At 62.2% G+C, this 57376-nt stretch carries 51 protein-coding genes (1 of these 51 cut by a window edge); 35 read left to right on the top strand and 16 right to left on the bottom strand.

What is annotated here, in order from left to right:
- On the top strand, positions 1-828 hold the 3' portion of the coding sequence (gene preA / locus FPT15_RS19305) for an NAD-dependent dihydropyrimidine dehydrogenase subunit PreA (RefSeq protein ID WP_145163767.1). The gene continues 447 nt to the left of window position 1, outside the view; only the last 828 of its 1275 coding nucleotides appear in the window; its start codon lies beyond the left edge, outside the window; its stop codon occupies positions 826-828.
- 110 nt (positions 829-938) lie between these two features.
- On the opposite strand, the gene FPT15_RS19300 is transcribed toward preA, so the two are convergent.
- On the bottom strand, positions 939-1559 hold the full coding sequence (locus tag FPT15_RS19300) for a TetR/AcrR family transcriptional regulator (RefSeq protein ID WP_145163765.1): 621 nt from the start codon (positions 1557-1559) through the stop codon (positions 939-941).
- Positions 1560-1702: 143 nt separating this feature from the next.
- Between FPT15_RS19300 and FPT15_RS19295 the strand changes: the two genes are divergently transcribed.
- The 10 genes from FPT15_RS19295 to FPT15_RS19245 all read left to right on the top strand — a co-directional run bounded on the left by FPT15_RS19295 (position 1703) and on the right by FPT15_RS19245 (position 10731).
- Positions 1703-2146: a GNAT family N-acetyltransferase gene (locus FPT15_RS19295; RefSeq protein WP_145163763.1), complete on the top strand. Its 444-nt coding sequence runs from the start codon at positions 1703-1705 to the stop codon at positions 2144-2146.
- A gap of 18 nt (positions 2147-2164) precedes the next feature.
- Complete coding sequence (gene copC / locus FPT15_RS19290) at positions 2165-2530, top strand: copper homeostasis periplasmic binding protein CopC (RefSeq protein ID WP_145163761.1); 366 nt, start codon at positions 2165-2167, stop codon at positions 2528-2530.
- 3 nt (positions 2531-2533) lie between these two features.
- Positions 2534-3391 carry a copper homeostasis membrane protein CopD gene (copD, locus tag FPT15_RS19285; protein WP_145163759.1) on the top strand — a complete coding sequence of 286 codons (858 nt, stop codon included), beginning with the start codon at positions 2534-2536 and terminating at the stop codon, positions 3389-3391.
- A 261-nt stretch (positions 3392-3652) separates the two neighbouring features.
- Entirely contained in the window at positions 3653-4915 is a 1263-nt protein-coding gene (locus tag FPT15_RS19275) for an OprD family porin (RefSeq protein ID WP_145163754.1), read from the top strand.
- Between the two features lie 197 nt (positions 4916-5112).
- Positions 5113-5937, top strand: a complete 825-nt coding sequence (locus FPT15_RS19270) for an NAD(P)-dependent oxidoreductase (protein ID WP_145163752.1) — start codon at positions 5113-5115, stop codon at positions 5935-5937.
- Positions 5938-5963: 26 nt separating this feature from the next.
- A complete protein-coding gene (locus tag FPT15_RS19265) occupies positions 5964-6839 on the top strand; it encodes an SMP-30/gluconolactonase/LRE family protein (RefSeq protein WP_145163750.1) in 876 nt (291 codons plus the stop codon).
- 51 nt (positions 6840-6890) lie between these two features.
- On the top strand, positions 6891-7853 hold the full coding sequence (locus FPT15_RS19260) for a TRAP transporter substrate-binding protein (protein WP_145163748.1): 963 nt from the start codon (positions 6891-6893) through the stop codon (positions 7851-7853).
- A gap of 66 nt (positions 7854-7919) precedes the next feature.
- Positions 7920-8447: a TRAP transporter small permease gene (locus FPT15_RS19255; RefSeq protein ID WP_145163746.1), complete on the top strand. Its 528-nt coding sequence runs from the start codon at positions 7920-7922 to the stop codon at positions 8445-8447.
- 1 nt (position 8448) lies between these two features.
- Positions 8449-9729, top strand: coding sequence for a TRAP transporter large permease (locus FPT15_RS19250; protein WP_145163744.1), 1281 nt, complete (start codon positions 8449-8451; stop codon positions 9727-9729).
- 96 nt (positions 9730-9825) lie between these two features.
- The gene (locus FPT15_RS19245; protein ID WP_178119723.1) at positions 9826-10731 is read left to right on the top strand and encodes an aldose 1-epimerase; all 906 of its coding nucleotides are present in this window, start codon (positions 9826-9828) and stop codon (positions 10729-10731) included.
- Between the two features lie 66 nt (positions 10732-10797).
- Here the strand turns inward: FPT15_RS19245 and FPT15_RS19240 are convergent, their stop codons facing one another.
- The 5 genes from FPT15_RS19240 to FPT15_RS19220 all read right to left on the bottom strand — a co-directional run bounded on the left by FPT15_RS19240 (position 10798) and on the right by FPT15_RS19220 (position 16338).
- Entirely contained in the window at positions 10798-11943 is a 1146-nt protein-coding gene (locus FPT15_RS19240; protein ID WP_145163742.1) for an HlyD family secretion protein, read from the bottom strand.
- Complete coding sequence (locus tag FPT15_RS19235; RefSeq protein ID WP_145163740.1) at positions 11940-13586, bottom strand: MFS transporter; 1647 nt, start codon at positions 13584-13586, stop codon at positions 11940-11942. Before FPT15_RS19235 ends, FPT15_RS19240 begins: the two co-directional genes overlap by 4 nt.
- A gap of 314 nt (positions 13587-13900) precedes the next feature.
- Entirely contained in the window at positions 13901-14707 is an 807-nt protein-coding gene (locus tag FPT15_RS19230) for a sulfite exporter TauE/SafE family protein (protein WP_145163738.1), read from the bottom strand.
- Positions 14708-15952 carry an FAD/NAD(P)-binding oxidoreductase gene (locus FPT15_RS19225; RefSeq protein ID WP_145163736.1) on the bottom strand — a complete coding sequence of 415 codons (1245 nt, stop codon included), beginning with the start codon at positions 15950-15952 and terminating at the stop codon, positions 14708-14710.
- 50 nt (positions 15953-16002) lie between these two features.
- The gene (locus FPT15_RS19220) at positions 16003-16338 is read right to left on the bottom strand and encodes a helix-turn-helix transcriptional regulator (protein ID WP_145163734.1); all 336 of its coding nucleotides are present in this window, start codon (positions 16336-16338) and stop codon (positions 16003-16005) included.
- 97 nt (positions 16339-16435) lie between these two features.
- On the opposite strand from FPT15_RS19220, the gene FPT15_RS19215 reads away from it, so the two are divergent.
- The gene (locus tag FPT15_RS19215) at positions 16436-17299 is read left to right on the top strand and encodes an MBL fold metallo-hydrolase (RefSeq protein WP_145163732.1); all 864 of its coding nucleotides are present in this window, start codon (positions 16436-16438) and stop codon (positions 17297-17299) included.
- A 127-nt stretch (positions 17300-17426) separates the two neighbouring features.
- Here the strand turns inward: FPT15_RS19215 and bkdR are convergent, their stop codons facing one another.
- Positions 17427-17915 carry a Bkd operon transcriptional regulator BkdR gene (gene bkdR, locus FPT15_RS19210; protein WP_078743488.1) on the bottom strand — a complete coding sequence of 163 codons (489 nt, stop codon included), beginning with the start codon at positions 17913-17915 and terminating at the stop codon, positions 17427-17429.
- A 195-nt stretch (positions 17916-18110) separates the two neighbouring features.
- Here bkdR and FPT15_RS19205 point away from each other — a divergent pair, with 195 nt between their 5' ends.
- From FPT15_RS19205 to FPT15_RS19185, 5 genes are all read left to right on the top strand, one after another.
- Positions 18111-19346: a 3-methyl-2-oxobutanoate dehydrogenase (2-methylpropanoyl-transferring) subunit alpha gene (locus FPT15_RS19205; RefSeq protein ID WP_145163731.1), complete on the top strand. Its 1236-nt coding sequence runs from the start codon at positions 18111-18113 to the stop codon at positions 19344-19346.
- Positions 19347-19348: 2 nt separating this feature from the next.
- Entirely contained in the window at positions 19349-20407 is a 1059-nt protein-coding gene (locus FPT15_RS19200; RefSeq protein WP_016974130.1) for an alpha-ketoacid dehydrogenase subunit beta, read from the top strand.
- The gene (locus FPT15_RS19195) at positions 20408-21679 is read left to right on the top strand and encodes a dihydrolipoamide acetyltransferase family protein (RefSeq protein WP_145163729.1); all 1272 of its coding nucleotides are present in this window, start codon (positions 20408-20410) and stop codon (positions 21677-21679) included.
- A 3-nt stretch (positions 21680-21682) separates the two neighbouring features.
- The gene (gene lpdA / locus FPT15_RS19190; RefSeq protein WP_145163727.1) at positions 21683-23062 is read left to right on the top strand and encodes a dihydrolipoyl dehydrogenase; all 1380 of its coding nucleotides are present in this window, start codon (positions 21683-21685) and stop codon (positions 23060-23062) included.
- A 225-nt stretch (positions 23063-23287) separates the two neighbouring features.
- Positions 23288-24307, top strand: coding sequence for a branched-chain amino acid aminotransferase (locus FPT15_RS19185; RefSeq protein ID WP_145163725.1), 1020 nt, complete (start codon positions 23288-23290; stop codon positions 24305-24307).
- A 137-nt stretch (positions 24308-24444) separates the two neighbouring features.
- Here the strand turns inward: FPT15_RS19185 and FPT15_RS19180 are convergent, their stop codons facing one another.
- From FPT15_RS19180 to FPT15_RS19160, 5 genes are all read right to left on the bottom strand, one after another.
- Positions 24445-25338 carry a GNAT family acetyltransferase gene (locus FPT15_RS19180; RefSeq protein WP_145163723.1) on the bottom strand — a complete coding sequence of 298 codons (894 nt, stop codon included), beginning with the start codon at positions 25336-25338 and terminating at the stop codon, positions 24445-24447.
- A gap of 236 nt (positions 25339-25574) precedes the next feature.
- Positions 25575-26408 (bottom strand): TIGR03915 family putative DNA repair protein, encoded by an 834-nt coding sequence (locus FPT15_RS19175; RefSeq protein ID WP_145163721.1) that lies wholly within the window; start codon positions 26406-26408, stop codon positions 25575-25577.
- Complete coding sequence (locus FPT15_RS19170) at positions 26405-27625, bottom strand: putative DNA modification/repair radical SAM protein (protein ID WP_106578883.1); 1221 nt, start codon at positions 27623-27625, stop codon at positions 26405-26407. The genes FPT15_RS19175 and FPT15_RS19170 overlap by 4 nt, the downstream gene beginning before the upstream one ends.
- Before the next feature lie 81 nt (positions 27626-27706).
- The gene (locus FPT15_RS19165; RefSeq protein WP_106578884.1) at positions 27707-29044 is read right to left on the bottom strand and encodes a lysine N(6)-hydroxylase/L-ornithine N(5)-oxygenase family protein; all 1338 of its coding nucleotides are present in this window, start codon (positions 29042-29044) and stop codon (positions 27707-27709) included.
- A gap of 119 nt (positions 29045-29163) precedes the next feature.
- The gene (locus FPT15_RS19160) at positions 29164-29646 is read right to left on the bottom strand and encodes a sigma-70 family RNA polymerase sigma factor (protein WP_145163719.1); all 483 of its coding nucleotides are present in this window, start codon (positions 29644-29646) and stop codon (positions 29164-29166) included.
- Between the two features lie 256 nt (positions 29647-29902).
- On the opposite strand from FPT15_RS19160, the gene FPT15_RS19155 reads away from it, so the two are divergent.
- From FPT15_RS19155 to FPT15_RS19085, 15 genes are all read left to right on the top strand, one after another.
- Complete coding sequence (locus FPT15_RS19155) at positions 29903-31075, top strand: efflux RND transporter periplasmic adaptor subunit (RefSeq protein WP_145163717.1); 1173 nt, start codon at positions 29903-29905, stop codon at positions 31073-31075.
- Positions 31059-33050 carry a MacB family efflux pump subunit gene (locus FPT15_RS19150; RefSeq protein WP_145163715.1) on the top strand — a complete coding sequence of 664 codons (1992 nt, stop codon included), beginning with the start codon at positions 31059-31061 and terminating at the stop codon, positions 33048-33050. Before FPT15_RS19155 ends, FPT15_RS19150 begins: the two co-directional genes overlap by 17 nt.
- Positions 33043-34455 (top strand): efflux transporter outer membrane subunit, encoded by a 1413-nt coding sequence (locus FPT15_RS19145; RefSeq protein WP_145163713.1) that lies wholly within the window; start codon positions 33043-33045, stop codon positions 34453-34455. The genes FPT15_RS19150 and FPT15_RS19145 overlap by 8 nt, the downstream gene beginning before the upstream one ends.
- A 106-nt stretch (positions 34456-34561) precedes the next feature.
- A complete protein-coding gene (locus tag FPT15_RS19140; protein ID WP_145163711.1) occupies positions 34562-35323 on the top strand; it encodes an alpha/beta fold hydrolase in 762 nt (253 codons plus the stop codon).
- 109 nt (positions 35324-35432) lie between these two features.
- Complete coding sequence (locus FPT15_RS19135) at positions 35433-36200, top strand: FadR/GntR family transcriptional regulator (RefSeq protein ID WP_145163709.1); 768 nt, start codon at positions 35433-35435, stop codon at positions 36198-36200.
- Positions 36201-36439: 239 nt separating this feature from the next.
- On the top strand, positions 36440-37642 hold the full coding sequence (locus tag FPT15_RS19130; protein ID WP_145163707.1) for an ABC transporter substrate-binding protein: 1203 nt from the start codon (positions 36440-36442) through the stop codon (positions 37640-37642).
- Between the two features lie 68 nt (positions 37643-37710).
- Positions 37711-38571, top strand: coding sequence for a branched-chain amino acid ABC transporter permease (locus FPT15_RS19125; RefSeq protein WP_015884776.1), 861 nt, complete (start codon positions 37711-37713; stop codon positions 38569-38571).
- Position 38572: 1 nt separating this feature from the next.
- Positions 38573-39583 (top strand): branched-chain amino acid ABC transporter permease, encoded by a 1011-nt coding sequence (locus FPT15_RS19120; protein WP_145163705.1) that lies wholly within the window; start codon positions 38573-38575, stop codon positions 39581-39583.
- Positions 39580-40329: an ABC transporter ATP-binding protein gene (locus tag FPT15_RS19115; RefSeq protein ID WP_145163703.1), complete on the top strand. Its 750-nt coding sequence runs from the start codon at positions 39580-39582 to the stop codon at positions 40327-40329. The genes FPT15_RS19120 and FPT15_RS19115 overlap by 4 nt, the downstream gene beginning before the upstream one ends.
- Positions 40329-41024, top strand: coding sequence for an ABC transporter ATP-binding protein (locus FPT15_RS19110; protein WP_145163701.1), 696 nt, complete (start codon positions 40329-40331; stop codon positions 41022-41024). The genes FPT15_RS19115 and FPT15_RS19110 overlap by 1 nt, the downstream gene beginning before the upstream one ends.
- A 13-nt stretch (positions 41025-41037) precedes the next feature.
- Entirely contained in the window at positions 41038-42306 is a 1269-nt protein-coding gene (locus tag FPT15_RS19105; protein WP_145163700.1) for a Zn-dependent hydrolase, read from the top strand.
- Positions 42303-43703 (top strand): amidase, encoded by a 1401-nt coding sequence (locus FPT15_RS19100; protein ID WP_145163698.1) that lies wholly within the window; start codon positions 42303-42305, stop codon positions 43701-43703. Before FPT15_RS19105 ends, FPT15_RS19100 begins: the two co-directional genes overlap by 4 nt.
- A 126-nt stretch (positions 43704-43829) precedes the next feature.
- The gene (locus FPT15_RS19095; RefSeq protein WP_178119722.1) at positions 43830-44072 is read left to right on the top strand and encodes a hypothetical protein; all 243 of its coding nucleotides are present in this window, start codon (positions 43830-43832) and stop codon (positions 44070-44072) included.
- A gap of 873 nt (positions 44073-44945) precedes the next feature.
- Complete coding sequence (locus FPT15_RS19090) at positions 44946-45623, top strand: sterol desaturase family protein (RefSeq protein ID WP_145163696.1); 678 nt, start codon at positions 44946-44948, stop codon at positions 45621-45623.
- Positions 45620-46720 carry an SMP-30/gluconolactonase/LRE family protein gene (locus FPT15_RS19085; RefSeq protein WP_145163693.1) on the top strand — a complete coding sequence of 367 codons (1101 nt, stop codon included), beginning with the start codon at positions 45620-45622 and terminating at the stop codon, positions 46718-46720. Before FPT15_RS19090 ends, FPT15_RS19085 begins: the two co-directional genes overlap by 4 nt.
- A gap of 46 nt (positions 46721-46766) precedes the next feature.
- Here the strand turns inward: FPT15_RS19085 and FPT15_RS19080 are convergent, their stop codons facing one another.
- From FPT15_RS19080 to FPT15_RS19065, 4 genes are all read right to left on the bottom strand, one after another.
- The gene (locus FPT15_RS19080; RefSeq protein ID WP_145163691.1) at positions 46767-48209 is read right to left on the bottom strand and encodes a hypothetical protein; all 1443 of its coding nucleotides are present in this window, start codon (positions 48207-48209) and stop codon (positions 46767-46769) included.
- Between the two features lie 255 nt (positions 48210-48464).
- The gene (locus tag FPT15_RS19075; protein ID WP_145163688.1) at positions 48465-49529 is read right to left on the bottom strand and encodes a lipocalin-like domain-containing protein; all 1065 of its coding nucleotides are present in this window, start codon (positions 49527-49529) and stop codon (positions 48465-48467) included.
- A complete protein-coding gene (locus FPT15_RS19070) occupies positions 49519-51981 on the bottom strand; it encodes an FtsX-like permease family protein (RefSeq protein ID WP_145163686.1) in 2463 nt (820 codons plus the stop codon). Before FPT15_RS19070 ends, FPT15_RS19075 begins: the two co-directional genes overlap by 11 nt.
- Position 51982: 1 nt before the next feature.
- Entirely contained in the window at positions 51983-52651 is a 669-nt protein-coding gene (locus tag FPT15_RS19065) for an ABC transporter ATP-binding protein (protein ID WP_145163684.1), read from the bottom strand.
- Between the two features lie 277 nt (positions 52652-52928).
- Between FPT15_RS19065 and FPT15_RS19060 the strand changes: the two genes are divergently transcribed.
- The 3 genes from FPT15_RS19060 (at position 52929) to FPT15_RS19050 (ending at position 56990) form a co-directional block, all read left to right on the top strand.
- On the top strand, positions 52929-53603 hold the full coding sequence (locus tag FPT15_RS19060; protein ID WP_178119730.1) for a histidine phosphatase family protein: 675 nt from the start codon (positions 52929-52931) through the stop codon (positions 53601-53603).
- A gap of 187 nt (positions 53604-53790) precedes the next feature.
- On the top strand, positions 53791-55446 hold the full coding sequence (gene arnT, locus FPT15_RS19055) for a lipid IV(A) 4-amino-4-deoxy-L-arabinosyltransferase (RefSeq protein WP_145163680.1): 1656 nt from the start codon (positions 53791-53793) through the stop codon (positions 55444-55446).
- A gap of 26 nt (positions 55447-55472) precedes the next feature.
- Entirely contained in the window at positions 55473-56990 is a 1518-nt protein-coding gene (locus tag FPT15_RS19050; protein ID WP_145163678.1) for a glycosyltransferase family 39 protein, read from the top strand.
- The last annotated feature ends 386 nt before the right edge of the window (positions 56991-57376 follow it).

Raw genomic sequence — 57376 nt, 5'->3', positions numbered from 1 at the left:
GTCGGCCAGGTGCCGGAATACGTGGAACAGGTGACGCGCTGGTGCAAGACGTATTGCTCGCTGCCGGTGATCGTCAAGCTCACGCCAAATATCACCGACATCCGCGTGGCGGCGCGTGCGGCGTATCGCGGCGGTGCGGACGCGGTGTCGCTGATCAACACCATCAACTCCATCACCAGTGTCGACCTTGAGCGCATGGTCGCCCTGCCGGTGGTCGGCACCCAAAGTACCCATGGCGGGTATTGCGGCTCGGCCGTCAAGCCGATCGCGTTGAACATGGTCGCGGAAATCGCCCGCGACCCGCAGACCCAAGGCCTGCCGATTTGCGGGATTGGCGGCATCGGCAACTGGCGCGACGCGGCGGAATTCGTCGCGCTGGGTTGCGGCGCGGTGCAGGTGTGCACGGCGGCCATGTTGCATGGGTTTCGGATTGTGGAAGAGATGAAGGACGGGCTGTCGCGGTGGATGGACAGCCAAGGCTACAAAAGCCTGCAGGAATTTTCCGGGCGCGCGGTGGGCAATACCACCGATTGGAAGTACCTGGATATCAATTATCAGGTGATCGCCAAGATTGACCAGGAAGCCTGCATTGGTTGTGGGCGTTGCCACATTGCCTGTGAGGACACGTCGCACCAGGCTATCGCGAGCTTGAAGCAAGTGGATGGCACGCATAAATACGAGGTGATCGATGATGAGTGCGTGGGCTGCAATCTGTGCCAGATCACCTGCCCGGTGGCCGATTGCATCGAGATGGTGCCGATGGACACGGGCAAGCCGTTTTTGAATTGGACGCAGGATCCACGTAATCCGTATCGGGAGGCTGTGTAGTCCTTTAAACCGCTATCGCAGGCAAGCCAGCTCCCACATTTGATCGGTGAACACATTCAAGTGTGGGAGCTGGCTTGCCTGCAATAGGGCCTTCAGCCTTCACACAAGGCTCAAGGCTCCAACCCAATGCCGCGCAAAATCACCGCGGTCACCGTCTGAATCGCCTTCTCGAACTGCATGTCCGACAACGGCTGGTGATCATTCAGAATCTTCACCTGGTGGTCAAAGTCGGCATAGTGCTGGGTCGATGCCCAGATCATATACAGCAGGCTCGAGGGCTCCACCGGCAGGATGCGTTTGTCCTCCACCCACTGGCGAATTTTCGCTTCTTTCATCTTGGCCCAGTCGTACAGGCTTTCGTCCAGCGCCTCACCGAGCGTCGGCGCGCCGTGGATAATTTCGTTGGCCCAGACTTTCGAGCCATACGGCCGCGTACGCGAGCGCTGCATCTTGGCGCGGATGTAGCTGCTGAGCACCACCCGCGGGTCATCGAAGGTTTCAAAGCTCAGGGCATCCTGCTTCCACACCTCCAGCAGGTCGAACAGCACCGCGCTGTACAGTTCGCTTTTGGTGGTGAAGTAGTAATGCAGGTTGGAGCGTGGCAGTTGCACTTCTTCAGCGATGTCAGCCATGGCGGTGCTGCCGTAGCCTTTTTCAGCGAAGATTTTCTCCGCCGCCAGCAGGATTTTTTCGACGTTGACCCGCCGAATTCCGATCTTGTGATTGCCCATAAGGGCTCCCCGACAACAACATGGCCTCAAGACTACCATCGGCTCTAGATCGCGGCGACAAGGCATAATGAAACTTCTTACGCGAACCTTTCCCCTGCAAAACGGATTGGTTAGGATCGCGATCCCCATGAAGGATCATTGCCATGACTATCCGACCTCGCGTGGCCGCCGACGACCCTGTGCTGGGAGCACTGTGGGAGCGCTCGGTGCGGGCCACCCATGACTTCCTCCCCGAGGATGACATCCAGCGTTTACTGCCGTTGGTACGCGACGCTTACCTGCCGATGCCGGCCCTCGACGTTTGGGTCTATGAAGACCAGAACGGCATCGCCGGTTTCATCGGCACCGGCGGGCACAATGTAGAAATGCTGTTTATCGACCCCGATCGCCGTGGCCAGGGCATCGGCCGCCAATTGCTCGACCACGCCCGCGCGCGCCACGACACACTGACGGTGGATGTAAACGAACAAAACCCGCAGGCCGTGGGCTTCTACCTGCACTACGGTTTCATCCAGGTCGCGCGCTCGCCGCTGGATGGCGAAGGCAAACCCTTTCCCTTGCTGCACATGGCCTTACCGACTATCTAAACCTGAAGGTATTGAACAATGTTGATCAAGAAAACCCTGACCACCGTCGCCCTGCTCGCCTCCTTGCTGGGCGCCTCGGCGGCCTTTGCCCATGCCCACCTCAAAAGTTCGACACCGGCGGCTGACAGCTCCGTCGCCGCGCCCGCTGACCTGCGCCTGACCTTCACCGAAGGCGTCGAAGCGACGTTCACCAAAGTGTCCCTGAGCAAGGACGGCACCGAAATCGCGATCAAAGGCCTGGAAACCCCGGACGCCGACAAGAAAGTCCTGGTGGTCACGCCGGCGGCACCGCTGGCCGCCGGCACCTACAAAGTGGAATGGCACGCCGTGTCCGTGGACACCCACAAGAGTGAAGGCAGTTACAGCTTCAAGGTCGGCCAATAACCCATGGCGACCCTGCTGGTGCTGTGCCGCTTCCTGCATTTCATCGTCGTGCTGTTGATGTTCGGGGCCTGCGTGTTCAGGCCCTGGCTATTGGGCGCTGAACCGCAGCCGGCGCTGGACCGGCAACTGCTGCGCATCACCCGCGCGCTGGCCTGGCTGGGGCTGGGCTCTGGCGTGGCCTGGCTGCTGCCGATCACCGCCAGCATGGCCGGCAGCTGGGACGCGGCCTTGCAACCGGCCACCGTGCAGTTGGTGCTGGGCAAAACCTTTTTCGGCCAGGTGTGGGTCTGGCATCTGTTGCTGAACCTGTTACTGGTGATCGCGCTGATCAAACCCTGGCCGGCCCTGCGCCTGCCATCGACTGCGCTGCTGTTGGCAACGCTGGCACCGGTCGGCCATGGCGCCATGCTCAATGGGTTGAGCGGGCAATTGCTGATCCTCAACCAGGTGGTGCACCTGGTGTGCGTCGGCGCCTGGCTCGGTGGGCTGCTCGTGCTGGTGCTGATCTTCAGGCAGCCGCAGGGCTATGCGCTGGAGCCGATCCTCAAACGCTTCAGCGGCGTGGGTTATGGCCTGGTCGCCGGGTTGCTGGTGACGGGCTTGATCAACGTGCGCGTACTGACCGGGCAACTGTGGCCCACACCGCTGTTCAACGGGTTCGCGCTGATTCTGTTGATCAAAGTGCTGCTAGTGCTGGGCATGTTGGCGCTGGCGTTACTGAACAGGTTGCGCATTGAGCGCTGCGAAGAACGCCAAGGCAGTTTGAAGGCCAGCGTCATGCTGGAATGGTTACTGGGTGTTTCAGCTGTAGCCGCCGTTTCGCTGCTGGGCACACTGCCGCCGATGGTCATGGCCAACTGAACATCGCTTTTGAAATGCAATCCATGTGGGCGCTGGCTTGCCTGCGATGGCATCCACTCGGGGTACCTGATACACCGAGGCGTTTGCATCGAAGGCAAGCCAGCGCCCACATTGACCGTGCCCGCTTTTGATCGGCACACGCGACGTCATCGTACAACTTCCGCTTGACACCCCACGTAAACCCCGTAAATATCCCGCCCAATGTTGTACGACGACGTATAACAAATAATAAAAACAACAAAAGAAAAAGGGAGCTTCTCTGTGAGTCAATTCGCCCGCAATTCCTCCTCGCGTATCGGCCTTATCGGTCTCGGCAGCCTGGCGTTCACACTGCCCCTCAGCGCGCATGCCGATGGTTTTCTCGAAGACGCCAAAGCCTCGCTGAACCTGCGCAACGCCTACTTCAACCGCAACTTCACCAACTCCACTTACCCGCAAGCCAAGGCCGAGGAGTGGACGCAAAACTTCATCCTCGATGCCAAATCCGGATTCACCCAGGGCACCGTGGGCTTTGGGCTCGACGTGCTGGGCCTGTATTCGCAAAAGCTCGATGGCGGCAAAGGCACGGGGGGCACTCAGTTGCTGCCGATCCACAGCGACGGCCGGCCGGCTGACAATTTCGGCCGTCTGGGCGTGGCCCTGAAAACCAAACTGTCGAAGACCGAACTGAAAGTCGGCGAATGGATGCCGGTGCTGCCGATCCTGCGTTCGGACGACGGCCGCTCGCTGCCCCAGACCTTTCGCGGCGGTCAGGTCACGTCCAATGAAATTGCCGGCTTGACGCTCTACGGCGGGCAGTTTCGCGGTAACAGCCCCCGCAATGACGCGAGCATGGAAGACATGTTCATGAACGGTAAGGCCGCGTTCACCTCCGACCGTTTCAACTTTGGCGGCGGCGAGTACAGCTTCAACGACAAGCGCACCCAGGTGGGCGTCTGGTATGCCGAGCTGACGGATATCTACCAGCAACAGTATTTCAACCTGACTCACAGCCAGCCGGTAGGCAACTGGACCCTGGGCGCCAACCTCGGTTATTTCACCGGCAAGGAAGACGGCAGCGCCCTGGCCGGCGACCTCGACAACAAGACCGTGTCCGCCCTGCTCTCGGCGCGCTACAACGGCAACACGTTTTATGTCGGCCTGCAAAAGCTCACCGGTGACAGCCTGTGGATGCGGGTCAACGGCACCAGCGGCGGCACGCTCGCCAACGACAGTTACAACGCCAGCTACGATAACGCCAAGGAAAAATCCTGGCAGGTGCGCCATGACTTCAACTTTGTGGTGCTCGGCATTCCGGGGCTGACCATGATGAACCGCTATATCAGCGGCAGTAACGTGCACACCGGGGCGATCACCGACGGCAAGGAATGGGGGCGCGAATCGGAACTGGCCTACACCGTGCAGAGCGGCGCGCTGAGGGACTTGAACGTGCGGTGGAGGAACTCGACCCTGCGTCGGGACTTCAGCAACAATGAATTTGATGAGAATCGGATTTTTATCAGCTATCCGATTTCGCTGCTGTAAGGCGATGAATGTGGGAGCTGGCTTGCCTGCGATAGCGGTGTATCAGCAAAACGTCTGTCAACTGACAGACTGCTATCGCAGGCAAGCCAGTTCCCACGTTTGATCGCACTCGTCAGCAAGGGCGTTGACAAGCCAGGGACGACCTAACGATACTTTCGGCAAGTCATACGACAACCTACAACAACAATGGAACCCTCATGACCACCTCTACCACCACGCCTGTTCCATTCAACCGCCTGTTGCTCACCGGTGCTGCCGGCGGCCTGGGCAAAGTCTTGCGCGAACGCCTGCGCCCTTACGCCCAAGTCCTGCGCCTGTCGGACATCGCCAACATGGCGCCGGCGGCCGACGCATCCGAGGAAGTGCAGCCCTGCGACCTTGCCGATAAACAAGCCGTGCACCACCTGGTGGAAGGCGTCGACGCCATCCTGCACTTCGGGGGCGTTTCAGTGGAGCGCTCGTTCGAAGAAGTCCTCGGCGCCAATATCAGCGGCGTGTTCCACATCTACGAAGCCGCTCGCCGCCACGGCGTGAAGCGTGTGATCTTCGCCAGCTCCAACCACGTGATCGGCTTCTACAAGCAAGGCGAAACCCTCGACGCCCGCTCGCCTCGCCGCCCGGACAGTTACTACGGTTTGTCCAAGTCCTATGGCGAAGACATGGCGAGCTTCTACTTCGACCGCTACGGCATCGAGACCGTGAGCATCCGCATCGGCTCCTCGTTCCCCGAACCACAAAACCGCCGGATGATGCACACCTGGCTGAGCTTCGATGACCTCACTCAGTTGCTCGAACGCGCGCTGTACACGCCGAACGTCGGTCACACGGTGGTCTACGGCATGTCGGATAACCTCGATACCTGGTGGGACAACCGCTACGCCGCACACTTGGGTTTCACCCCCAAGGACAGCTCCGAAGTGTTCCGCGCGCAAGTCGAAACCCAGCCACCAGTCGCCGCCGATGACCCGGCCAAGGTCTATCAGGGCGGCGCCTTCTGCGCGGCGGGGCCGTTCGGTGACTGACTGCACACCCAAGGGAATGAGTTGCCATGACTGCTGAACTGATTGTTGACGCCCGCAATGCCGTGGGCGAATGCCCGGTGTGGGTGCCTGAGGAAAACGCGCTGTACTGGGTGGACATCCCCAACGGCGGCCTGCAGCGCTGGAGCGCTGCCAGCGGCCACAGTGCCGCCTGGAAAGCCCCGCAGATGCTCGCCTGCATTGCGCGCACCACGGCGGGCAACTGGGTCGCCGGCATGGAAACCGGGTTTTTCCAACTCACGCCACACAATGACGGCAGCCTGGACACCACCGCGCTGGCGAGTGTCGAGCACCCGCGCCCCGACATGCGCCTCAACGACGGCCGCTGTGACCGCCAGGGTCGCTTCTGGGCCGGCAGCATGGTGTTGAACATGGGCTTGAATGCGCCCCAGGGCACGCTCTACCGCTACGCCTGCGGTGCCGCGCCGCATGCCCAGCTGGACGGGTTTATCACCCTCAACGGCCTGGCATTCAGCCCGGACGGCCGCACGATGTATGCCTCGGACTCACACCCGCTGGTGCAGCAGATCTGGGCCTTCGATTACGACACCGAGACCGGCACGCCCTCCAATCGTCGCGTGTTTGTCGACATGCAGCAGTTTCTCGGTCGCCCCGACGGCGCGGCCGTTGACGCCGACGGCTGCTACTGGATCTGCGCCAACGACGCGGGGCTGATTCATCGCTTTACCCCCGACGGTCGCCTGGACCGTTCCCTCACCGTGCCGGTGAAAAAACCCACCATGTGCGCCTTTGGCGGCAGCCGCCTGGACACCTTGTTCGTCACCTCGATCCGTGATGACCAGAGTGAACAGTCGCTGTCCGGCGGCGTATTCGCCCTCAACCCCGGCGTCCAGGGACTGCCCGAACCGCGCTTCACCCTCTAGCTGCATTGCTGTGCCTTGAATACAAAAATAACAACACAGGAGTGACATTCCATGGACTTCAAACGCACCTTGCTCGCCGCCACACTCGTTGCCCTCAGCAGCGCCGCCCACGCGCTGGAAATCAAGTTCGCCGACATCCATCCCGCCGGCTACCCCACCGTCGTCGCTGAAGAGAACATGGGTAAAGCCCTGACTAAGCAAAGCAACGGCGAACTGACCTTCAAGTACTTCCCAGGCGGTGTTCTGGGCTCTGAAAAAGAAGTCGTCGAACAGGCCCAGGTCGGCGCGATCCAGATGACCCGGGTCAGCCTCGGCATCGTCGGCCCGGTGGTGCCGGACGTGAACGTGTTCAACCTGCCGTTCGTGTTCCGCGACCAGGCGCACATGCGCAAGGTCATTGATGGCCCGATCGGCGACGAGATCCTCGCCAAGATCACCGACTCCGAATTCGGCCTGGTAGCCTTGGCCTGGATGGACGGCGGCACGCGCAATATCTACACCAAGAAACCGGTGCGTTCGATCGCAGACCTCAAGGGCATGAAGATTCGCGTGCAAGGCAACCCGCTGTTTATCGACGCCTTCAATGAAATGGGCGCCAACGGCATTGCCATGGACACCGGCGAGATTTTCAGCGCATTGCAGACCGGCGTGATTGACGGCGCGGAAAACAACCCGCCAACCCTGCTGGAGCACAACCACTTCCAGAACGCCAAGTTCTACACCCTCACCGAACACCTGATCCTGCCCGAACCCATCGTGATGTCGAAAATCACCTGGAACAAACTCACCCCCGCGCAACAGGACATGGTGAAAAACGCCGCCAAGGTTGCCCAGGCCGATGAGCGCGTGCTGTGGGACGCCAAGTCCGCCAGCAGCGAAACCAAGCTCAAGGCCGCCGGCGTCGAGTTCATCACTGTCGACAAAAAGCCCTTCTATGAGGCCACCGCGCCCGTTCGCGCGAAGTACGGCGCAGCTTACGCCGACATCATCGAGCGCATCGACGCCGTCGAGTAAGCCCCCTCCTCCTCTTAGCTAGGCCCGGCGCGGTCCGCACTGACGTGCCCGGTTACGGTGAACGCCATGAAGAATCGACTGCTGCGCTTCAACGACCGCCTCTACATGACCTGCATCTGGGTCGCCGGCCTCTCGGTATTAGGCGTCGCGCTGATCATCCCCTGGGGCATTTTCGCCCGCTACATTCTCGGCACAGGCGCAAGCTGGCCAGAGCCCAGCGCCATCCTGCTGATGCTGGTGTTTACCTTTATCGGCGCCGCCGCCAGCTACCGCGCCGGGGCGCATATGTCGGTGGCCATGATCACCGACCGCCTGCCGCCGCGCCAACGCCAACTCGTCGGCATCGTCTCGCAACTGTTGATGGCGACCATCTGCCTGTTCATGACGATTTGGGGCAGCAAGCTGTGCCTGTCCACCTGGAACCAGTTCATGAGCGCCATCCCCACCCTGCGCGTGGGCATCACCTATATGCCGATCCCGATTGGCGGCTTGCTGACCCTGGTGTTCGTGCTGGAAAAACTCCTGCTCGGCGACCAGAGCCACCGGCGCGTGGTGCGCTTTGACCTGGTTGAAGAAAGCGAAGGGGCTGCCTGACATGGACGCATTGATTCTGTTGGGCAGCTTTATCGCGTTGATCCTGATCGGCATGCCGGTCGCTTACGCCCTGGGGCTGTCGGCGCTGATCGGCGCGTGGTGGATCGACATTCCGTTCCAAGCCTTGATGATTCAGGTGGCAGGCGGAGTGAACAAGTTTTCGCTGATGGCGATTCCGTTCTTCGTGCTCGCCGGGGCGATCATGGCCGAAGGCGGCATGTCGCGCCGGCTGGTGGCGTTTGCCGGCGTGCTGGTGGGTTTTGTGCGCGGCGGCCTGTCGTTGGTCAACATCATGGCCTCGACGTTTTTCGGCGCCATTTCCGGCTCGTCAGTGGCAGACACCGCGTCAGTCGGCTCGGTGCTGATTCCGGAAATGGAACGGCGCGGCTACCCCAGGGAGTTCGCCACGGCGGTGACCATCAGCGGCTCGGTACAGGCGCTGCTGACCCCGCCCAGCCACAACTCGGTGCTCTATTCCCTGGCGGCCGGCGGCACGGTGTCGATCGCTTCGCTGTTCATGGCCGGCGTGGTCCCGGGCCTGCTGATGAGCGCGTGCCTGATGGTGCTGTGCCTGATCTTCGCGAAGAAACGCGACTACCCCAAAGGTGAAGTCATCCCGCTGAAGCAGGCGCTGAAAATCTGCGCCGACGCGCTGTGGGGCCTGATGGCGATGGTGATCATTCTTGGCGGCATCCTCTCGGGCATTTTCACCGCCACCGAGTCCGCCGCGATTGCCGTGCTGTGGGCGTTTTTCGTGACCATGTTCATTTACCGCGACTACAAATGGCGCGAGCTGCCCAAGCTGATGCACCGCACGGTGCGCACCATCTCCATCGTGATGATCCTGATCGCCTTCGCCGCCAGCTTCGGCTACATCATGACCCTAATGCAGATCCCGGCGAAGATCACCACGATGTTCCTGACCCTGTCGGACAACCGCTACGTGATCCTGATGTGCATCAACATGATGCTGTTGTTGCTCGGCACCGTGATGGACATGGCGCCGCTGATCCTCATCCTCACGCCCATCCTGCTGCCGGTGATTCTCGGCATCGGCGTCGACCCGGTGCACTTCGGCATGATCATGCTGGTGAACCTGGGCATCGGCCTGATTACCCCGCCGGTGGGCGCGGTGCTGTTTGTAGGCGCGGCGGTGGGCAAGGTCAGTATCGAGAAAACCGTGAAGGCCCTGCTGCCGTTTTATGGCGTGCTGTTTCTGGTGCTGATGGCTGTCACCTACATCCCGGCGCTGTCGCTGTGGCTGCCGGGCCTGGTGCTGTAACCCTTTCTCCGAGGCCGAGGTGGTCAACTGTGGGCGCAGGCTTGCCAGCGTCCACAAATCACCTCTGTGTTGGTTCATTCATGCGGCGGGACACCCATGCCTTCAGACTTGATCGAGCTCAGCGACCCACTCACCCACCTCACCCTGGCCCCGGCCCTGGGTGGCAGCATCGTCAATTGGACGGTGCGCGCCACCGGGCAGCCGTTGTTGCGACACAGTGACGAGCACGCGATAAATACCGGTTTACCCGGCAAGTTGGGGTGCTACCCGTTGGCGCCCTGGTCCAACCGGATCGCCCAAGGCGGTTTCGATAACCCCGACGGCTGGCTGGCACTCACAGCCAACAGCCTGACCGATCCGTTGCCGATTCACGGCTCGGCCTGGCAACAGGCGTGGCACGTGGTCAGTCAGGCGGCGGATGAAGTGGTGCTGGCGCTGCGGTGCGACACACCATTCGCTTATCGCGCCGAACAGCGCTTTGCCTTGCGCGACGGTGAGCTGAGCATTGGGTTGCGCGTGACGCATCTGGCCGAACAGGCGGCGTGGCATGGCTTGGGGTTGCACCCTTACTTGCCGCGTACGCCGGGCACGCGGTTGCAGGCCAAGGCTGGGCAGGTGTGGATGAGCGATGCCTCAAAGCTGCCCACAGGATTGGCGCCGGTGCCGCAGGCCTGGGATTTCAGTACATTGAACACCCTGCCCGAAGGCCTGGTGGACAATGGGTTCTGCCAGTGGGACGGGCATTGCCGGATCGAGCAGCCGGCGTTGGGCTATACCCTGGAATGCCGGGCGACCGGGGCGGATTACTTCCTGCTGTATTGCCCGCCGGGGTTGGCATTCTTTTGCATTGAGCCGGTGAGCCATCCGGTGAATGCGCATCACCTGCCCGGCAGGCCGGGGCTGAGGTTATTGGAGCAAGGCCAGTCGACCCAACTCGATTTCACCCTCACATACAGTGCCCATGGGGACGCGGGCTTGCTCGCGAAAGCGGTGGGTCGGTAACCACGCGCTTTTCTGGCACTGCGCTTTTGCGAGCGCGCCCGCGTCCACAGGGTGATCTGTGCTGTGTCAGGGCGGAGTGTTTTTCAGGCGCCCCGCCGTGTCGATACTCACCACCACCGATAACCCCGGCCGCAGGCGCTCGCTCTCGGCCTGATCCGGGTCAACGGTGATCCGCACCGGCACGCGCTGGGCGATCTTCACAAAGTTGCCGGTGGCGTTGTCCGCCTGCAACAGGCTGAATTCCGAGCCGGTCGCCGGGGAAATGTGCTGCACCGTGCCGTGAAACTTGCGGTGGTTCAGCGCGTCCACCGTGAAGGTTACCGGCTGGCCCACCTGCACATTGTCCATTTGGGTTTCTTTCATGTTGGCGATCACCCACAGCTGGGGCGGCACCAATGCCATCAACTGCGCACCGGAGTTGACGAAGGCGCCCAGGCGCACGCCGATCTGCCCGAGCTGGCCGTCACGCGGCGCGAGGATGCGGGTGTTGGACAGGTCAATGCGCGCCAGCTCCACTGCGGCGTCGGCGCTGGCCACGGCGGCCTCCAGTGAACCGCGGTTGACGATCACGGTTTGCAGGTCCTGCCGGGCGATTTCCAGGCTGGCCTGGGCCTGGGCCACGGCGGCGATAGTCTGGGCATTGGCGGCGCGCGTCACGTCCAGTTCACGCTTGGAGACCGAGCCATCGCTGATCAGCTCCTCGTTACGGCGCAAGTCAGCGGTACTTTTACGCGCCTGGGCCTGGCTGTCGACCAGCGCGGCCTGGCGCAGCTTGATGGTGGCTTCGGCGCTGTTGCGTTGCTGCACCACGTTGGCCAACGAGGCTTTCTGCACCGCCAGTTGCGCCAGCGCCTGGTCGAGGCGCTGCTTGTAGATGCGATCATCCAGGCGCACCAGCAGGTCGCCGGCCTTGACGAACTGGAAGTCCTGCACCGGCACTTCATACACATAGCCGCTCAGTTGCGGGCCGATAATCGTCACCTGGCCGCGCACCAGTGCGTTTTCAGTGCTCTCCACGGCGCTGCTGAAGGGCGGCAATTGCCAGGCATACAACACGATCAGCACGCCGACGATGGCAATCGCGGCAAAGCCCAACGATGAGATGATGCGCACCCGCAGTGAGCGTGGCTCAGTTGCGGTTGCTCCCGGTGGAGCGGTGCCTTCCGGGGTGGAGGCGATGGCGTTGGTGGTGGTCGTGGTTGTTTCGGTCATGAAGTAACGCCGCTGGGTTGAACGGGAGGGGCTGCTGCCTTGGTGGTGCTCATCAGCCACAGACTGCGGATGAAGATCCAGAGCATGGTGAGAATCGCGATGATCGCAATCAACATGAACACATCGTTGTAGGCCATCACATTCGCCTCACGCGTGGCCGCCGTGGCCAGGCTGCGAATGCCCATCAGGTTGCGCAATTGCGGGTCGGCGATGACACCGCCATACGCCGAACCGCCGCTCTGCACCCGCGCAGCCACACGCGGGTCCAGTAAGGTCAGGTGTTCGACGATCATGCTGGAGTGATACTTCTCGCGCACGATCTGGAACGTGCCCAGCAATGCTGCGCCTATCAGGCCGCCAAGGTTCTGGCAGATGCCGAACATCACCGAGAAACTCACCAGGTTGCGCGGGTTGGTCAGCACGTTGCGCGTGCCCAGTACCATGGTCGGCCCCAGAAAGAAGGTGCCGCCAAAGCCTAGCAGGAACTGGCTGATATACAGGTTCTGTGGACGGGTCAGGTTGCTTGAGAAGCTGTCCATCACAGAGCCGGTGGCCATCAGCGCCAGGGAGATGATCAAGGGCATCAACAGGTGCGCCGGGTTGATCGTCAGCGCACTGACCACCAGCCCGGCAATCGCCCCGGCCAGCATCACCACGTACAGCGTGTGCATCTGCTGGTAGCTCATGTTCAACATTTGCATGAAGCCCACGGCGCCAGTGGATTGCTCCGACAACACCATGCGAATCAATACCACGGCCAGGGCCAGGCGAATCATCACCCCACTGCCCAGCCAACGGGTCATCAGCAACGGGTTGGTGCGGTTATGCTCGATGGCCAGGCCGGCCATGATCAACACCAGGGAACAGGCCGAGGCCACGCCGATCCACGGGGCTTCCAGCCACCAGTCGATACGCCCCAGCGACAACACCGCGCACAGCAGCGCCACGCCGGTGGCGAGGATGCCGAAGGTGAGGAAGTCGAGTTTTTCAAAGGTCTTGAAGCGATCACCGGGCGGCAGTTTGAGCAGGAAGACGCAACCCAGGCAGATCAGCGCCATGCCCAATTCGAACAGGTACAGCCCGCGCCACTCGGCAATTTGCAGCAGGTCTTCAGAAAACAACCGCGCCAGCGGCAGTGCCAGCTGTGCGGTGCCCAGGCCGAGCACCAGGGCTTTCATGCGCCACTTGGCCGGGAACGCCTGGATCATGTAGTACAAACCCAGCGAACTCAGCGCCGCGCCCACCATACCGTGGGCCGCCCGCACCGCGATGGCGGAGCTGAGGTCGTTGACGAACAAGTGGCCAAAGGTGACCAGCGCATACAGCACCAGAAACACCTCGGTAAACGCGCGCAGGCCGAACTGCTGGCGAAACTTCACCAGCAGCAGGTTCATGCACACGTTGGTCATCACATAGGCGGCGGGCAGCCAGGCCATTTCGGCGGTGGTCGCGCCCAAGGCGCCTTGCAGGTATTGCAGGTTGGCGATCACCAGCGCGTTGCCCAACCCACCAGTGATTGCCACCAGCACGCCGACCATCGCGAACAGCCAACGCTTGGGCGTGGAGTGCAGCGGCGTCGACGGCGAGCCGGGCAGGCTCGGTCGCTCGTGGGGCTGCCAGGTGTGGGGGGTGTATTTGTCCATTCGGTGGCCTTGATAAGCCGACGTGCAAGGTCGGTGAATCCATTACTCAGGGAGTAGTAAACCTGAGAGACGTGCATCTTGCCATGTCAGGGCAGCAATTGAACGCTTGAACGGGCACGCTCAAAACGGTGGGAAGCAGCTTGTCGTGGCGAGCGGGCTTGCCCCGCGTAGGGGCGCGAAGCGGCCCTTGATGCTGACGACGCGATTTTTCCGGAGAACTGGGGTGACTTTCTGGGGCTGCTGCGCAGCCCAACGCGCGGCAAGCCCGCTCGCCACGCAGGATCGTGGCGTCTCTGGACAGTTTCAACTTCAGGTCAGTGCGCGGCCTTGAGCAGCATGCCGGCGGCCACTACCACACACAGGCTGGCAAAGCCGACTTGCAGGGTGCGCGCCTTGATCACCGAACACAGGCGCCGCCCAATCAGCATGCCGACGATGCTCGCGCCGATAAACACCCAGCCCACAGGCTCGATACTCACCCCGGCATGAAACGCACCCGCGACGCCAATCAGCGAGATCAGGCTGATCACCATCAAGGAGGTGGCGACGATGCCGCGCATTTGCACATCGGTGAGCTGCTTGAACGCCGGCACGATCAGAAAGCCGCCACCCACGCCAAGCAAACCCGACACGGCACCGGTCACCGCACCCAGCGCGGCCAACGTGGCGCTGCACTTGGCCGTCCAGGCCAAGCGCCCGGTCTGCTGATCAAGCATGCAGTTCTTCTGGCCCCACGATGCGGCGCCATGGTCACTTGGCCCGGCCTCGACCTTTTCGCGCTGCAACATGCGCCAGGCGACCAGCACCATCAATGCGCTGAACAGCCCCATCAGCACGGACTCCGGCAGTTGATGGGCGAAAAATACACCCAAGGGCGAAAACACTGCGCCGAGCAACGCGATCAATAAGGCCGCGCGGTAACGCACCAGACCATGGCGCAAGCCGTCGATTGCGCCGACCGCCGCCGCCGCGCCCACCGCGAGCAATGACACCGGCGCCGCCTGGGTCATCGTCAAGCCCAACCCCAATACCAGCGCCGGCACCCCAAGGATGCCGCCGCCCGCGCCCGTGAGGCCCATGACCAGGCCCATCAACAGGCCTAAAACACTTGCCAGCAGCATTCAGTCCACCTTGCTCAGACGGGTCAGCCACTCGCGGCCCTTGAGCATGCCGTTCCAGTAGAACCACGGCAGCAGCGTGGCCTTGAGAAACCACATCGAACGGCGTGCCTGGGTCGGGTCCAGTGGGAAGGTCGGCAGCAGTTTGCCGCCGTAGCCGAACTCGGCCAGCACCACCTTGCCCTTCTCCACCGTCAGCGGGCAGGAGCCGTAGCCGTCGTATTTCAGCGGCAGCGGCGCCTGTTTGCGCAGGGCCAGCAGGTTTTCAGCGACCACCACGATCTGCTTGCGCACAGCGGCGGCGGTCTTGGCATTGGTGGTGCCGCACACATCGCCCAGGCCAAAGACGTGTGGGTAACGCAGGTGTTGCAGGCTGTGGGGGTTCACTTCACACCAGCCGCCGGCGTCGGCCAGCGGGCTTTGGCGGATAAAGTCCGGGGAGACTTGCGGCGGGACCACGTGCAGCAGGTCGAAGGATTTCTCTTCAACCGTGACCGTGCCCGCCGCGTCTTTTACCTCAAACCAGGCCTTGCGTGCCGGACCATCGACCTTGACCAGGTTGGAATTGAACGCCAGGCGTGCCTGGTATTTTTCGACGTACTTCATCAACGGCGGCACAAAGGTCGCGACGCCAAACAGCGCGGCGCCCGCGAGATCGAATTCGACGTCGATGTTTTTCAGGTGGCCTTGTTTAAGCCAGTGATCGCAGGACAGGTACATCGCCTTTTGCGGCGCCCCTGCGCATTTGATCGGCATGGCCGGCTGGGTAAAGATCGCCTTGCCGCCCTTGAGCTGTTGCACCAGCTGCCAGGTGTAGGCGGCGTGCTCGTAGCTGTAATTGGAGGTCACGCCGTTTTGGCCCAAGGTGTCTTGCAGGCCTTCGACCTTTTCCCAGGCCAGGCGCAGGCCGGGGCACACGATCAGGTTGTTCCAGGTGACGCGCTGGCCGCTGTCGAGCATCAGGGTCTGCGCCTCGGGCAGCAGTTCGGTGACCGCGGCCTGCACCCAGGTGACGCCATTGGGCAGTACGTCGGCGAGTGGGCGCCGGGTCTTTTTGACGTCGTAGGCGCCGCCGCCCACCAGGGTCCAGGCCGGCTGGTAGCAGTGAAATTCGCTCGGTTCGATCAGGGTGATGTTCAGGTGCGGGTCACGTTTGAGCAGGCTGGCCAGCAGGCCGATGCCCGCCGAACCGCCGCCGATGACTACGATATCGCCACTGATGGTAGGGCCACAGTGTTGGTCATTCATGGTCAATCGCCTTTCTTTTACATGCACACAAGGGTCGCTGCCGGATGGCGTCACGCCCAGCTTTTCATGACCGCGCCGCAGTACAGCCCGGACAGGGTTTTCATCACTTGAATCACTTCATGGCTGGCCAGCCCGTAGAAAATGTATTTGCCGTCCCGACGGGTGGCGACCAACCCTTCGTCACGCAGGATGCCCAATTGTTGAGACAGCGTGGGCTGGCGCACGCCGGTCAGCGCTTCCAGTTCACCCACGTTGCGCTCGCCCTGGGTCAATTGGCACAGGATCAACAAACGGTCCTCGTTGGCCAACGCCTTGAGCAAGGAGCAGGCCTTGGACGCCGATGCGCGCAACTGGGCGACTTCGCCCTCACTCAGAGTAGATTCCATTTGCTTCGGGTCCTTTACGTCACTTAAGCTCAAAACATTATGTGTAAACGTAAACTGATTGTAACGACTTTTTTCTTCCTCAACAGGGACAGCCGCCATGCCAGCGTTGATTCACGCTTTTCTGGACGAGGCATCGTCGACCTTCACCTACGTCATCTATGAAGCGGACGGCGGCCCATGTGCCATCGTCGACTCGGTGCTCAATTACGACCCGGCCTCCGGGCGTACCGACACGACCCAGGCCGACAAAGTCATCGCGTTTGTGCGTGAGCACGGCCTGCAGGTGCAATGGCTGCTGGAAACCCATGCGCATGCCGATCACCTGTCCGCCGCGCCGTACCTGCGCCGTACGCTGGGCGGCAAGATCGCCATTGGTCAGTCGATCAGCAAGGTCCAGGACGTGTTCAAGAACCTGTTCAACCTGGAGCCGGAATTTCGCGTCGATGGCTCGCAGTTCGACCATTTGTTTGCGCCGGATGAGGTCTTTCATATCGGCAACCTGAAAGCGCAGGCGCTGCATGTGCCCGGGCATACCCCGGCGGACATGGCCTACTTGATCGACGACCGCTTGATTCTGGTGGGTGACACGCTGTTCATGCCCGATGTGGGCACGGCACGCTGCGATTTCCCGGGTGGCGATGCGCGGCAGTTGTATCGGTCGATGCGCAAGCTCTTGGCATTTGCACCTGAAACCCAGTTGTACGTCTGTCATGACTACCCGCCTGAGGGGCGGCAGGCGAAATGCCTGACTACGGTGGCCGAGCAGCGCGCGGGGAATATTCATGTGCATGACGGCGTGGATGAAGCGGCGTTTGTAGCGATGCGCACCCAGCGTGATGCGGGATTGGGCATGCCGACGTTGTTGCTGCCGGCGATCCAGGTGAATGTGCGGGCGGGGCATATGCCGCCGGCCGAAGAGAATGGGGTGGTTTATCTGAAGATCCCACTCAACCAACTGTAAGGACGCCGAACCCCCTGTGGGAGCTGGCTTGCCTGCGATGGCGGTATTGCTGACACCCATTTGTCAGCTGACCCACCGCTATCGCAGGCAAGCCAGCTCCCACATTTTTACAGCGGCGCGGCTGAGGTCATGTGCCGAGGTTGATGCCATTGGCGGGTAAAGGCAGCGCGGTCTTGTAGCGCACTTGCTTGAGCGCAAAGCTGGAGCGGATATTCGCGACGCCGGGCACTTTGGTCAGAAAGTCCATCATGAAGCGCTCCAGCGACTGGATCGTCGGCACCAGCACGCGGATCAGGTAGTCCGGGTCGCCGGCCATCAGGTAACACTCCATCACTTCCGGGCGGTCCGAGATCGCGCCTTCGAACTGCTGCAACGCCAGCTCGTTCTGCTTTTCCAGGCTCACATGAATAAACACGTTGACGTGCAGCCCGAGCAAATCGGCATCCAGCAGCGTGACCTGATCGCGAATCAGGCCCAACTCTTCCATCGCCTTGACCCGGTTGAAACACGGTGTGGGTGAAAGGTTGACCGAGCGGGCCAGGTCGGCGTTCGTGATGCGCGCGTTCTCCTGCAGGGCGTTGAGAATGCCGATATCGGTACGGTCCAGTTTGCGCATGAGACAAAATCACCTGTTTATTATGTTTATGCAGTTTTTTTATCCGCAAATGATCGCGAGCGCAACGAAACAGAGATAAATATTCTTCTACGCCACGCCTATGATTGTTGTAGGACAAGATTTCTCCTACCCGGAGACGGACTGTCAGCTAGCGCGCCCACTACAAGAAATTCACAAGATAGAGCGTAGAAAGCCATGACCCAGCAGTACGAACCACTGCGCCTGCACGTGCCCGAACCCTCGGGCCGCCCAGGCTGCAAGACCGACTTTACCTACCTGCGTCTGACCGACGCCGGCCTGGTGCGCAAACCCGCCATCGACGTAGAACCCGCCGACACCGCCGACCTGGCCAAGGGCCTGATTCGCGTACTCGACGACCAGGGCCAGGCCCTTGGCCCGTGGGCCGAAGGCATTCCCGTCGAGATCCTGCGCAGAGGCATGCGCGCCATGCTCAAGACGCGGATCTTCGACAACCGCATGGTGGTCGCCCAGCGCCAGAAAAAAATGTCGTTCTACATGCAAAGCCTTGGCGAAGAAGCCATCGGCAGCGCTCAGGCCCTGGCCTTGAACATCGACGACATGTGCTTCCCCACCTATCGCCAGCAAAGCATCCTGATGGCGCGCGAAGTGCCGCTGGTGGACCTGATCTGCCAACTGCTGTCCAACGAGCGCGACCCGCTCAAGGGCCGTCAGTTGCCCATCATGTATTCGGTCAAGGACGCTGGCTTCTTTACTATTTCCGGCAACCTCGCCACCCAATTCGTACAAGGTGTGGGCTGGGGCATGGCCTCGGCGATCAAGGGTGACACCAAAATTGCCTCGGCCTGGATCGGCGACGGCGCCACCGCCGAATCCGACTTCCACACCGCCCTCACCTTTGCCCACGTCTACCGTGCGCCGGTGATTCTCAACGTGGTCAACAACCAGTGGGCCATCTCCACCTTCCAGGCCATCGCCGGCGGTGAAGCCACCACCTTCGCCGGACGCGGCGTCGGTTGCGGTATCGCCTCCCTGCGCGTGGACGGCAACGACTTTATCGCGGTGTACGCCGCCTCCGCCTGGGCGGCCGAGCGTGCTCGCCGCAACCTGGGGCCAACGCTGATCGAGTGGGTCACCTACCGCGCCGGCCCGCACTCGACCTCGGATGATCCGTCCAAATACCGTCCCGCCGACGACTGGAGCCACTTCCCGCTGGGCGACCCGATTGCCCGCCTCAAACAGCACTTGATCAAGATTGGCCAGTGGTCCGAAGAGGAACACGCGGCGGTCAGTGCCGAACTTGAGGCCGAAGTGATCAAGGCGCAAAAAGAAGCCGAACAGTACGGCACCCTGGCCGGTGGCCAGATTCCAAGCGCCGCGACCATGTTCGAAGACGTTTATAAAGAGATGCCGGAGCACTTGAAGCGCCAGCGTCAAGAGTTGGGGATCTGACCATGAACGATCACAACAACAGTATCGAAGTGGAAACCGCCATGACCACCACCACCATGACCATGATCCAGGCCTTGCGCTCGGCCATGGATGTGATGCTTGAGCGTGACGATAACGTGGTGGTATTCGGCCAGGACGTCGGTTACTTCGGCGGCGTGTTCCGTTGCACCGAAGGCTTGCAGAACAAGTACGGCAGCTCGCGGGTATTCGACGCGCCGATCTCCGAAAGCGGCATCGTCGGTGTGGCGGTGGGCATGGGGGCCTACGGGCTGCGCCCGGTGGCAGAAATCCAGTTCGCCGATTACGTCTACCCCGCGACCGACCAGATCATCTCCGAAGCTGCACGCCTGCGTTATCGCTCGGCCGGGCAGTTCACTGCGCCGCTGACCATGCGCATGCCCTGCGGCGGCGGCATCTACGGCGGCCAGACCCACAGCCAGAGTATCGAAGCGGTGTTCACCCAGGTCTGCGGCCTGCGCACGGTGATGCCGTCCAACCCGTATGACGCCAAAGGCCTGCTGATTGCCTCAATCGAAAACGACGACCCGGTGATCTTCCTTGAGCCCAAACGCCTGTACAACGGCCCGTTCGACGGCCACCACGACCGTCCGGTAACGCCGTGGTCGAAACACCCGCAAGCGCAAGTTCCGGACGGTTACTACACCGTACCACTGGACGTGGCCGCCATCGTGCGGCCGGGCTCGGCCGTCACCGTGCTGACCTACGGCACCACCGTGTATGTGTCGCAAGTGGCCGCCGAAGAAACCGGCATCGATGCTGAAGTTATCGACCTGCGCAGCCTGTGGCCGCTGGATTTGGAAACCATCGTCAAGTCGGTGAAAAAAACCGGCCGTTGCGTGGTGGTGCACGAAGCCACCCGCACCTGCGGTTTTGGTGCCGAGCTGGTGTCGCTGGTGCAAGAGCATTGCTTCCATCACCTGGAAGCGCCGATCGAACGCGTCACCGGCTGGGACACCCCCTACCCGCACGCGCAAGAGTGGGCGTATTTCCCAGGGCCGTCCCGCGTGGGCGCGGCATTGAAACGGGTCATGGAGGTCTGAATGGGCACGCACGTTATCAAGATGCCGGACATCGGCGAAGGCATCGCAGAAGTTGAACTGTCGGTATGGCACGTAAAGGTCGGAGACTTGGTGGTTGAAGACCAGGTGCTGGCGGATGTGATGACCGATAAGGCGATGGTGGACATTCCCTCGCCGGTGCACGGCAAGGTGATTTCCCTCGGCGGCGAGCCGGGTGAAGTCATGGCCGTGGGCAGTATTTTGATCAGCATTGAAGTGGAAGGCGCGGGTAACGCCAAGGATGTACCGGCGGTGGCTGCACCGGCTGACGCTGCACCTGCACCTGCGCCAGCGCCGGTTGCTGACGCCAAACCCGCGCCAGCGCCAAGCAAGCCCGCGCCCGTGGTTGCGGCTCAGGCACACGTGGCCCGTGAAGCTGACGAACGCCCACTGGCCTCGCCTGCCGTGCGCAAACATGCTCTGGATGCTGGCATCCAGCTACGCCTGGTGCAGGGCTCTGGTCCGGCGGGCCGGATTCTGCACGAAGATTTGGAGGCTTTCTTGCTCCAGCGTCCGGCGCAAAATAAAGCCGTTGCCAACCCCTACGCCGAACGCACCGACGAAGAACAAATCCCGGTGATCGGCATGCGCCGCAAGATTGCCCAGCGCATGCAAGACGCCACCCGGCGCGCCGCGCATTTCAGCTACGTGGAAGAAATCGACGTCACCGCCCTCGACGAGCTGCGCGTGCACCTCAACGAGAAGCACGGTGCCACGCGCGGCAAGCTGACCCTGTTGCCGTTTATCGTGCGCGCCATGGTCGTGGCGTTGCGCGATTTTCCGCAGATCAACGCGCGGTATGACGACGAAGCCCAAGTCATCACCCGCCTTGGCGCGGTGCATGTGGGCGTCGCCACCCAGAGCGACGTCGGCCTGATGGTGCCAGTGGTGCGTCACGCCGAAGCGCGCAGCCTGTGGGGCAATGCCGAGGAAATCGCGCGTTTGGCCACCGCCGCGCGCAATGGCAAGGCCAGTCGTGACGAGCTGTCGGGTTCGACGATCACCCTGACCAGCCTGGGCGCGCTGGGCGGGATCGTCAGCACGCCGGTGCTGAACCTGCCGGAAGTGGCCATCGTCGGCGTCAACCGCATCGTCGAGCGGCCGATGGTGATCAAGGGCCAGATCGTGATCCGCAAGATGATGAACCTCTCCAGCTCCTTTGATCACCGCGTGGTCGACGGCATGGACGCGGCGCAATTCATCCAGGCCATTCGCGGCCTGCTCGAACAACCCGCCAGCCTGTTTTTGGAGTAAGGCATGTCCCAGACATTACACACCACGCTGCTGATCATCGGTGGCGGCCCTGGCGGTTACGTGGCGGCGATTCGCGCTGGCCAGTTGGGCATCCCGACCATCCTTGTCGAAGGCCAGGCGCTGGGCGGCACTTGCCTGAACATCGGCTGCATTCCGTCCAAAGCCTTGATTCACGTGGCTGAGCAATTTCAGCAAACCGTGCACCACAGCCAGGGTTCGCAGTTGGGCATCGAAGTCGACGTGCCGACGCTGGATATTCGCAAGAGCGTGGAATGGAAAGACGGCATTGTCGATCGCCTGACCACGGGCGTCGCCGCGCTGCTGAAAAAGCACAAAGTGCAGGTGATTCACGGCTGGGCAAAGGTGGTCGATGGCAAGACCATTGACGTCGGTGACCAGCGTATCCACTGCGAACACCTGCTGCTGGCCACCGGCTCGAAAAGCGTCAACCTGCCGATGCTGCCGATTGGCGGGCCGATCATCTCCTCCACCGAAGCCCTGGCGCCCACGCATGTGCCCAAGCGCCTGATTGTGGTGGGTGGCGGCTATATCGGTCTGGAGCTGGGCATTGCCTACCGCAAGCTTGGCGCCGAGGTCAGTGTGGTCGAGGCGCAGGAACATATCCTGCCTGCCTATGACGCCGAGCTGACATTGCCAGTGGCCGAATCCCTCAAGCAACTGGGCGTGAAGCTGTACCTCAAGCACAGCGTCACCGGTTTTGAGAACCAGTGCCTGCAAGTGCGCGATCCAAATGGCGACACCTTGTCGCTGGAGACCGATCAGGTGCTGGTGGCTGTGGGTCGCAAACCCAATACCCAGGGCTGGAACCTTGAAGCGCTGAATCTGGACATGAACGGTTCGGCAATCAGGATCGACAGCCGTTGCCAGACCAGCATGCGCAATGTCTGGGCGATCGGCGACCTGAGCGGCGAGCCGATGCTGGCCCACCGCGCCATGGCTCAGGGCGAGATGGTGGCCGAACTGATCAGCGGTAAATCCCGCGAGTTCAACCCGGCGGCGATCCCGGCCGTGTGCTTTACCGACCCGGAACTGGTGGTGGTCGGCAAGACCCCGGACGAAGCTAAGGCCGCGGGCCTGGACTGCATCGTGTCGAGCTTCCCGTTTGCGGCCAATGGCCGGGCGATGACGCTGGAGTCGAAAACCGGCTTTGTGCGTGTGGTCGCGCGGCGTGACAACCACCTGATTGTGGGCTGGCAAGCGGTTGGCGTGGGCGTCTCCGAGCTGTCCACCGCCTTCGGCCTGAGCCTGGAAATGGGCGCGCGTCTGGAAGATGTGGCCGGCACCATCCATGCTCACCCGACGCTCGGCGAAGCTGTACAAGAGGCGGCTTTAAGAGCCTTGGGCCACGCGCTGCACCTGTAAATCCGCGGTGAGGCTATCGCGGGCAAGCCCGGCTCCCACAGGGGAATGCATTCCAAATGTGGGAGCTGGCTTGCCTGCGATAACGGTGGATCAGCCCACACACATGCTGAACGGCCCACCCACCTGCTCCCACACCGGCCAATAATGCAGTATTGTTGCGCCCATCCAGAAAAAAACCGACAAGCCTGCCTTCGACCAGGCGGTTGACCAGAGATAGAGGGTGTCATGGGTAACGAAAGCATCAATTGGGACAAGCTGGGTTTTGACTACATCAAGACCGACAAGCGGTTTCTCCAGGTCTGGAAAAACGGCGAATGGCAAGAAGGCACCCTGACCGACGACAACGTGCTGCACATCAGCGAGGGCTCCACCGCCCTGCACTATGGCCAGCAATGCTTTGAAGGCCTCAAGGCCTATCGTTGCAAGGACGGTTCGATCAACCTGTTCCGCCCTGACCAGAACGCCGCGCGCATGCAGCGCAGCTGTGCACGCTTGCTGATGCCGCACGTGTCGACCGAAGACTTCATCGAAGCGTGCAAACAAGTGGTCAAGGCCAACGAACGGTTCATCCCGCCGTACGGCAGCGGCGGCGCGCTGTACCTGCGCCCGTTCGTGATCGGTACCGGTGACAACATCGGCGTGCGTACCGCGCCGGAGTTCATCTTCTCGGTCTTCGCGATCCCGGTCGGTGCCTACTTCAAAGGCGGCCTGGTGCCGCACAACTTCCAAATCTCCACTTTCGACCGCGCCGCCCCACAAGGCACCGGCGCCGCCAAAGTAGGTGGCAACTACGCTGCCAGCCTGATGCCGGGTGCCGAAGCGAAAAAATCCGGTTTCGCCGATGCGATCTACCTGGACCCGATGACCCACTCGAAGATCGAAGAAGTCGGCTCGGCCAACTTCTTCGGGATTACCCACGACAACCAGTTCATCACGCCGAAGTCGCCTTCGGTGCTGCCAGGCATCACCCGCCTGTCGCTGATCGAGCTGGCCCAGTCGCGCCTGGGCCTGAAAGTGGTTGAGGGCGAAGTGTTCATCGACAAACTGGATCAGTTCAAGGAAGCCGGTGCCTGCGGCACAGCCGCCGTGATCTCGCCGATCGGCGGCATCCAGTACAACGGCAAGCTGCACGTGTTCCACAGCGAAACCGAAGTCGGCCCGATCACCCAGCAGCTCTACAAAGAGCTGACCGGCGTGCAAACCGGCGACGTCGAAGCGCCAGAAGGCTGGATCGTCAAGGTCTAAGCCCAAAAGCCAGCAACACCACAAAACCCGTGTGGGAGCTGGCTTGCCTGCGATAGTGGTCCATCAGTGACTGAACAAGTTGACTGATAGACCGCCATCGCGGGCAAGCCCGCTCCCACATTTGCGTTACGGTGTTTTCAGGATTGCGGCGGGATATTCACGGCTACCTTCTTGCCCATACTGATCCTCGGCTCCACCCCATACCCCAGCGCCTCATAAAACCCCACCACCGCATCATTGCCGCCCGTAATCTGCAAATTGATCTTCATGCACCCCAGTGCAGTCAGCGCCTGTTCGGCATACCGCACCAACGAAGCCCCCAGGCCCTGCCGGCGATAATCGCTGTGTACCGCCACCGAATACAGCCAACCACGATGCCCGTCGTAACCGGCCAGAATGCTGCCGATCACAGCCTTTTTATCCGTGGCCACAAAAAACAACCCATCGTTGACCGCCAGCTTCTTATCAATCGCCAACGTCGGCAGGTTGTGCGCGGTGTCGTACCCGAACGCCTGCTGCCACAAAGCCACCACTTGCGCACGGTGCTGACGGTCGCGATACGGCCCGATGGGGTGGCGGGATAACAATGCTTTCTCCATCACCAGCGTGCGCTCGTTACCGTGGTAGACGTCGCGCACGGTGTGGAAACCCATCTTGGTGTAGAACGGCTCGGCGGTCAGCGAAGACGGCACGCTCAAGACCGTCACCCCGGCCTCTCGCGCACGCAGTTCGATCTCAATCATCAGCAACCGGCCAATGCCCTGCCCCTGCAATGCCGGGTTGACGAATACCGAGCGCACCACATTGGCATCCAGCGCCGCAGTGGCGACGATCACCTGACCCTGCACCGCCACCAGCACAACCCGCCGCTGGAGCAAGGCCAGCACGGCGTCAGGGGTAAAATTGCTCGCCACGCGAGCGATCACATCCGCCGGGTAATCCCGCGCATTGCTGCTGTGTAAGGCCGCCAGGATGACCTGGCTGATCCCCTCGGCATCGGCTGCCTGGGCGAGACGAACGGCGGTAGACATGATTGCTCCTGGCTGAAAACAGATTTCATTAGCACCGCCATACTAATGTGGGAGCTGGCTTGCCTGCGATAGCGATCTATCTGTTAGTACAGTTGGCACTGATACACGGCTATCGCCGGCAAGCCAGCGCCCACGAAATCAACAGTGGGAGGGAGCTTGCTCCCGATAAGGGCGTGTCTGGCGATGCATTCGGTGACTGACACACCGCTATCGGGAACCAGCCCCCTCTCGCATTTTTAACCGTGCCCGCTGGAAATACGCTTGCCCGGCTTGGTCCCAATCAGCTTTGCCTGCCCATCGCGCTGCTTGCCCGTCCGCGCCTCGCTGATCAACCCCGGAATCAACTTGCCCTCCGGCAGGTTCTTCCAGAATCGACTGGGCAAATGCCCTTCCATCACCTTGGGGTTCAAGCGCGCCGGGTTGAAGATATGGCTGTAGTAAGTCAGCCACATGGCGCTGTGAGGGTCTTCGACCTTTTGCGCCAGTTGCTGCCAGGCTTCAGGGCATTCACGTTGATGAATCAACTGCTGACCGTCGTAATACACCCCATCCAGCGGCGTGGCGATCATCCAGCGATGGCGGCCCATGCGCCCGATAAAGTGCTGACTGGCTGATTTCAATATGTCATGGGCCGGCTCATGCCAGGCCACGTACTCCGGTAACTGCGGCCCGGCCTCCGGGGGCAGCGCGATAAACCGCACAAATGCGTGCAGGTGGTGAGCTTCGCGACTGACCTGCTTGATCCGCCGTTGCAACTCACTGCCCAGCTTGTCCCCGGCCAGCATGGCGGTACGGTCGCCATGGCTGACACGCCACAGCACTTCGTAGAGCAAGCTCCAACGCTGATCGCCGTGATAGCAGGCGGCCGATTCCAACAACGCCAACAGCGCCTTGGGAATTCGCGCCTGGAACGGCCCAAGCTGCTCAGGAATCGGCTCGTCAGTGGCGAACAGGTCCGCCACCTCGGCCTCGCCCCAGCTCACCTGACTAGGGTCGACCTGATGGCTGAGCAGCCAGCGCGCCTGTTCGCGCCAGGTGCTGAACAGGTTGTCGCATTCCAGGCTGATCATCCCCACAACCCCATTTGCTGAGGCTGCGGGCGGTCGCGCAGTTGCTCGCGCAGCAACACGCTGGTGGTGTCGGCCTGTTGTGGGTGGTAGTCGCTGGTGATGAAAAACGGCTTGGCCTTGGCCAGCACGCAGCGCATGCGCGCCAGGTCTTCAAAACGGATCTTGCGTTCGCGGCGCAGGTCCACCAGGCGCTGGGTAGTGCGCAAGCCGATGCCGGGGATGCGCGCAATCAACGTGGGTTCGGCGCGATTCAAGTCCAGCGGAAACACCTCGCGATGCTCCAGCGCCCAGGCCAGCTTGGGGTCGATGTCCAGCGCCAGGTGACCGGGGCCTTCAAACAGCTCGTTGGCGCTGAAACCGTAACTGCGCAACAGAAAATCTGCCTGATACAAACGGTGCTCGCGCATCAGCGGCGGCGCGGCCAGGGGCACGCTTTTCGGGCTGTTGGGGATGGGGCTGAACGCCGAATAATAGACGCGACGCAACTTGAAGTTGCCGTACAGCGCCTCGGCGCCGTGCAGGATGGTGCTGTCGTCGGTGTCATCGGCGCCGACGATCATCTGCGTGCTCTGCCCTGCCGGCGCGAAACGCGGCGCGCGCGGCTCGTTAAGCACGGTTTGTTCACCGGTGTAGATGGTTTGCATGGCTTGCTTGATTGAGACGATCTGCTTCTCCGGCGCCAGGGTTTGCAGGCTGGCATCGGTGGGCAACTCGATGTTCACGCTGAGCCGATCGGCATAGCGCCCGGCCTCGGCGATCAGCGCAGGGTCGGCTTCGGGAATGGTCTTGAGGTGGATATAGCCGCGAAAGTCATGCTCTTCGCGCAACAGCTTGGCGACCCTGACCAGTTGCTCCATGGTGTAGTCGGCCGAGCGAATAATGCCGGAACTGAGAAACAGCCCGCTGACGCAATTGCGCCGGTAGAAATCCAGGGTCAGGGTGACCACCTCCTCCGGGCTGAAACGCGCACGGGGCACGTCGCTGGAGCGGCGGTTGACGCAGTATTGGCAGTCGTAAAGACAGAAATTGGTCAGCAACACCTTGAGCAACGACACGCACCGGCCGTCCGGGGTGTAACTGTGGCAGATGCCCATGCCGTCGGTGGAACCCAGCCCGGCCTTGCCCTCGGAACTGCGCTTGGGCGCGCCACTGCTGGCGCAGGAAGCGTCGTACTTGGCGGCGTCGGCGAGGATACTGAGTTTTTCGATCAACTGCATGGAGAGCTACCGGTACTGGTTTTTTGTACAGTACCAGTAGCTCAACCTTGGCGCCAGTGCCGTCTGTAGGACTGTGCTCGATCAGCTCGCAGTTGCAAGAAGCAGGTCCTGCACCGAGCGTGCTTTGCCCCGATGGCGATCGTTTTCATACAACGACGCCGCGATCTCATCCGCCCGAATCGGCAGTACCGACAGCAAGGTATCGCTCAAGCCATGGCTGGCCTGGCTGAAGCCCTGGATATAAATGCCGGCCTTGCAGCGCTCGTCGGTGACGATGCGGTAGTCGCGCGCTACCTCGAAGTCGCCCATATAGGCTTCCAGCGGCGCGAGCAGTTCGCGGTGCATCTGGCGCTCGTAACCGGTGGCCAGGATCACCGCGTCGTAATGGCTGACGCTGGTTTCGCCGCTGGCGTTGTTGCGCAAGGACAGTTCGATGCCCAGCGGGCTGGCGCTGGCTTTCTCGACCACAGTCATGGTGCGGAACGCCTGACGGGCGACACCGGAGACTTTCTGGCGATAGAAAATGCCGTAGATGCGCTCGATCAGGTCCAGGTCAACCACCGAATAGTTGGTGTTCTGGTACTCGGCCACCAGGCGTTCGCGCTCGGCGCCGACCTGCTGGAACACCAGGTCGGTAAACGCCGGTGAGAACACTTCGTTGACGAACGGGCTGTCGTCGGCGGGCTTGAGCGCCGAACCGCGCAGGATCATGTCGACCTGCACCGACGGGAAACTGTCGTTCAAGTCGATAAAGGCTTCAGCCGCGCTTTGCCCGCCGCCGATGATCGCAATGCGCATCGCCTTGCCTTCAACACACGGCTGCTGGGCCATGCGTGCCAGGTATTGGGAGTGGTGGAAAACGCGGCCATCATCCTTGAGAGCCTTGAACGCTTCAGGCACACGCGGCGTGCCACCGGCACTGACCACCACCGAACGGGTGGTACGCACATGCTGTTCGCCCAGCGCGTCACGGGAGATCACGCGCAGTGCTTCAACGTGTTGCTGTTGCAGGATCGGCTCGATGGCCAGCACTTCCTCGCCGTAGCGCGCCTGGGCCTGGAACTGCCCCGCGACCCAGCGCAGGTAGTCGTTGTACTCCATGCGGCACGGGTAAAAAGTGCCCAGGTTGATGAAGTCCACCAGGCGGTCGTGGGCCTTGAGGTAGTTGACGAAGGAATAGGGGCTGGTGGGGTTGCGCAAGGTCACCAGGTCCTTGAGGAACGAAATCTGCAGTTCGCTCTGGGTCACCAGGGTATTGCCGTGCCAACGGTAATCGGCCTGTTTGTCGAGAAACAGCACGTCCAGTTTGCCCTGGGCTTTTTCGCGCTCCTGCAGGGCGATGGCCAACGCCAGGTTCGAAGGGCCGAAACCGATACCGATCAGGTCGTGAACCGCGGGCGAAGCAATTGCCTGTGTCATTCCAGTGTCCTCTGGATAAGCCCCTTGGCGGTGGGGCGGGAATACCTTCAAGACCTGCACAACAGGTCATGTGTTGATAGGAAACGAGGACAGTGAAATAAAATTTAACTGATCATTGATCAGTGCGCGTCCCACTCGCGCATGCGCACCCGGCAATGCTTCATGGCGTTGACGATGTGTTTTTCCACCAGGCTGCGGGAAATACTCAGGCGTTCGGCGATTTGCGGGTGGGACAGGCCGTCGAGTTTGCGCAGCAGGAAGCTGTCGCGGCACGTGGCCGGCAGCTCGGCCAGGGCACGCTCGAGCATTTCCAGGCGCTGGTCCTGATCGTGGCAGGCATGCGGCGAACTGGTGGCGAAACGCTCTTCGGTGTCCAGCACGTCCAGGGGTTCGGACTGGCGCAAGGCGTTACGCCGATGACCGTCGATTACCAGGTTCAGCGCGGTGCGATACAAAAACGCACGCGGTTGTTCGATCGGCGTGTCACTGGAGCGCTCCAGCACTCGGACATAAGCGTCATGCACCACATCCTCGGCCACCTGACGGTTGCCCAGCTTGGCGTTGAGGAAACACACCAGCTCGCGATAGTAGTTTTCCACCATGACTCCCGGCCGTCAGGGGCGACGGCATCAAATCCTTGAGTACTAAAGAAGACAGGCCATAGATGATGGCAGTTTGAGTGCGTGCAATTTATAATAATTCTCATCTACTTTTAAAGAAGTCTTGCATCAATGCGCGAGTTTTTTATTCCATAGAGCTGTTTCCGTGTATGTAAACGCCTAAATCTGCGAGCAATTTTCTCGTATAACACTCAGCCCCCCGCAACTGCGGCCCTCACTTCCTGGCTGGAACCAACGCATGAAACGCCCTCGCCCCGCTCGACGCGCCCTGCTCGCTGTCGCGTGCCTGATCCCCATCCTTGCGGTGGCCGCCTGGCAGGTGCTGCCGCCCGGCCGCGATACGCTGTCCACTGTCACCGTCACCCGCGGCAATATTGAAAACAGCGTCACGGCGCTGGGTACGCTGCAACCGCGCCGGTATGTCGACGTCGGCGCCCAGGCGTCCGGGCAGATCCGCGAGATTCATGTGGAGGCCGGGGATCAGGTCAAGGAAGGCCAGTTGCTGGTGGAAATCGACCCTTCCACGCAACAAGCCAAACTCGACGCCAGCCGCTATTCCATCGAAAACCTCAAGGCCCAGCTGCAGGAACAGAAGGCCCAGCACGAACTCGCGCGCCAGAAATACCAGCGTCAACAGCGCCTGGCCGCCGGCAACGCCACCCGCGAGGAAGACGTTCAAACCGCCAAGGCCGAACTGAGTGCCACCCAGGCCCGGGTCGAGATGTTCCAGGCACAGATCCGCCAGGCCCAGGCCAGCCTGCGCAGCGACGAGGCGGAATTGGGCTATACCCGCATCTACGCGCCCATGAGCGGCACCGTGGTGGCGGTGGACGCACGGGTCGGCCAGACCCTCAACGCCCAGCAACAGACGCCGCTGATCCTGCGCATCGCCAAGTTATCGCCGATGACCGTGTGGGCCGAAGTCTCCGAAGCCGACATAGGTCACGTCAAACCCGGCATGACCGCCTATTTCACCACACTCGCCGGTGGCAGCCGACGCTGGACCAGCACCGTGCGCCAGATCTTGCCGATACCGCCCAAGCCGCTGAATGAAACCAGCCAGGGCAGTGGCAGCCCCAGCAGCGCCAGCAAAAGCGGCAGTGGCCGCGTGGTGCTCTACACCGTGCTGCTGGATGTGGACAACGCCGACAATGCACTGATGGCCGAAATGACCACCCAGGTGTTTTTCGTTGCCAGTCAGGTCAAGGACGTACTCACCGCCCCCGTGGCGGCCTTGCTGGGCAGCCACGGCACCGACCGGCCGTTCGCGCGGGTGGTGGCCAAAAACGGCGACATCGAGGAGCGCCCGGTGCGCCTGGGTATCAGCGACCGCCTGCGGGTCGAAGTGCTTGAGGGCTTGAACGAAGGCGATCACCTGCTGATCGGCCCGGTCGATGGCAACGGGGGTTGACTTGACCACGCCGCTGATCGAACTCAAGAACATCCGTAAATCCTACGGCGGCGGCGACAGCCCGCAGGTCGACGTGTTGCGCGGGATCGACCTGTCGATCCATGCCGGGGAATTCGTCGCCATCGTCGGCGCGTCGGGCTCCGGCAAATCCACGCTGATGAACATTCTTGGCTGCCTTGATCGCCCCACCGAGGGCGACTATCTGTTCGCCGGCGAAAACGTCGCGCACCTGGACAGCGACGAACTGGCCTGGCTGCGCCGCGAAGCCTTTGGTTTCGTGTTCCAGGGCTACCACTTGATCCCGTCGGGCTCGGCTCAGGAAAACGTCGAAATGCCGGCGATCTATGCCGGCATCAGCGCCGCCGAACGGCACGCCCGCGCCAAGGCGCTGCTGACCCGCCTGGGCCTGGCCGACCGCACCGGCAACCGCCCGCACCAGCTCTCCGGTGGTCAGCAACAACGCGTGTCCATTGCCCGCGCCCTGATGAACGGCGGGCATATCATCCTCGCCGACGAACCCACCGGCGCCCTCGACAGCCACAGCGGCGCCGAGGTGATGGCGCTGCTGGATGAACTGGCGGGCCAGGGCCACGTGGTCATTCTGATTACCCACGACCGCGAAGTGGCGGCGCGTGCCAACCGCATCATCGAGATCCGTGATGGCCTGATCATCAGTGACTCGGCAACCCGCGATACCCACGTGCCCGCCACCGCCCACAGCGGCGCGTTGCAAGCCGTGGACCTGCGCCAGCGCCTGGCCGACGGTGCCGAACACAACGGTGCCTGGAAAGCCGAACTGGTGGACGCCGTGCAAGCGGCCTGGCGAGTGATGTGGATCAACCGCTTCCGCACCGCGCTGACACTGCTGGGCATCATCATCGGCGTGGCGTCGGTGGTGGTGATGCTGGCGGTGGGCGAAGGCAGCAAGCGCCAGGTCATGGCGCAGATGGGCGCGTTCGGCTCCAACATCATTTACCTGAGTGGTTCCTCGCCCAACCCGCGCACGCCGCTGGGCATCGTCACCCTCAACGATGTCGCGGCCCTGGCGGCGCTGCCCCAGGTCAAGCGCATCATGCCGGTCAATGGCAGCGACGCGGGTGTACGCTTCGGCAATCTGGATTACCTCGCCTACGTGGGCGGCAACGACGTCAACTTCCCGGAGATTTTCAACTGGCCGGTGGTCGAGGGCAGCTACTTCACCGAGGCTGACGAGCGCGCCGGGGCCACTGTCGCAGTGATCGGCCACCGTATCCGCGAGAAACTGTTCAAGAACGTCGCCACCCCGATCGGCCAATACATCCTGATCGAGAACGTGCCTTTCCAGGTCATCGGTGTGCTGGCTGAAAAAGGCTCCAGTTCCGGCAACAAAGACAGCGATGACCGTGTCGCCATTCCCTACACCGCCGCCAGCGTGCGCCTGTTCGGCACCTACAACCCCGAATACGTGGCGATTGCCGCCGCCGATGCGCGCAAGGTGCATGAGGCCGAACTGGCCATCGACCAGTTGATGCTCAAGCTGCACAACGGCAAGCGCGACTACCAGTTGACCAACAACGCGGCAATGATCCAGGCCGAGGCGCGCACGCAGAATACCTTGTCGTTGATGCTCGGCTCGATTGCCGCGATTTCCCTGCTGGTGGGCGGTATCGGCGTGATGAACATCATGCTGATGACCGTGCGCGAACGGACGCGCGAAATTGGTATCCGCATGGCCACCGGCGCGCGCCAGCGCGACATCCTGCGCCAGTTCCTCACCGAGGCGGTGATGCTCTCGGTGGTCGGCGGGCTGTTCGGCATCGCCCTGGCGCTGCTGGTCGGCGGCGTGCTCGTGCTGGCCGAGGTGGCGGTGCAATTTTCCTTGTTGGCGGTGTTTGGCGCGTTTGGCTGTGCGTTGGTCACCGGTGTCGTATTCGGCTTTATGCCGGCCCGTAAAGCTGCCCGGCTCGATCCGGTTAAGGCGTTGACCAGTGAATAAACGATGCATTCCACCGCACCTGTCCGTGCTCAGCCTGTGCCTGTTGCTCAACGCCTGCACCGGCCACCCGCCCCAGGTCGACAGCGGTATCGCGCCGCCCGCCGCGTGGCAATACGCCGAGCGACAGGCCACGCAAGCGACCAACCAGCGTTGGTGGACGCAATTTGGCAGCCCGCAACTCAACCGCCTGATCGACCAGGCCCGGCGCGACAGTTATGACGTGGCGGCCGCGATGGCGCGCGTGCGCCAGGCCCAGGCCAGCGCGGTGATTGCCGGTGCGCCGTTGTTGCCCGAGGTGAGTTTCAACCTCTCCGCCAGCCGCGAAAAGCTGCTGCGCGGCAGCGGCAATTCTTCCCTGGACGCTACAGAAAGTAATAAAACCGTCGACAGCTTCGACGCCGACCTCACCGCCAGCTACGAAGTGGATTTCTGGGGCGGCCGTGCTGCCGCCCGTGACAGTGCCCTGCAGAGCCTGCGTGCCAGTGAGTTCGACCAGGCCACTGTGGAGCTGACGCTGCTCAGCAACGTCGCCGACCGCTATGCGCAAACCCTTGCCGCGCGCCAGCGCCAACAGATCGCCGAGCTCAACCTGGCCAATGCACGCAATGTGCTCAACCTGGTCCAGACCCGCTACGACGCCGGCTCGGCCACGGCCTTGGAACTGGCGCAACAGAAGAGTCTGGTGGCGAGCCAGCAACGGCAACTGCCGCTGATTCAGCAAGTGGCCGAAGAATCGCTGATCACCCTCGCCGCCCTCCTCGGCCAGCCCGTGCAAGCGTTGAACCTGGGCGCCGAGTCGTTCCAGGCGCTGACCTGGCCGACCATTGGCCCGGGCGTGCCCAGCCAACTGCTGAGCCGCCGCCCCGACCTGGCCCAGGCCGAAGCGCAGCTTGCGGCGGCCAGTGCCGATGTCACGGTGGCCCGTGCGGCGATGCTGCCCACGGTGACCTTGGGCGCCACGTTGGGCTCGGGGTCCTACAAGGCCGAGGAACTCCTGCGCAGCCCGTACTACAGCCTGACCTCGGGCCTGGTGGCGCCGATCTTCAACAATGGCCGTTTAAGCGCCGAACGCGACAAGGCCCGCGCCCGTCAGGATGAGCTGCTGCAGACCTATCGCGGCGCCATCATCAACGGCTTTGCCGACGTGGAAAAGTCCCTGAGCAACATCACGCGCCTGGATCAGCAGCGCGATTGGCAAAGCGAAGAACTGCAACAGGCCCAGACCGCCTTCCGGATCGCCGAAAGCCGTTACCAGGCCGGTGCGGAAGACTTGCTGACGGTGCTCGAAACCCAACGCACGCTGTACGCGGCGCAAGACTTGACTGTGCAACTGCGGTTATCGCGTCTTCAAGCCAGCATTGCGCTGTACAAGGCATTGGGTGGCGGGTGGAACGCCGGTTTCTGATAACGAAACTCCGTTGTCCTACACAAACCGTTTAACAAACCTACATTCTTTGACCCGAGGTCCTTGGTAAAAAAGCCGTCTTCAAACGGCTGCCCGGACCCTCTTGATGAAACCCAGCGTTGTTGTAAAAAGCCTGGCGTGCGTCTGCCTATGGCTGATGGCAAGCCGGGCTTTTGCCGAGCCTCTGATCGCGCCCACGGCGATCGACTGGCTGCTGGATTGTCCCTTGCCCGCCTTTGAACGGCCGGACCCTGAGGTACTGGAGCGCACCCAATGCGGCAGCGTCAGCGTGCCCCGTGACCACGCCGCGCCCAAGCGTGGCACTGTGCGCCTGGCCCTGACCCGTGTCGGCGCCCGGCACCCGCTGAGCCGCGAGGGTGTGGTGTTCATTCAGGCCGGCGAGCCGCAAAAGGGCCAGGGCGCAACCTTCGTTCTCAAACTGGTCAGCCGCTGGGAGTCCTACGCCACGGCGGCCTATCGCACCCTGACCAACCGTTATGACGTGATCGAACTGAGCCCCCGCGACCTGAGCCAGGAAACCGGTGTGGAACAGGCCGCGCGCGATATGGAGTTTGTGCGCGAACAACTCGGCGAGGCCCGGCTCAACTTCCTCGGCAATGCCCAGGCCACCCGACTTGGCAGTCGGTACGCCGCGCTGTTTACCGAACGCGTCGCGCGCATGGTCTTGGTCAACGCCGGGCACGCGGAACCCGCCACCTCTGGCGTCGAGCAATTGTTGCTCAAGGAATCATCCCGACCCGACGCCGTCGCAGCCGGGTGCGTCAACCGCTGGGTCGCGGATTTTCTGGTCAACGGCCAACAGCCGCCTCCCTCTACGCGCTGTCTCGACCCCGGCCGCTGGGAATAATCACTGCGATTACGACCTCTTCGCGCCGAAAACGACACCCTGCGTTGACGCTCTCGACCAATCGTTATTAAGTGCTATTAATCCGCATTAATAGGATCAATAGACGCCCATGCTCAGCCGCCCGTTGCGACGCAAACGCCAGAAGCTCTCCGATGTGATTGTCGAGTCGGTCAAGCGCTCTATCGTCACCGATGCCTTGAAACCCGGCGACCGCCTGCCCACCGAGCGCGAGTTGATGGAAAGCTTCCAGTGTTCCAAAGGCTCGGCCCGTGAAGCGCTCAAAGCGCTGGAAGTGGAAGGCCTGGTGAGTACGCGCACCGGTCCCAGCGGCGGCGCGTATCTGAACCAGGCCGGCACCGAGCCCGCCAGCCGTGCGTTGCGCAACTACCTGCATTTTCAGCACCTGGACGGCGAGCAGGTGTACCAGCTGCGCAAGGTCATCGAAGTGGAACTGGCCGTGTCGGTGCTCGGACGCTTGAGCGAGGACGACTATCAAGCCCTGCATGACAACGTGGATTTGTGCAGCGCGCCGGAGGACAGCGAGGCCGGCCAGCGCGAACAGCGCCTGGCGGAGCTGGAGTTCCACAACCTGCTGGCCAAGGCCTGCCCCAACCCGTTGCTGAGTTTCATGGCGCAGTTTCTCAACGATTTGCTGCGCGATCTGGTGGTGCTGAAAAAAGCCTACAAGCCCAAGCGCAAGCAGTTCGACGCCGCCAACCTCGACTATCACAAGCAGTTGCTGATTGCCTTTCGCGCGGGTGACGAAAGCGCGGTGCGCGGCTTGATGCATGAACACATGTGCGATGCCGAACACCATATGACCGCCCTTGAAGGCCAGGTCAGCCCGCACTTTCTATTGGAGTTCGATCACTCTTAAAAACACCACAGGTCCACCTGTGCAAACCCAATCAAAGTGGGAGCTGGCTTGCCTGCGATGCAGGCACCTCGGTGGATCAGTTGAACTGAGTCGATGCTATCGCAGGCAAGCCAGCGCCCACCGTTGACCGAGTTAAACCCGTTGAAGCCATTCATCCAATAACAGGCCTGCCCACAGGCCCTTGCTCCACCGTATCGCCATTGCCGCTCCTGCCAATAACTAAACCAGGGAGTCACCCCATGCAGCGTCGTACGTTGTTGAAAGCCAGTCTTACCGCAGCCGCCGCCCTCAGCCTTCCGCTGGGCGTGCGCTCTGCATTCGCCGCCGAACCCTTCACCTTTTACGGCCTCAAGTCCATGTCTGGCGCCTTTGCCAGCTATGGCAAGTTTGCCGACATGGGTTCGCGGCTCGCGGTGGAACAACACCCCGAGATTCTCGGCCGCCCGCTCAACTACAAGGTCATCGACACCGAAGGCAACGCCGGCAAGGCGGTGCGCAAGGTCCAGGAGGCGATCCAGCAGGACGGCGCACGGTTCTTCCAGGGCTGCACGCTGTCGTCATCGGCCCTGGCGGTGGCCAAGGAAGTCAGCAAGGTCGGCGGCGTGTTCATGACCCCGGTGGGCGCCGATGAGGTGACCGGCAAGGACTGCAACAGTGCGACTTTCCGCTGGTCGGTGCCCACCTACGGCGCGATCCGCGAAACCCTGGTGCCGCTGATCAAGCTGCTGCCGGACGCCAAACGCTGGTACACCATCACCCCGCAGTACGTGTTTGGCGAAGCCTTGCTCGAAGGCGCCAAAAACGTGCTCAAGGAAAACGGCCTGGAGCACGTCGGCAACAGCTATCACTCTTTGCAGGAGCAGGAATTCTCCGGCTACCTGACCAACGCCATCGCCGCCAAACCCGACGTGCTGGTGCTGCTCAACTTCGGCAGCCAGTCATCCAACACCCTGCGCCAGGCGGTGAATTTCGGCATCAAGGAGCGCATGAAAGTGCTGCTGGTGTGGTCCGCCGGCCTCGATCAATTCCAGGAACTGGGCAGCGATGTGCTCGAAGGCGTGTACCTCGGCGCGCAGTACTGGCACCAGGTCGACAGCCCGCTCAACCGTGAACTGGTCAAGCTGACCCAGGCCAAATACGGCATCAACCCCACCTACCCGCTGGCCGCCGACTACATCAGCACCAAGGTCATGCTCGACACCATCATTGCCACCGGCAGCTTCGACGGGCCGACGGTAGCCAAGGCCATGCAGGGCCTGAGTTTTGAAGGCCCCACCGGTAAGGAATCGATCCGCGCCGGCGACCATCAGGTGATCAAGGATTACTACCTGATGATCGGCAAAGCCGCCGGCGACATGGCCGACAAGGACGACCTGGCCAAAGTGCTCAGTGCCGGCCAGTCGTTCCCGCCGGTGCAAGCCACGGGCTGCGTGCTCGGCTGATCCGCTAAACCATCACCGGTTGTACACGACAGGGCCGCCCGCGCGGCCGCCTGTCCGAGGGTTCCTGCATGCTTAATCTTTACCTGTTCCAGATCCTCAACGGCCTTGGGCTGGGGATGATCTACTTTCTGATCGCGGTCGGGCTGACAATCATTTTCGGCCTGCTCAACTTCGTCAACTTCGCCCACGGCGCGTTCTTCCTGCTGGGCGCCTACATCTGCTACACCGCCGTGAGCCTCACCGGCAACTTCTGGCTGGCGCTGCTGATCGCGCCACTGGTGGTGGCGGCGCTGGCCTGGGTGATCGAGCGACTGTTGATCCAGCGCATTTATCACTTGCCGCACATGTTCCAGATCCTGGTGACGCTGGGTATCGCGCTGATCATCCAGGAAGCCAGCGTGATGATCTGGGGCCCGGTGGGCAAAAGCGTCGCCGTGCCGGAACTGCTGCGCGGCGTGCTGGTGGTCGGCGACTTCGTCTACCCCTACTACCGCCTGTTCCTCATTGTGTTTTCCGGGCTGGTCGGCCTGGGTTTGTGGCTGCTGCTGGAGCGCACGCGCTTCGGCGCCCTGGTGCGCGCCGGCAGTGAAAGCACCGAAACCGTGTCGCTGCTGGGCACCAATATCTTCCGTTTGTTCTCGATGACCTTCGCCCTCGGCGTAGCCCTGGCCGGCGTCGCCGGTGTGCTGTTTGCGCCCTTGCGCGGCGCCCAGCCCTTCGTCGGCCCGGAGATTCTCGGCGTGGCGTTCGTGGTGGTGGTGATCGGCGGCATGGGCTCGTTCAGTGGTGCGCTGGTTGGCGGTCTGCTGGTGGGCGTGGTGCAAAGCCTGATGACCACACTTTGGCCCCAAGGCGCGAGCCTGATGATCTACGGCGCGATGGCCGTGGTGATTCTGGTACGCCCTTACGGCCTGTTTGGGAGAGCCTGACATGAGCGAGAAAAATCCCCTGCCGTTTGCCAAGACCCAATCAAAAGCGATGTTGCTGTGGGTACTGGCGGTACTGATCGGTTTGCCGTTGATATTGCCTTCGGCAACCCTGGCCACCGAGATCCTGATCTTTGCCATGGCCGCCCTGGCCTGCAACCTGCTGCTGGGCTACACCGGGCTGTTGTCGTTCGGCCAAGGCATCTTTTTCGGCGCCGGCGCCTATTGCGCTGCACTGTTGATGATCCACCTGCAACTGGGCCTGTTCCCTGCCCTGCTCGGCGCCGCCGTGGCGGGTGGTTTCCTCGCGCTGCTGGTGGGCGCCCTGGCAATCCGGCGCACCGGCATCTACTTCGTGATGCTGACCCTGGCGTTCAGCCAGATGGCCTACTTCGTCGCCTACACCCTGAGCGACTGGACCGGCGGTGACAACGGTCTGCTCAGCGTGCCGCGCCCGGAAATCCGCCTCGGTGACACCGTGCTGCTGTCGCTGGCCGACGCCCGCGCGTTCTATGGCTTTGTCGCGGTGCTGTTCCTGTTGATCTTCATCGGCGCACGCCGGGTCATCGCCTCGCCGTTCGGCAGCACCTTGATGGCCATCCGCGAAAACGAAACCCGCGCCTCGGCCATCGGCTACGACACGCGCCACTTCAAGATCCTGGTGTTTGTGCTGTCCGGCGCCGTCACCGGCATCGCTGGGGCGCTGTACGCGATGTTGCTGCACTTTGTGCCGCTGTCGAACATCGACCTGGCGATGTCCGAGAACATCCTGATCATGACCATCGTCGGCGGCACCGGTTCGCTGTTCGGCTCGTTGCTGGGCGCCGGTTCCATCGTGCTGCTGGGCGACTTTCTCTCCGACCTGTGGCCGCGCTGGCTGATGCTGCTCGGCATCATCCTGATCCTGGTGGTGATCTTCATGCGCGGCGGTTTGTGGGGCGGTCTGTCGTCGCTGTTCGAACGCGTACGCGGCAGCCGCAAGGCCGACGTTGTGACCAAGGAGAAGCTGTCATGAGCATCCTGCTGGAAACCCAGAACCTGGAGCTGGCCTACGGTGCGTTCCACGCGGTGAACGGCGTCAACCTCAAGGTCGAAGCCGGCACCATCCACACCATCATCGGCCCCAACGGCGCCGGCAAGACCAGCCTGTTTCACTGCCTGACCGGCGAGCGTCAGGCCACTGGCGGGGCAATTCATTTCGACGGCCAGAACCTGATGCGCAAACCCGCCCACGCCCGCGTCGGCCTGGGCATGGCGCGTTCGTTCCAGCTCACCAGCCTGTTCCAAAACCTCAGCGTGCGCGAGAACCTGCGCCTGGCCGCCCAGGGCCGCGACGGTGCGCGTGCGCTGAACTTCTGGCGCCGGGTCGACAGCAAGCGCGAGCACCTGGAGATGGCCGACCAGGTACTCGAACGCCTGCAACTCACGAGCCGCGCCGACACCCTGGCCGGCGAGTTGTCCCACGGCCAGCAGCGTGTGCTGGAAGTCGGCATGTCGATCTGCTCCAAGCCAAAACTGTTGATGCTCGACGAACCCACCTCGGGCATGGGCATCGATGACATCCCGATCATGACCCAGTTGATCAGCGACCTCGGCCGCGACCACACGGTGCTGTTGATCGAACACAACATGAGCATCGTCATGTCCATCAGCCAACGCATCACCGTGATGAGCCACGGGCAGATCCTGGTGGAAGGCACGCCGGAATTCGTGCGCGCCGATGAACGTGTGCGCACTGCTTACCTGGGAGAGGCCGCCTGATGCTGATCGTCGAGAATATCCATTCCTACTACGACAAAAGCCACGTACTCGAAGGCGTGTCGCTGACCGTCAACCCCGGCGAGCTGGTGACCCTGCTGGGCCGCAATGGCGCCGGCAAGACCACCACGCTGCGCAGCATCCTCGGGATTATCTGCCCGCGCCAGGGCCAGATTCACTTCAACGGCCAGGCGCTGGTGGGCCAGAAGATCTTCGAAATCGCCCGCCAGGGCTTGGCGCTGGTGCCGGAAAACCGCGGGATTTTCCGCCTGCTGAGCGTCGAAGAAAACCTGCGCATCGCCGTGCGCAAGACCAGCCGCTGGCAACTGGACGACGTGTACGGCATGTTCCCGCGCCTCAAGGAACGCCGCAAAAACGCCGGCCACGCGTTGTCCGGCGGTGAGCAACAGATGCTCGCCATCGCCCGCGCGCTGCTCAACGACCCCAAGCTGCTGATCCTCGATGAACCCACCGAAGGCCTCGCGCCGGTGATCGTCGACGAACTGGTGAAAATCCTGCGCAAGGTCAAGGACGACGGCCTGCCCGTGCTGCTGGTGGAACAGAACCTGATGGTCTGCGACAAGCTCGCCGACCGCCATTACGTGCTCGAACAGGGCCGCGTGGTGTACGAGGGCAGCGCCGCTGCCTTCCGCGCCGACCCAAGCATCAAGAACCGTTATTTGGCCCTGAGTGCCTGACCGGAGAGTGCCCATGAATAGTTTTGCGCAACCGCTCAAGAGCAACGCCCCGCTGATCAACCGCGACCGCCTGTGGCAATCGCTGATGGACCTGGCCCAACTGGGCGCCACCGTCAAAGGCGGCGTGTGCCGCCTGGCGCTCACCGACCTCGACCGCCAGGCCCGCGACCTGTTCGTGCACTGGTGCGAGGCGGCTGGGTGCAGCGTCAGTGTTGACGCCATCGGCAATATTTTTGCCCGGCGTGCCGGGCGCAATCCCGCCCTGCCCCCGGTGATGACCGGCAGCCATATCGACACCCAGCCCACGGGTGGCAAGTTCGACGGCTGCTACGGCGTGATGGCCGGGCTGGAAGTGATCCGCACCTTGAATGACCTTGGCATTGAAACCCAAGCACCGATCGAGGTGGTGGTGTGGACCAACGAAGAAGGCTCGCGTTTTCCGCCGTGCATGATGGGCTCCGGGGTGTTCGCCGGTCAGTTCGACTTGCAGGAAACCCTCGACAAACAGGACGAGCACGGCCTGTCGGTGGGCGCCGAACTGCAGCGCATCGGCTACGCCGGTTCGCGCGCGGTGCTTGGCCACCCGGTAGGCGCGTATTTCGAGGCGCATATCGAACAAGGCCCGGTGCTGGAAGACCAGGCCACCACCATTGGCGTGGTCATGGGTTGCCTGGGCCAGAAGTGGTTCGACTTGACCTTCACTGGTGTCGAAGCCCACGCCGGCCCCACGCCCATGCACCTGCGCAAGGACGCCCTGGTCGGCGCCGCCGAAGTCGTCAGCGCGGTCAACCGTATCGCCCATCAGCAACAGCCACACGCCTGCGGCACGGTCGGTTGCCTGAGCGTGCACCCAGGCTCGCGCAATGTGATTCCCGGCCAGGTGCACATGACCATCGACCTGCGCCACCTGCACGCCGACAGGTTGCAAGCCATGGTCGATGAAGTGCGCGGCGTGATTGAAGCCACGGCTGCACGCCACGGATTGACGTTTGCGCTGACGCCCACCGCCGACTTCCCGCCGCTGGATTTCGCCCCGGCCTGCGTCAACGCCGTGCGTGACGGCGCAACGGCCTTGGGCTTGAGCCATATGGACATCGTCAGCGGTGCCGGGCATGACGCGATTTTCGTCGCCGAACTCGGCCCGGCCGGGATGATCTTTGTACCGTGCGAAGGCGGCATCAGCCATAACGAAATCGAAAACGCCGCGCCGGATGACCTGGCAGCAGGCTGCGCGGTGCTGCTGCGCGCCATGGTCAACGCGGCGCAGGGGGACCTGGCATGAGTGAGATGGGCCAACTGACAGCGGTACAACTGCTGCAGCATTTTCGCGACAAAAGCCTGTCGCCGGTGGAGGTCACCGAAGATGCTTTGCTGCGTATCGAGCGCTACAACCCGGTGGTGAACGCCTACTGCCATATCGATCCTGAGGGTGCCTTGAGCGCTGCGCGCGCCTCGGAACAACGCTGGCTCAAAGGCCAACCCTGCGGCGCGCTGGACGGCGTGCCCGCTTCGATCAAAGACCTGACGCTGACCCTTGGCATGCCCACCCGCAAGGGTTCACGCACCACCTCCGCCGACGGGCCGTGGGACGTGGATGCGCCCTTCTCGGCCCTGATGCGCAAGGCCGGTGCGGTGCTGCTGGGCAAAACCACCACCCCGGAATTCGGCTGGAAAGGCGTCACCGACAACCCGTTGTACGGCATCACCCGCAACCCGTGGGACACCCGCACCACCGCGGGCGGCTCGTCCGGTGGCGCGGGCGCGGCGGCGGCGCTGAACCTGGGCGTGCTGCACCAGGGCAGCGATGCCGGTGGCTCGATCCGCATTCCGTGTGCGTTCACCGGTACCTTTGGCATCAAGCCGACCTTCGGCTACATACCGCAGTGGCCGGCCAGTTCGATGACGATTCTGTCGCACCTGGGGCCGATGACGCGCACGGTGGAAGACACCGTGCTGATGCTGCAAACCGTCGCGCAGCCGGATGCGCGCGATGGCCTGATCGGTGCGCCACGGACCACGCCGTGGCTCAAGCCGGGTGCGGATTTGCAAGGCTTGCGTGTGGCCTACAGCCCGACCTTCGGTTATGTGGATGTCGACCCGCAGGTGGCCAGCGTCGTCGCCCAAGCCGTGCAAGGGTTGGTGCAGCTGGGCGCACATGTCGAGCAGATCGACCCGGGGTTCAGTGACCCGCTGGAGGTGTTCAGCACCTTATGGGCCGCCGGCGCCGCCCGCCTGACCAGCACGATGAGCGAGGCGCAAAAACAGCTGCTCGACCCTGGCCTGCTGCGTATCGCGCAACGCGGCGAACAGCTGAGTCTGCGCGACTTCAACGACGCCCTCGAAGCCCGCGCGGCACTGGTGGCGCGGATGGCGGCGTTTCATGAGCATTACGACGTGCTGGTGTCGCCGATGATGCCCATCACTGCGTTCGAGGCGGGGCACAACGTACCACCGGGTTCGGGCCTGAACGAATGGATGGAGTGGACGCCGTTTACCTATCCCTTCAACCTCACCCAGCAACCGGCGGCGTCGGTGCCGTGTGGGTTGGCGGCGAATGGCATGCCGGTGGGGCTGCATGTGGTAGGCGCGCGGTTTGCCGATGAGCAGGTGCTGCGGGTGTGTCAGGCCTATGCCCATGCGTTCCCCACGGAACACCTTGAGGCACCTCGGGTGTTCTGAACTGCGGCGTTCGACCGCGGACTGCGGTGTGCATCGGCGGTTGCGCCTGGCTTATAATTCGCGCTTCATTTTTTGTTGCGCGGGTTGTTTCAGATGCTATTTACAAGGACCGTTCTGGCGAGTGCAGTGCTCGCCCTCCTGCCCATCGTGGCCCACGCTGCAACGCTGGATTTGACCTACGAAGCGCCCGTCACCGAGGCCGCGCCACAGGCTGCACCGGCGACGGCCAAATCGTTGTTCCCCATCAAGACCCAGGCGCCGGTGACCTTCGACTACCACTGCAAGGGCCCGCGTTGCCAGTATGAAGATGACCTGGAGCCGCGCCACGAGGACCAGACCACACAGAGCTGGTCCATCGGTATTCAATAACGATCAGGCGGCTTTTTGCTGGGATGCTATTAGCGATGGGGGGTTTTGGGGGCGTATCCGTTATTGGGTGATGGCTGAGGTTGGTTTCGCCCTTACGGCGAGTCACTTTGGAAAAAAAGCCCCAAAGTAACCCAAGGGCTCTTGCCCCACCACTCGGCCAGCGTGGTTTAACGGGGCGCCTAAGATCAAGATCAAAAAGCAGAGCACGGCGGTTTAGTAGCCGACCTGAGTGGTAGAAGCAAAACCGAGGCGGCCTGACAGCCGACCTGATCCTTGAAGCTGAACTCAATCAAATGTGGGAGCTGGCTTGCCTGCGATGGCATCAACTGGGTGTCACTGATACACCGAGGTGCCTGCATCGCAGGCAAGCCAGCTCCCACAGAAAAGCAAAGCAGTGCGGTGGTGGAGGCTGAACTCGGTCAAATTGTGGGAGCGGGCTTGCTCGCGAAGGCGGTGGGTCAGTGACACATGAGCTGACTGAACCACCGCATTCGCGGGCAAGCCCGCTCCCACATTTGGATCTCTGTGCATCAGGTAGATGGGTTTCGTTTGTACTCGGTCAAAGGTGGGAGCTGGCTTGCCTGCGATGGCATCTACTGGTTATGCCTGACACACCGAGGTGCCTGCGTCGCAGGCAAGCCAGCTCCCACAGAAAAGCAAAGCAGTGATGTGCCGGCGGCTGAACTCGGTCAAATTGTGAGAGCGGGCTTGCTCGCGAAGAGGGCGTGTCCGTTACTGCATACCGCGACTGACCCACCGCTTTCGCGAGCAAGCCCGCTCCCACATTTTGATCGGTGTACTGCGCAAAAACTCGCACATTCCCCACCAGCAACTAAGCTCAGCCTCCAACAAAAAAATACCGAGCTGACCGCCATGGCCCACCCTACCGAGACCTTCCGCACCCGTTATCGCGCGGCCATAAGCAGCCATTACCACCCATGGCTGCACGCCGGTTTCGTCCTCGGCTATGGCGTTTTCTGCATCACCCTCGCCTGGTCCTCCACCGAACGCATCACTCCGCTGCAGTGGCTGACCGTGCCCCTGACCCTGGTGTTCTTCAACCTGTGCATCTACCTCGTGCACCGCCACCTCGGCCATCACAAACACACCCTCGCCCGACTGTTTTATGCGCGGCACACCGGCGACCATCACAGTTTCTTCACGCCCGGCCACATGACCTACGACAGCCCTCGGGACTGGCGCGTGATCCTGTTCCCGGCGTGGCTGATCGTGCTGCACAGCCTGGCCATCACCCTCCCCGCCTGGTGGTTGCTCAAGCACCTGAGCCCCAACATCGCCGGGCTGTTTGCCGGCTGCATGATCCTCGGTTACTTGCTCTACGAGGTGTTCCACGCCTGCGAACACCTGCCTGCCAACCACCGCGTGGCACGCCTGCCGTGGATCCGCCAGATGCACCAATTGCACGCCCTGCACCACCGCCGCGAACTGATGCAGGGGCGCAATTTCAATATCGTCCTGCCGCTGATGGATTACCTGTTCGGCACTCTGCACTGGGAACCGAACGCCCACGACAACCAGGAACAGTCATGAGCCACCGCCGTCAACATCTTCGTCATGGGCTATTCGTTGTATCGCTTGCGCTGATCGCCTTTCTGCTGCTGATGCCCACCCAGGTACAACCGGTGAACTGGGCCCCGCCCAAGGCGCCCTCGATGAAGGACGGCACCTACGCCGAGAATCAGCGGCTCAAGGCGGTGCAACGAGTCGGCGCCTCGGACATCGCCGGGCCCGAGGCCTTGTTGCTGGATGCCCAGGGGTTTCTGATCAGTGGCCTGCAGGACGGGCGCATCATCCGAACATCGCCCGACAGCCACATCCTGGAAGTGTTGGCCAATACCGGCGGACGCCCGCTTGGCCTGGCGTTGCACCCGGATGGGCGTTTGATCATTGCCGATGGGGTCAAGGGCTTGCTCGCGCTGGATGCCAATCGGCAACTCACGCTGCTGAGCAACAGCGCGAACGGCTTGCCGTTTGGCTTTACCAATGACGTGACGGTTGACGCCAGCGGGCGCTTTGCCTACTTCAGTGACGCGTCAAATCGCTGGGGCTATGGCCAGGATGGTGAAGCCGTGATTGAACATGGCGGCGATGGTCGGCTGTTGCGCTATGACTTTGCCACCGGCACCACCGAGGTGTTGCTTGACCAACTGCAATTTGCCAACGGTGTGGCGCTGGGGCCGGATGAGAACTATGTGCTGGTGAACGAAACCGGCGCCTACCGCATCAGCCGCTACTGGCTCAAGGGTGAGCACGTGGGTAGCCACGACCTGTTTATCGACAATCTGCCAGGCCTGCCGGACAACCTCAGCTTCAATGGCAGCGATCGCTTCTGGGTCGCGCTGTATTCGCCGCGCAACCCGTTGCTGGATGGCTTCGCCGGCTATCCGTTGCTGCGCAAGGTGATGGTACGGGCGTTGATGGTGGTGCCCAAGCCCATCGAGCGTAAGGCTTTTGTGCTGGGGCTGGACACCGACGGCAAGGTCATCGCCAACTTGCAGGATGGCAGCTCGGGCAATTACTCTCCCATCACCACCGCGCGTGAATACGGCGACTGGTTGTACCTGGGCTCGTTGAAGAGCACGAGCATGGCGCGCCTGCCACTGAAGCAGGCACTGGCCCGCGAATGAAAAGGGCAGCCCGGATGGACTGCCCCTTCATGCTTGCGTCAACGGATCAGTGGATGATGTCCTGGGTGCAGATGTGCCCGAAGGTCACGTACGCCACATTGTCACCGCCCACCCCCACACCAGGGAACTCGTCCAGCTCGATACGCCAGCCGCCGAAGTTGAAGGTGGTGTCCCAGTTGTATTTCACGCCGGTGCTGCTGTCCGGGTATTGCACGCGGTAATCACCGAAGCATTCACCGAGCGCGGCGCTGGCCAGGGAGGTGCCGGCGCTGTTGGTGCTGGCCTTGAAGTCGGTCCAGTGGTACTCGGCGCCCACAAAGCGCTTGTCCACGCGCAGCACTGGCGTAACCCCCAACAGAGGCGCGCCCGTGGAGTCGGACCAGTTGGTGGTCCAGTTCAACGTGCGCGCGGCCTGGGTCGCCATCCAGAATATCGAGGCCGGCACCCGCACGATGTTGTCGCCCTTCACATCCGACGCATTCAACCGTGGCGTAGAGCCAAGGCTCAAGGCGTACGGTTTGGTCGGGTCTTGTGCCACGCCCGGGTTGGCACGTACGCGCACCTTGACGGTGGTGCCCGGCGTGACGCTCGGGTAGGTCGACGTGGAACCGGCCGGCACGGTGACCCAGTTGGCACCGTCGAAACGCTCGAAGAGCCACTGGTTGCGGCTGCCATTTTCATCACCCGCCAGGTACATGCTCACGCTTTGGCCGCGCACCGCCTTGAAGTCGAAGTAATCAACGTCACTGGCATTGTCGAGGTTGCCGGTCACCTTGTTCATCGAGTCCGGCAGCGCAAAGGCATTTTCCGGTGTGTCGTTGGGCTCAAAGGCGTCGATGTTGGTGTCCACCGCCACACCAAAACTGAACTTCGCGTTGGTGGCGGTCTTGGCCACCATGAACCAGTAGTAATCGCCCGCTGGCAGGATGCCGCCCAGGTATTCATCGGCATTGCCTGGGTTATCGGACGTATCGATCAGTTGCGGGTTGCCCTGACCGTCATCGCGGAACAGGCTCAGCGACATATCGGCGCCCGCGCTCTGGTTGATCAACTGCACCAATACACGGGCGTTGTGCGGCAGGTTGAAGTGGTACGGAAACTCCTGGCCTGTTTGCACCTGGTCGATGGTGTAGAGGGTGTTGATATCCAGGGTCGGGAACAGCGGCTCAAAGGCGGCGACGGCAGCACTTTTCAGGTTGGCCTGGCTCGGCTTTTTCAACTCGCCGATGGCAGTGTTGAACGGTGCGGACTTGGCCGCTTTGCCAACGGGTTTTACCTTGCCGTTTTTGGCGTCCAGCAGCTTTTTCAGCAGTTCGTCCGGGATCGGCACGGGCGTCAGCGTGCCACCCGGTTTCAGCGCATCGATCACGCCTTGGTTGACCGTACCGGGGGTGAGTATCGAAAGGGTTGGCTCGGCCAGGGCAGAGGCCGAAATAAAGCAGGAGGCCATCATGGCCGCGCCCAGCATAAGGGCTTTTGTCGGTTTCATTTTTTATCCATCCATAGTTAAAAAATTGAAGCTCAGGTGATCGGTGACATCCGGTCACCTGGGATGGAATGTAGAACATGACTGTATGCATGTACAGTATTTTTACGAGTTTTTTCACGCTCGGTTTGAACCGATCCAACCCAGGCCGTCGGCTTACCAGGCACGCCAATACGGCCCGGACACAAGTCCAGGGGCGCGCACTCACATTGGGAACTTGCCTACCTGACAGAGAAAAAGCGCCTGCACAAAGGCGCGTTAATACCCGGTCATTTCCAGATACCCCACCCCGCCCTCAAACTGCACCGGCCCTTCCCAGTACGGAATGCTCAGGTTCATCCAGGCCTTCGGGTTGACGGCCTGGGGGGTGATATCCAGATGCTTGCCGGGGATTTTCAGTGACCAGCGCGTCGGAATGTGGCGCCCGTCGATCGCGGTGGTGGTCAGTGGCGTGAGCTGGATATCGGCGTTGTGCAGCGTCTCGGTGCGGCCCTGTTGATCAATCCAGGTGCCGGTGAGATAGCCCGCGCCGTCTGTTTGCCGAACGCGAAACAGCATCAACTGCTCGCCGCGATCCAGGTGCAGGGAAAACCAGTCCCAGCCGGTCTGACTGGCCGCCAGTGGTTGGCTGCTCCATTCACGGTCGAGCCACGCTGGGCCGCTGACCTCATAGGTGATGCCGTCGATGCTGACAGTGCCGGTCGCGTTGAAAAACGGCTGGCTGTAGTAGTAGGACGCCTGGCCTTGATCGGATTTGCGGCTGTAGCCGTTGTCACCTTGCAGCACCAGCGGGCGGCTGGAGGTCAGGTGCAGGTCGTAGGCAAATTGCGCGCCGCCGGCCTTGAGTTGCATCTGCGCCAGAGGGCTTGCGGCGCCGGGGCGGGTAGCGAAATTCCAGTCGTCGATCCAGGCGTTGAACGGCACCGCCTGGGCGCCGGCCTGGCCGATCCCGCCACGCGCGTAGCGTTCGGCAGCGTAATGGTGAGTGGCGGAGGTGACGGCGGCGTGGCCGAGCCAGATCGTGGAGTCGTGCCAGCCGGGTTGCGCCGGCCCCGCCTTCAACGCGTTGCGAAACAGCGTCCACTGCACGCCGAACACATTGCCCTGGGCGTCCTTGAGGTTGGCGGTGACGTACCACCATTCAATGCGAAAACCGTCATGGGGGCCGTGGTCCTCGGGAAAACTGAAGACCTTGCCGGGCACCACCTGAGCAAAGTTCGCCGCATCGCTGCCCAGGCCGGCGAAGCTTTCCGGCGGCGCGGGGGCTTTGTCGCACGCGGCCAGCAACAGCAAGGCAGCCCACAACCACGCTTTAATCTTCATTGGCAAATGTCCTCAGCAAATCCGCCGGGCGACTGCGGTACAACTGCCACAACGGCCAGGCCGAGGCCAACAAGGTGGCCAGCAGCGCCAACCCCAACAACTGAGCAAGCTGCCACGGGAACACCTGCAATGGCAGGCGCCAGCCGAATGCCTGCACGTTGATCACCGCGTCCAGGCACCACGCCAGCAGCAGGCCCAGCGGCAACGCCAGCACCAGGGTCAGCACCGCCAACAGCCAGGTCTGGCCCAGGTTGAGCAACATCAATTGCCGACGCGTCACGCCCAGCGCCCACAGGGGCGCGAGTTGGCCCAGTCGGCTTTGGCTCTGGGTCAGCAGACTGATAAACAGCGCCACGCCGGCCACGCCGAGGGTCAGGCTGTTCAAGGCGGCGGTGGCGGCGAAGGTGCGTTCAAACACCTGGCTCGACCAGCCTTTGAGTTGTTGCTGATCGACGATGCGGCTGTCATCCAGGGCAAACGTGCGCTGCACCTCGCGCACCAGCGGTGGCACCTTTTGCGGCTGCACCCGCAGGTTGAAGCGAGCCGGTGTCAGCGTTGGCCAATGCGCCAGCAGGTGGTGTGAATTGACCAGCAGATGGCCTTTGGGGTTGCCGTAGTCGGCGTAAATCCCCACCACCTTGGGCGACCAGACACCCTGATGCGTGGGAATCGCGACGGCATCGCCCAGTTGCACCTTCAAGCGCCTCGCCAATTGTTCGCTGAGCATGACCGTGTCGCCTTGCAGCAACTGGTCCCAAGGCGTGCTTGCCGCCTCCAGCAACGGCCAGTGCTGGCGGTAGGTTGGGTCGTCGACCACGCCGAACACATCCGCCGGCCAGCCCTGCAGTTGCACAGCAACCTGCCAGGTCGGTAGCACCGCCCGCACCAAGGGTTGCTGCGCCAACCACGTCGCGAGTTGCTCGGCCTGAGCCGGGTTTTGCGGGTTGAGGTAGAGCTCCGCCGTCAGGCGCTGCTCCAACCAGTTATTGAAGGTCTGGCGAAAGCCCGAGGTCATGGAGCCCGCGCCGATATTCGCCGCCAGGGCCAGCAGCAAAGCCATCAGCGCCAGGCTCAAGGCCGGCAACTGCTGGCGGCAGTCGGCAAGAAACCACTGGCCGAGCACGGAGCGGCTACGCCCGAGCACCGCCGTCAGCAGCCCATTGAGCACCACCGGCAAACCGAGTGCCGCGCCCAGCAGCAAGGCGGCCATCAACACAAAACCGGCCGCCAGGCTGTCGCCCAACCCTAGCGCCAGCAGTGCGATGACCAGCGCGGTAGCCGCCACCCAACCCTGGCGTCGCAACCAGCGCGCGTGCGCGTCATGCCAGGCCTGAGCATTGGCCAGTGCCAGCAGCGGCAAGCGCGCCGCCCGCCACAGGCTGCTGCCGCCTGCGAGCAGCGCGCCGACGAGGCTCAGGCCCAGCCCGGCCATCCACCACCACGGGCTGAGGCTCAACTGGCCCGGCACCTCGGCGCCGTACAGCCCACGTAAACTTGCGGCGACATCCGGCAGCAGCAGGCTCGCCAACAGATACCCGCTGGCGACACCAAGCACACCGCCGAGCAACGACAACACGCCGAGTTCGACGCCCAGGCTGAGGATCAGCATGCGCGCGCTGACCCCGCAGGCGCGCAAGGTCCGCAATAACCCGCGCCGTTGTTCCAGCGCCAGGCCGATCGCGGCGTGGACAATAAACAGCCCCACCACAAAGGATAAAAAGCCCAGGGCGTCGAGGTTCAAGTGAAAGCTTTCGGTGAGGCGCGCGAGGTTGTTGTCTTCACCCTGCTTGAGTTGCAGCGCAGCCGGTGGCGTGGGATGACCGGCGGCAAAGGCCTTGTCCAGCAGCAGGCGCGACAGTTGCCCCGGCATGCCCAGCAGCGGTTGGGCAAAACCGATATCGGTCAGTAACAGGCCCGGAGCCATGTCCTGCTGAACCTGCAACGGTGGCAAGGCTTGCCCGCTCGCGGCCAGCGGTTGCTCGCCCTCATGCAACCCCAGGGCCGCCAGGGTTTGCGGTGCGATCCAGGTACGCCCCGGCGGGTTGAAAAACGCGATCATTTGCGCCTGGCTCAACCGCTGCCCCGCCACCGCCCCGCCGCCGGGCAACGACAGCGGGTCGATACCCATCAGTTGCAGGCGCAGGTCCTCATGCCCCTTGAGCTGCAAGCGGCCCTGCACCACGGGCGATACCGGCCACCCGGCACGGCGCAGCTCGGCAAACAGCGCCTGGGGGAAGCTGGCAGCGTCCGGCGCACTGAGGCTGGCTTGCGGCTCACCGCCGATCAATTGACTGGCGCGTGCATAACTGTCCCGCGCCTGGCTGTTCAGCGCCTGCACCCCGGTCAACAGTGCGGTGGCCAGCCACAGGCCGGTCAACACGCTGAAAAACTGCACCGGGTGACGCCGCCAATGGCTCAGCAGTGCGCGCAACGTCCAATAAAAAACGCTCATCTCAACGCGCGTCCGCGGGCACGACACGGCCGCGATGCAGTATCACTTGCTGGTCCAGGCGCGCTGCGATGCGCGGGCTGTGGGTGACCATCAACAGGCTGGTGGCGCTGTCACGCAGCAGGTCCAACAGCAACTGCAACACTTCATCGCTGGTGGCTTCGTCCAGATTGCCGGTCGGCTCATCGGCCAGCAGCAAGCCGGGGCGCGAGGCCAGGGCGCGCCCCACCGCCACCCGTTGCTGCTGACCGCCGGACAGTTGCTCGGGGTAACGCTTGAGCAAGTCACCCAGCCCCAGGCGCTCCACCAATTGTGCCTGCCACTGCGGATCAAAGCGCCCTGCCAACCGCGCCTGGAACGCCAGGTTGTCCTCAACGCGCAAACTGCCGATCAGGTTGAATTGCTGGAACACCAGGCCGATTTCGGTGCGCCGCCAGTGAGCCAGCTGCGCCTCGGTCAGTTGATCCAGGCGCTGTGTGCCAACCTGGATGCTGCCGCCGTCCACGCGGTCGAGCCCGGCCACCAGATGCAGCAGCGTGCTTTTACCGCTGCCCGACTCGCCCATCAGCGCAAGGCTACTGCGTTCGCCCAGGTGCAAATCGACGCCCGCCAACACCGTCAGCGGGCCCTGCGGGGTGGCGTAGCTTTTAAGGACACCGTGCACCTGCAACATAAGAGCGCTCACGTGAAAGACTGCAAACGAGAATAACGGCTCATAGTCGCGCCCACGCAATTTTTTCACATTGATTTCACCGCCCGCCTACCCTCGCCCCACTAAATTGCCCACCACACGCCAAGGGCCGGCAACTCGTTAGTTGCCGGCCGTGGCCACTTTTAACCGCTGGATGTTCAGCGAAAAGACAGCAGCCCTATGACAGCCTCTTGCTTAACTTCGGGCATCCGTCGAAGCGTTGCGCCTACTTCAATAAAAACAGTGCAGTACAGTGCCCATGGTGAATGATGTGGTTGACCTTACCCTGACCAAACCGCGCTCGCGCCGCGGCTATATCAAGTGGTTGCGAAAGTGGTGGGCGGGCCTTGCAGTCATCGCGCTGCTGCTCGCCGGTTTCCTGCTGTGGCCCTCATCACCGCGTGACCTGGGCGTGGGCAATCGCTTGCTGAACTCGCAAGTGCTGCCCAGCTGGCGCGATGGTGACCTGATCGTGCTGGTGCGCCATGAAGAGCGCTGCGACCGCTCGACAAACCCCTGTTTCGGCGGCCCCGAAGGCCTGACAATCGTCGGCACCCAACGCGCGCAAGAACTGGGCAAGGCCTTCCTCAAACTCGGCATGGAAGGCAGCGACGTGCTCGCCAGCCCCGCATTGCGCACGGCCCAGACCTCACACTTCATGTTCGGCAATGCCGAACTGACCTCCGGGCAGCAGGCGATCTGCGGCGCGGCCATTGGCGAAGAGCTGCTCAGCCACAAGCAGCCCGGACGCAACCTCGTATTTGTCACCCACAGCGGCTGTATTGCCGACTTCGAAAAGACTCTGGGTTACCCGCGCGCAGCGTTTCCCGAGTACGGCAGTGCCCTGTTCGTTCGGGTCAAGGCCAACGGCAAATTCGAGACCCTGGGCATCATGAACAACTCCGCGTGGCCCGCCGTCCTGAAACAACTCTAGACACTTTTTTACATATACCCACCTGTATGTTCAGCAAACCGACAGCCCTCTTCTGGCATGTTTAACTGCGCCTGTTACTTCAGGACGTCATGAATATTTTCAGTGACTTAGTGAACTTAGTGACTCTTTCTACTATTACTTACATGCCTCAGTACTCCACCGTTAAACGTCAAGGAGCGACGTTTTGATGACCCGTTTGAAACCTCTGCCGCTACTGTTGCTGGCCTTCGCCGTGTTCTACCTGTTGCCCTTGGGGCTGCACGGTTTATGGATCCCGGATGAAACCCGCTACGCCCAGATCAGCCAGGAAATGCTGCTGAGCGGCAACTGGGTGGCGCCTCATTTCATGGGCGTGCGTTACTTCGAAAAACCTGCCGCCGGCTATTGGCTGATCGCCATCGGCCAGTGGGTGTTTGGCGAAAACCTCTTCGGGGTGCGCATTGCCTCGGCCTTGACCACGGGCCTGAGCGTTCTGCTCGCGTACCTCATCGCCCGCCGCCTGTGGAACGACCCACGCAAGAGCTTCGCCTGTGCCCTGCTGTACATGAGCTTCGGGCTGGTGGCAGGGCAAGCGGGTTACTCCAACCTCGATCCGCAATTCACCCTGTGGGTCAACCTCAGCCTGGTTGCACTGTGGTTCGCGCTCGACAGCCGTACCTCACGCGGCCGGCTCGGCGCCTGGGCAATGCTGGGCGTGGCCTGCGCCATGGGGTTCATGACCAAGGGCTTTCTGGCCTGGCTGTTGCCGGTGCTGATCGCCGTGCCGTACATGCTCTGGCAGCGACGCCTGGGTGAACTGTTGCGCTATGGCCCGCTGGCGATCCTGGTGGCGGTGGTGCTGTGCCTGCCGTGGGTGTGGGCGATCCATCTGCAGGAACCGGACTACTGGCGCTTCTTCTTCTGGCACGAGCACATCCGCCGCTTCTCCTCCAACAATGCCCAGCACGCCAGGGCCTGGTGGTTCTTCCTGCCGATCATGGTGGTGGCGTGCCTGCCATGGGCGGCGCTGTTGCCCGCGACCGTGGTCAACGCCTGGAAAGACAAAGGCCAGCCGGCGATTATTTTTCTGGCCTTGTGGCTGCTGCTGCCGCTGGGTTTTTTCAGCCTGAGCAACGGCAAGCTGCCGACCTACATCATGCCGTGCCTGCTGCCGCTGGCGTTGCTGATGGGGCATGCGTTGATCGACCTGATCAACCGCGGCAAAACGCGCAGCCTGCGCATTAACGGCCTGTTCAATTTCGCCATCGGCCTCGGCGCGATGGCGACCCTGATTTACCTGCAAATCGACAAACCGTTGTACAGCAACAGCCACGCCGAGATGTACAGCCTGTCGCTGACCTTCATCGTGCTGTTGGGCTGGATCCTGGCAAATCTGCTGCAAGCCTTCCGCCCGATGACGCTGTGGGCCATGCCTGCGCTGGCCATCGGCGTGCTGGTGGCGCTGCTGCCTGCCGGCATGCCGCAAGAGATCACCGATACCGAAATGCCCGACCAGTTCGTGCTTGAGCATCTGGATGAACTGCAACAAACCCATGCTTTGATCAGCAATGAACTGGGTTCGGCCTCGGCTTTATCCTGGCGCTTGCGCCGCCCTGATGTGGCGTTCTACGACACAGAGGGCGAGCTGCGCTATGGCCTCAAATACGCAGATTCGGTGCACCGCAAAGTCAGCTTTGAAAATGTTCAGCCCTGGCTGAGCGAAGCCCGCCAGCAAGGCTCGGTCGGCGTATTGATGCGCGTCAGAAGCACCAGTGAACATCGCGAAGAAGGGCAACTGCCACCCGGAGGCCAGCGCTATCGCAAGGGCGCCATGCTGCTGATCATCTATCCCAAACTTCCTTGACGTGATGCCCACCGTGAGAGCCGCCGATGAATTTCTGGAAAACCGAACGCGGCGCGCTGGTGCTGCTGCTGGGCGTCTCGGCGTTACTCCTGCTGCTGGGCCTGGGCAGTCGCGATTTGTGGGGGCCGGAGACCCGCTGGGCCAACATCGCGCTGCAGATGCTGCAAAGCGGTGACTACTTCGACCCCTACCTCAAGGGCGCACCGTATTACGACAAACCGCTGCCCTCTTATTGGCTGATTACCGCGTGCGCCAACCTGATGGGCGGGCTCGGCCCGTGGTCGCTGCGCCTGTCGTCCGTGATCGCGGCCTGGCTGAGCATCTGGCTGGTCTACCTGCTCGGCGAGCGCCTGTTTCGTAAAGGCACCGGGCTGATTGCCGGCTGGATGCTGGCGACCACCTTCTACTTTCTGTTCTGGGCCCGCGTGGCCACGGCCGATGTGCTGACCGTGTGTGGCGTGCTGTCGGCGGTCTGGTGGTATTGGCGCGGGCCGGATGACACGCGGCTGGGACGCTACACGGTATTTTTCCTGCTGCTGGCGGCAACGTCGTTGTTCAAAGGCTTGATCGGCTTTGTGTTGCCGGGCCTGGTGCTGTTGCCGCACTTGCTCAGCGAACACCGCTACCGGCGCCACCTCAACCTGCGCCTGCTGCTGGCCATGCTGATCGCGGCGGCGTTCTATTCGATTCCCTTCGTGTTGTCCCACTTTTACGGGGCACCCACCTATGGCGAGAGCGGCCTTGAACTGGTGTTCAAGGAAAACGTCGTGCGCTTTTTCGACCCCTTCGACCACATGGGGCCGATCTATACCTACCTGATCTACCTGCCCGCCTACACCCTGCCCTGGGCGCCGTGCTGGTTGCTTGGCCTGTGGCTGGCGCTGCGCCATTGGCGCCAAACGCCACCCAACGTGCGCTGGCTGGTGTGGGGCCTGGGCCTGCTGTTTGTGTTCTTTACCGCCAGCGGCAGCCGCCGCAGCTATTACGTGCTGCCCCTGGTGCCTTTCGCCCAGCTGCTGGCCGCCTGGTGGCTGAGTGAACGCCTGCAGCAGCAACCGGCCCGTTGGCCACGCTGGCAGAAGGCTTTTGGCATCACCGCCGGCGTGTTGCTGCTGGTGCTGGGCGTAGTCTACCCCTGGACCACCGGCAACGGCGGCGTCACCCGATTCGCCGAGGATGTGCATGCCCAGGCGGTGAAAAGCGCGCCGTGGAATCAGTGGCAGATGGTGCTGGTGGAAGTCGACAACAAGGTCCCGATGTACCTGCAAAACGGCGGCAAGCCGTTTTACTACGTGAGTGAAACCCAGGACTTCCCACGCCAGGGCGACAGCGCCGCGCTGATGGCCTGGCTGGAAAAAACCAGCGGCCAGGGGTTCGACCCGCAGCACACGATCATCGTCGCGCAATACTCAAAGGAAGACCCGACGCCGTTGGCCTACCTGGGCACGGATCATCAGGTGATCACCACGCAGCCGGACAATGGCGAGCGGCTGTTCCAGAAACGTTCGGGCGGCAGCGTGGCGTTTATTCCTGTGCCACGCTGACAGGCCCACTCAGGCGTTGCGGGTCTTCACCTGTGCGTGGAACCCCGCCAGCGCTGCCTGTGGTTTTTCCAGCGTCCGTTGGTGGCTGCAATTCTCCAACACTTGAAACACTGCGCTCGGTGTCAGGCCGTTGGGCGGGTTTCATCAGCGCGTTGAACATGGACAGGCGACGGGCTTGGTGCGCTTGGTGGTGAGTCAGTGAGTTGGCTGAGCTGGCGTGTATATCCGTTATTGGGTGATGGCTGAGGTTGGTTTCGCCCTTACGGCGAGTCACTTTGGAAAAGCCCCAAAGTAACCAAAGGGCTCTTGCCCCACCACTCGGCACCTCGCCTAGGCTCGGTGTGCCCTCACGCAGGCTTTGGAGCGTGGGCCGCCGCGATGGGCCA

The organism is Pseudomonas sp. RGB, assembly GCF_007713445.1.
GTDB lineage: Bacteria > Pseudomonadota > Gammaproteobacteria > Pseudomonadales > Pseudomonadaceae > Aquipseudomonas.
The sequence above is the reverse complement of the archived record's forward strand: the minus strand, read 5'-3'. Positions and strand labels throughout refer to the sequence as shown.

Excerpts from the sequence above, each read along its gene's own strand:
- FPT15_RS19185 (WP_145163725.1), top strand. The coding sequence starts at position 23,288 with ATGGGTAACGAAAGCATCAATTGGGACAAGCTGGGTTTTGACTACATC.
- FPT15_RS19150 (WP_145163715.1), top strand. The coding sequence starts at position 31,059 with ATGGCAACGGGGGTTGACTTGACCACGCCGCTGATCGAACTCAAGAAC.
- FPT15_RS19075 (WP_145163688.1), bottom strand. The coding sequence starts at position 49,529 with ATGAAGATTAAAGCGTGGTTGTGGGCTGCCTTGCTGTTGCTGGCCGCG.
- FPT15_RS19230 (WP_145163738.1), bottom strand. The coding sequence starts at position 14,707 with ATGCTGCTGGCAAGTGTTTTAGGCCTGTTGATGGGCCTGGTCATGGGC.
- FPT15_RS19060 (WP_178119730.1), top strand. The coding sequence starts at position 52,929 with ATGGTGAATGATGTGGTTGACCTTACCCTGACCAAACCGCGCTCGCGC.
- FPT15_RS19120 (WP_145163705.1), top strand. The coding sequence starts at position 38,573 with ATGAGCGAGAAAAATCCCCTGCCGTTTGCCAAGACCCAATCAAAAGCG.
- FPT15_RS19295 (WP_145163763.1), top strand. The coding sequence starts at position 1,703 with ATGACTATCCGACCTCGCGTGGCCGCCGACGACCCTGTGCTGGGAGCA.
- FPT15_RS19090 (WP_145163696.1), top strand. The coding sequence starts at position 44,946 with ATGGCCCACCCTACCGAGACCTTCCGCACCCGTTATCGCGCGGCCATA.
- FPT15_RS19160 (WP_145163719.1), bottom strand. The coding sequence starts at position 29,646 with ATGGTGGAAAACTACTATCGCGAGCTGGTGTGTTTCCTCAACGCCAAG.
- FPT15_RS19250 (WP_145163744.1), top strand. The coding sequence starts at position 8,449 with ATGGACGCATTGATTCTGTTGGGCAGCTTTATCGCGTTGATCCTGATC.
- FPT15_RS19125 (WP_015884776.1), top strand. The coding sequence starts at position 37,711 with ATGCTTAATCTTTACCTGTTCCAGATCCTCAACGGCCTTGGGCTGGGG.
- copD (WP_145163759.1), top strand. The coding sequence starts at position 2,534 with ATGGCGACCCTGCTGGTGCTGTGCCGCTTCCTGCATTTCATCGTCGTG.
- bkdR (WP_078743488.1), bottom strand. The coding sequence starts at position 17,915 with ATGCGCAAACTGGACCGTACCGATATCGGCATTCTCAACGCCCTGCAG.
- FPT15_RS19215 (WP_145163732.1), top strand. The coding sequence starts at position 16,436 with ATGCCAGCGTTGATTCACGCTTTTCTGGACGAGGCATCGTCGACCTTC.
- FPT15_RS19240 (WP_145163742.1), bottom strand. The coding sequence starts at position 11,943 with ATGACCGAAACAACCACGACCACCACCAACGCCATCGCCTCCACCCCG.
- FPT15_RS19205 (WP_145163731.1), top strand. The coding sequence starts at position 18,111 with ATGACCCAGCAGTACGAACCACTGCGCCTGCACGTGCCCGAACCCTCG.
- FPT15_RS19260 (WP_145163748.1), top strand. The coding sequence starts at position 6,891 with ATGGACTTCAAACGCACCTTGCTCGCCGCCACACTCGTTGCCCTCAGC.
- FPT15_RS19085 (WP_145163693.1), top strand. The coding sequence starts at position 45,620 with ATGAGCCACCGCCGTCAACATCTTCGTCATGGGCTATTCGTTGTATCG.
- FPT15_RS19255 (WP_145163746.1), top strand. The coding sequence starts at position 7,920 with ATGAAGAATCGACTGCTGCGCTTCAACGACCGCCTCTACATGACCTGC.
- arnT (WP_145163680.1), top strand. The coding sequence starts at position 53,791 with ATGACCCGTTTGAAACCTCTGCCGCTACTGTTGCTGGCCTTCGCCGTG.
- FPT15_RS19110 (WP_145163701.1), top strand. The coding sequence starts at position 40,329 with ATGCTGATCGTCGAGAATATCCATTCCTACTACGACAAAAGCCACGTA.
- FPT15_RS19200 (WP_016974130.1), top strand. The coding sequence starts at position 19,349 with ATGAACGATCACAACAACAGTATCGAAGTGGAAACCGCCATGACCACC.
- FPT15_RS19130 (WP_145163707.1), top strand. The coding sequence starts at position 36,440 with ATGCAGCGTCGTACGTTGTTGAAAGCCAGTCTTACCGCAGCCGCCGCC.
- FPT15_RS19195 (WP_145163729.1), top strand. The coding sequence starts at position 20,408 with ATGGGCACGCACGTTATCAAGATGCCGGACATCGGCGAAGGCATCGCA.
- FPT15_RS19235 (WP_145163740.1), bottom strand. The coding sequence starts at position 13,586 with ATGGACAAATACACCCCCCACACCTGGCAGCCCCACGAGCGACCGAGC.
- FPT15_RS19065 (WP_145163684.1), bottom strand. The coding sequence starts at position 52,651 with ATGTTGCAGGTGCACGGTGTCCTTAAAAGCTACGCCACCCCGCAGGGC.
- FPT15_RS19220 (WP_145163734.1), bottom strand. The coding sequence starts at position 16,338 with ATGGAATCTACTCTGAGTGAGGGCGAAGTCGCCCAGTTGCGCGCATCG.
- FPT15_RS19175 (WP_145163721.1), bottom strand. The coding sequence starts at position 26,408 with ATGATCAGCCTGGAATGCGACAACCTGTTCAGCACCTGGCGCGAACAG.
- FPT15_RS19180 (WP_145163723.1), bottom strand. The coding sequence starts at position 25,338 with ATGTCTACCGCCGTTCGTCTCGCCCAGGCAGCCGATGCCGAGGGGATC.
- FPT15_RS19225 (WP_145163736.1), bottom strand. The coding sequence starts at position 15,952 with ATGAATGACCAACACTGTGGCCCTACCATCAGTGGCGATATCGTAGTC.
- FPT15_RS19300 (WP_145163765.1), bottom strand. The coding sequence starts at position 1,559 with ATGGGCAATCACAAGATCGGAATTCGGCGGGTCAACGTCGAAAAAATC.
- FPT15_RS19100 (WP_145163698.1), top strand. The coding sequence starts at position 42,303 with ATGAGTGAGATGGGCCAACTGACAGCGGTACAACTGCTGCAGCATTTT.
- FPT15_RS19265 (WP_145163750.1), top strand. The coding sequence starts at position 5,964 with ATGACTGCTGAACTGATTGTTGACGCCCGCAATGCCGTGGGCGAATGC.
- FPT15_RS19270 (WP_145163752.1), top strand. The coding sequence starts at position 5,113 with ATGACCACCTCTACCACCACGCCTGTTCCATTCAACCGCCTGTTGCTC.
- FPT15_RS19170 (WP_106578883.1), bottom strand. The coding sequence starts at position 27,625 with ATGCAGTTGATCGAAAAACTCAGTATCCTCGCCGACGCCGCCAAGTAC.
- FPT15_RS19080 (WP_145163691.1), bottom strand. The coding sequence starts at position 48,209 with ATGAAACCGACAAAAGCCCTTATGCTGGGCGCGGCCATGATGGCCTCC.
- FPT15_RS19245 (WP_178119723.1), top strand. The coding sequence starts at position 9,826 with ATGCCTTCAGACTTGATCGAGCTCAGCGACCCACTCACCCACCTCACC.
- copC (WP_145163761.1), top strand. The coding sequence starts at position 2,165 with ATGTTGATCAAGAAAACCCTGACCACCGTCGCCCTGCTCGCCTCCTTG.
- FPT15_RS19155 (WP_145163717.1), top strand. The coding sequence starts at position 29,903 with ATGAAACGCCCTCGCCCCGCTCGACGCGCCCTGCTCGCTGTCGCGTGC.
- FPT15_RS19135 (WP_145163709.1), top strand. The coding sequence starts at position 35,433 with ATGCTCAGCCGCCCGTTGCGACGCAAACGCCAGAAGCTCTCCGATGTG.
- FPT15_RS19050 (WP_145163678.1), top strand. The coding sequence starts at position 55,473 with ATGAATTTCTGGAAAACCGAACGCGGCGCGCTGGTGCTGCTGCTGGGC.
- FPT15_RS19105 (WP_145163700.1), top strand. The coding sequence starts at position 41,038 with ATGAATAGTTTTGCGCAACCGCTCAAGAGCAACGCCCCGCTGATCAAC.
- FPT15_RS19165 (WP_106578884.1), bottom strand. The coding sequence starts at position 29,044 with ATGACACAGGCAATTGCTTCGCCCGCGGTTCACGACCTGATCGGTATC.
- FPT15_RS19115 (WP_145163703.1), top strand. The coding sequence starts at position 39,580 with ATGAGCATCCTGCTGGAAACCCAGAACCTGGAGCTGGCCTACGGTGCG.
- FPT15_RS19140 (WP_145163711.1), top strand. The coding sequence starts at position 34,562 with ATGAAACCCAGCGTTGTTGTAAAAAGCCTGGCGTGCGTCTGCCTATGG.
- lpdA (WP_145163727.1), top strand. The coding sequence starts at position 21,683 with ATGTCCCAGACATTACACACCACGCTGCTGATCATCGGTGGCGGCCCT.
- FPT15_RS19070 (WP_145163686.1), bottom strand. The coding sequence starts at position 51,981 with ATGAGCGTTTTTTATTGGACGTTGCGCGCACTGCTGAGCCATTGGCGG.